The sequence below is a fragment of the Paenibacillus bouchesdurhonensis genome, assembly GCF_900155685.1.
GTDB classification, from domain to species: domain Bacteria; phylum Bacillota; class Bacilli; order Paenibacillales; family Paenibacillaceae; genus Fontibacillus; species Fontibacillus bouchesdurhonensis.
The window spans coordinates 692,056-749,726 of sequence record NZ_LT732547.1; the positions used below are offsets into that span (position 1 = coordinate 692,056).

The window sequence follows — 57,671 nt, forward strand, 5'->3', positions numbered from 1 at the left end:
GCCATTCTGGCCGGAATCGTTGGTTCCATTCTTGGTCTGGGTGGCGGAATCGTCGTTACTCCGGCACTGACACTGCTATTTGGGGTAGACATTAATCATGCGATCGGGGCGAGTCTGATTTCGGTTATCGCGACCTCCAGTGGTTCGGCCGTCGCCTACATAAGGGATCGGATCACCAATGTGAGGGTAGGCATGTTCCTAGAAATTGCCACGACGGTCGGGGCGATTACGGGGGCTTTCCTCGCGGCGTTGATCGCGCCAAACTTTTTATATTTCATCTTTGCTCTGCTGCTGCTTTATTCGGCTTATGCGATGGTGAAGAAGGGCAAGGAGGAAATACCCGTTAACGTTCCGCAGCATCCGGTAGCCGAGAAGCTGGGGCTAAGCGGGGAATATTATGATAAAGCCCTGGGTCAAAAAATTACTTACAACGTAGATCGGGTTTACGAGGGATTTGGCGTCATGTACGGGGCTGGTGTAGTTTCCGGATTGCTGGGAATCGGCAGCGGCAGCTTCAAGGTTATGGCCATGGACGTCTTTATGAAGATGCCGCTTAAAGTATCGACAGCGACTAGCAACTTTATGATGGGCGTCACCGCTGCTGCCAGTGCCGGAATTTACTTTTTACGCGGCGACATTATTCCCGTAATATCAGCGCCGGTAGCTCTTGGTGTTTTGATTGGGGCAACGATCGGGGCGAGAATTATGCAGCGGTTAAAGAGCAAAACAATCCGCAAGCTGTTCATTCCTATCATGATCTATATCGCCTTCCAAATGATCTATCAAGGATGGGGGAGTTAACCTATGTCGGAGCAGCAACAGCAAGCTAAAAGTCAGGAGCGCGCAGCCGAAGTCGAAATCGCCGTCAGCAAAATGCTGCGGATCGGTGTTGTGCTGGCCGGCCTAGTCATCGTTGTCGGTCTGGTTCTGTTTCTCGTCACGGGGGACAGCGGCTATCCGGGGGATACCTACCCAACGAACCTGCCGGACATCGTCCAGGGCATGCTCCAATTGAAGTCCGTGGCTATTATCGAGGTCGGTTTAATCCTGCTCATTCTAACCCCGGTATTTCGCGTATTCGTCTCAATGCTCGCCTTCATCCATGAGAAGGATTACCGATTTGTGCTTATATCAATTTTCGTCCTGGTTATTTTGGTTATCAGCTTTGTGTTAGGCAAGGTTGGGGCATAAGCTAGCTTTAACCATAGCTTGGATGTATAAATGGAACTTTAGATAAAGCAGGAGCATAACCGGAATCAGAAGCAGTAGTACAGGTAGAAGTAAAAGTAGAGGTAGAGGTCAAGCCAAAAGCAAAACTGGAAGTAGAAGCAGAAGCGGGATCAAAGCCAAGAGCACAGGCGGCAGAAAAAGTAGTAGATGTAGAAAGCTGAAGCGCGACAAGATTAAGAGCGCAAGCACTTGCCCCCATCCGTTTCAATAGTTCAGTTTGTATAAATGGATTTATGGACTTCTGTCAAGAAAGTGGACACCTATTAAGTGAAAGTTTATGCCGTCTTCTTCTTGAATTGCGCAGCAAATTGAACCGGCGACACATAGCCGATTGAACTGTGGATTCGTTTGCGGTTGTAGAAAAATTCAATGTACCTGTAAATGGTCTCGTAAGCCTGTTGTTTGGTCTTGAACTTCGTTCTGTAGATGAGTTCTTTTTTCAAGATGCTGTGAAATGACTCGATACAAGCGTTATCGTAGCAATTCCCTTTACGACTCATGCTAACCTTCATGGAATACGATTCCAGCTTGTCACGGTACTCCTTCGATGCGTACTGTGAACCGCGATCGGAATGGTGAAGCAATCCCTTACCTGGTTTTTTCGCATCATATGCGGCCTCTAGAGCATCTAAGACAAGTTCTGTTGTCATCCGGCCGTAAAGCCGCCAACCCACGATCTCGCGTGTGCACAGATCCATCAGACTAGCCAAGTACAGCCGTCCTTCTCGGCAGGGGATGTAGGTAATATCTGCAACCCACACTTTGTTCGGTTCAGATACGGCAAAGTTCTGGTTCAACTCATTGGGAGCAATGGGTGAGTCATGATTGGAATCGGTCGTCTGCACCTTAAATTTACGGGAGACACAAGAACGCAACCCCAGTTCTTTCATGTAGATGCTAACTGTGCGCTCCGCGACCTGGATACGCTCTTTCCACAGCATTCGGGTAATCTTAGGACTGCCGTAGCGTTCCCCGGAGTCATGAAAATGATACTTGACTCTCTCCAGAACCTTCGCCTTTCGAAGTTTCTGCTCGCTAGGCAATGCCTTTTGCCACTTGTAGAAGCCACTCCGAGACACTTGTAAAACCTTGCACATCTTCTCCACCGAAAACTCGGAGCGATGTTCTTCAATGAATTGGAATCTCAATTCCTTTCTTTGCTGAAGATGTGCAGCGCCTTTTTTAATATAGCGAGTTCTTCCTGGAGATCTTGATTTTCCCGCTCCTTCTCTTGATTCTCTAGTTCCTTTTTACGCAGTTGTTGTTCGAGTTGACGCACTCTCTCCGGTGTGACTAAAGATTCCAGCTGGATTTCATCGCGGTAAAGTGCTTTCCAGTTGTGCAACACACCGGCAGATATACCGAGTTCTTCGGCCAACTGCGGCATGGACTTACTTTGCTCTAAAATATACTTCACTGTCTGCTTCTTAAACTCTTCACTGTAACTATTACGTTCCATCCGGACATCTCTCCCTTAAGAATTATTATCTAGGTTCACTTAAGGACTGTCCACTTTTTATTCTAGTTGCATTATAGTAGTTAGTTTCTATGGTAGGGAATGAAGTGTGGATTTAAATGGATTTCACGTCATTAGAATACAGGGAATGGCCGATCCCGGACTGGATTCCTGATTTAGGTACATAAAATCCATCTAATTCTCTGTAATTTTCGGTAAGAGTATTATTAGATACATGAATTCCATGTAGTGTGCGAAAAGGGCTTTGTTGTTGCAAAAATAGAACCGAGTGTACTTGGCGGACGGCTGCGATTTTTTCGCACCGTGCACAGCTCCTGGCGCGCGGTGTTTCGCTGTATAACGGCGGATGGTCGACCTCGTTTTATAGCGGTGACGTTTGATCTCCTGCTGTTTGTGATAATTATAATAAAAGCACAATCAAATTCAGAAGAGAGAAGGCGTTCGGAATGAAAATCGTAATTTTCGGCGGCACGGGTACGATCGGAAAGGCTATTTTGACAGAGGCACTGCGGCGGGGGCATGATGTAACCGCAGTCGTCCGCAACACCTCCAAGCTGGAAAGCCTGGCAGGCGAAGAAAGGCTTCATTTGCTAACGGGCGATATTTTGATGCCCGAATCAATTGCCGGAGCGGTGGAAGGCAAGGATCTCGTCATCAGCGCCTACGGGCCTCAGTTTGGACAGGAGGATGAGCTTTCCGAAGCGGCTCGATCTTTGGTTGAAGGCATAAAGCGCGGAGGCGTGCGCCGGTTGATCGTGGTAGGCGGGGCAGGAGGGCTTGAGGTGGAGCCCGGCCTCTTGCTGATGGATACCCCGGAATTCCCAGAGGAGATCCGTCCTTTAGCGCGGGCTCATGAAGAAGCCTACCATGTGTATAGAGCATCAGATTTACTGTGGACGGTTTTTAGCCCCGCAGCAGTCATCGAACCGGGCAAACGTACGGGACAGTTCCGGATCGGCACGAATTGGCTGGTTACGGATGAAAGAGATCAAAGCCGCATTTCCATTGAGGATTACGCCGCAGCCTTGCTGGATGAAGCGGAGGATCCGCAGTTCCCCGGTGCCCGTTTTACAGTCGCTTATTAGGAATTGCAGTTGCTTACTTAAAAATCGCAGTTACTTGCAAAAGATTTACGGGTTGGGCATGAATAAATTAAGGTGTCTGCATGGTCAAAAATACATCAGCCAGTTCATCGTGCTTTGAAATCTTTTCCTTGTATAGTATGGCTGTTTATACGGGAAACTCCGCGCCAATGTAGATGTTCGGCGGTGCACGGCGTGACGCTGGTGCTGAAGGGAGCCCGCACTGTTGTTGCGGCTCCTTGCGGCCGCGTCTTCGTCAACACTACCGGTCACCCCGGGATGGCGACCGGGGGAAGCGGCGATGTGCTCACGGGCATTATGGCCTCATTGCTTGCCCAAGGCCAGAGTGGAATTCAAGCCGCTGCGCTCGGCGTATACCTGCACGGGATCGACCGCTGTCATGCGGCGAAGCACCGCGTGCTGGGAGCTGCGCACCTTGCGCGGGAGCTGCGCCCTTGCCGGAGAGCACGTCGCCTCAGCGCGATGGATGTCCGGCCCCCTGCTTGCCGGAGATATCCTTGAGGCGCTATAGTCTGACATTTGGATGAATATGCCGATGTATCAGGAGCGCAAGTACTGCTTTACGTCGTAACCATGGCCCCGCCGTTCACATGCACAACTTCACCGGTAACATAACTGGCATCGTCGCTTGCCAAATATACATAAGCAGGAGCGAGCTCATACGGCTGTGCTGCCCTTTGCATGGGGGCATCGGTTCCGAATACGGCCACCTCCTCGGCGCTATAGCTGGAAGGGATGAGAGGCGTCCAGGTTGATCCGGGGGCAACGGCGTTCACGCGAATACCGCAATCGACAAGCGAGAGCGAAAGGGAGCGGGTGAACGACACGATCGCTCCTTTTGTAGATGAATAGTCGATCAGCGTCTTATGTCCTTTATAAGCAGTGATGGAGGCGGTGTTGATTATTGAGCTTCCACGGCGCAAATGGGGCAATGCTGCCTGAACCATAAAGAAAAACGGGAATATATTCGTTTGGAAGGTTTGGTACAGCTGCTGCTCGGAAATATCGGCGATGCTGTTCTGCGGATACTGTACGGCATGATTGTTGACCACAATGTCGAGGCGGCCAAAAGCAGAAATTGTTTCATATACGACGATTTCGCAGTTCTTTTTGAAGCGAAGATCGATTTTGATGGGAAGACAGCATTGTCCGAGCGCCTCCACACGAGCCTTGGTCTCCATGGCGTCGGTGGTTTCCCAGAGATAAGGGATAACAACATCTGCGCCCTCTTTGGCGAAAGTGATCGCTGTAGCCCGGCCAATCCCGCTGTCTACGCCCGTGATAATGGCAACTTTACCTCTAAGCTTGCAGCTGCCATGATATTTTGGATTTTCTGAGATCGGTCTAGGGTTCATGAGACTTTCCAAGCCAGGTTGAAAAGGCTGATGCTGAGGCGGGAAAGCAATAGGCTGTTCTTTGCATACCGTTTCTTTTGCGAAATACGGATAAACAGGGTTCCCCGCGCTGCTCATCCAATTCCTATTTTTTGGCATTTGACTCATTGAGCACATCGGATTCAAATTAAAACCTCCAAATCATAATGAATTCCTCTGAGGTAAGGGTATGCAAACGCCTAGATGAGGGTGCCCACGATTGACTTTTACTTCAAATGTTGATAGCCTTTTTTTAAGTGTAGTTATTTGGTCGGAATTAGGATGGCGGCAGTTCGCAATCGTAAACGACGAGAAATTAGATCGAAACGTGAAAATTAGCTATGATATTATACAGCGAGCAAAAAAGAACCTAACAAAGGAGAATATAGATATGCCAAAAGTGACAATTATTAACGGCAGTCCCACACCTGGCTCCCGCTTGACGGCGATGATCGAGCTGGCGGATCAACTGCTGCAGAAGCAAGGCTTTGAGGTCAACCATGTGAATGTGGGGGAGCTTCCTCCGGAAGATTTGATCCATACAAAATTTGAAAGCGAAGCGATCGTGAAGGCAAATGGACTAGTGGCCGAGGCGGATGCTGTCATTATTGCCAGCCCGGTATACAAAGCATCCTATACGGGGGTTTTGAAGACATTTCTGGATCTCGTTCCGCAAAAAGGCCTGGCTGGAAAAATCATTTTGCCGTTATTCATCGGTGGAAGCCTGGCGCACTTGCTGTCCATTGACTATTCGCTTAAACCGGTTCTATCGGCGCTTGGGGCACGTCATATCCTGGGTGGGGTATATGCGGTAGACGCTTATATCGCTCGTACAGATCAGGGCGGCTTCGAGATCAACGAGGAACTGGCTGCTAGATTGGAAGATAACATTGCGGAGCTGGCTGAGGAGACGAAGCGGCGCGTACAGTACGCGGCTTTGAAATAGCTTAAAGTAGCTTGAAATAGCTTAAAGTAGCTTGAAATAGCTTAAAGTAGCTGCGGGCTGCAACCAAGAATGCATTTTTAGTAAGTATGGGTTCCCATAGAGGGATGTATAAAGCTTAAAATAAGGCTCTAAATCGTTCGTTTAGAATGATCTAGAGCCTTTTCCTATACTCGGAAGAATTAAATTATCGAAGGATGAGGATTTTATGTGGCTGTACACGGTTATACAAGCACTATCTGTTATTGCTGCATTAAAAGATGCAATATATAGGATAGATGCACACATCAGTTGTATTCGTTGTATTTAAAAGCCCCATTGTACGGATAAATGCACAGTTAGCTGGATTGCTTGTAGTTAAAACAAGGTTAACAGGCTATTAAGGTAAAAGGTAATACTTTAAATACACGAAATGCAGCTAATTCTGCGAAAGTGCCTTTACAAGCAAAAATAGATACATGAATGGACTTCTGTCAAGAAAGTGGACACCTATTAAGTGAAAGTTTACGCCGTCTCCTTCTTGAATTGCGCAGCAAATTGAACCGGCGACAAATAGCCGATTGAACTGTGGATTCGTTTGCGGTTGTAGAAAAATTCAATGTACCTGTAAATGGTCTCGTAAGCCTGTTGTTTGGTCTTGAACTTCGTTCTGTAGATGAGTTCTTTTTTCAAGATGCTGTGAAATGACTCGATACAAGCGTTATCATAGCAATTCCCTTTACGACTCATGCTAACCTTCATGGAATACGATTCCAACTTGTCACGGTATTCCTTCGATGCGTACTGTGAACCGCGATCGGAATGGTGAAGCAATCCCTTACCTGGTTTTTTCGCATCATATGCGGCTTCTAGAGCATCTAAGACAAGTTCTGTTGTCATCCGGCCGTAAAGCCGCCAACCCACGATCTCGCGTGTGCACAGATCCATCAGACTAGCCAAGTACAGCCGTCCTTCTCGGCAGGGGATGTAGGTAATATCTGCAACCCACACTTTGTTCGGTTCAGATACGGCAAAGTTCTGGTTCAACTCATTGGGAGCAATGGGTGAGTCATGATTGGAATCGGTCGTCTGCACCTTAAATTTACGGGAGACACAAGAACGCAACCCCAGTTCTTTCATGTAGATGCTAACTGTGCGCTCCGCGACCTGGATACGCTCTTTCCACAGCATTCGGGTAATCTTAGGACTGCCGTAGCGTTCCCCGGAGTCATGAAAATGATACTTGACTCTCTCCAGAACCTTCGCCTTTCGAAGTTTCTGCTCGCTAGGCAATGCCTTTTGCCACTTGTAGAAGCCACTCCGAGACACTTGTAAAACCTTGCACATCTTCTCCACCGAAAACTCGGAGCGATGTTCTTCAATGAATTGGAATCTCAATTCCTTTCTTTGCTGAAGATGTGCAGCGCCTTTTTTAATATAGCGAGTTCTTCCTGGAGATCTTGATTTTCCCGCTCCTTCTCTTGATTCTCCAGTTCCTTATTACGCAGTTGTTGTTCGAGTTGACGCACTCTCTCCGGTGTGACTAAAGATTCCAGCTGGATTTCATCGCGGTAAAGTGCTTTCCAGTTGTGCAACACACCGGCAGATATACCGAGTTCTTCGGCCAACTGCGGCATGGACTTACTTTGCTCTAAAATATACTTCACTGTCTGCTTCTTAAACTCTTCACTGTAACTATTACGTTCCATCCGGACATCTCTCCCTTAAGAATTATTATCTAGGTTCACTTAAGGACTGTCCACTTTTTATTCTAGTTGCAGAAATCCATCTAAGTTCAATGCTATAGAAGTACGTATAGAACAATGCTATAGAACAACGCTGCAGAGCAAACCTATAGAGCAACCCTACAGAGCAACCCTATAGAACTACATTAAGAGTACTTTATAAGAGTGCTCATTAAAAGTACTTTATAAAAGTACGAACATGCCTGCCCAGTCTCTAGCCGCGAATTATTGCTTTATAGACTCCACTTTGACGACGGGGACGTAGATGATTTGGGCGGAAGGCTCAGGTGTGATGATAGTTTCATCAGGCGAGCTTGTAAATTGATCCTCGCCATAATCCCTGGCTGGAGCTTCCGCGTATAGCTCCTTGTGGTCCGCGAAGCGCCCGGTAATCGTTGCCTCTCCCTCGTAGAAGGTGAAGTCGCCTTGGAGCAACAAATATTTGTTCACGCCGAACGCGAGCGTTTCGCCGGTCCCCGGAGAAGTGATAGTGCAGGTGAAGCGGACAAGTGTGTCTGGATATTGGCTAACGCTGTCGGCGGCAATATCCACGTAACTCTGTTTGACACCGGTAAATTCAAAGTTATCGCCGTAACGGACATAGATAGCCGTTTCGCCCTCGCCTTCACCGTGCGGGTTAACGACATGCAGCGTGTCGTCATACTGAACGATCAAATCGTCGGCTTCGATCGAAAACATCAGCTGGATACGATCCTCCAGCACTTCAAAAGCAGCATACAGCGTATCTCGCGCAGCTGAATCCGCTTCGACCACCACCACCGGGGTGCTTGAGGTGCTTAGAACCGGGTCAATGCGCAGGCTGCGGATTTGCGCATGGGTGGCTAAGTCGCGATTCGATAAGATTTGCACGCTCTCCTCGCTGTTCAAACGTCCAAAAAACAACTGGTTGCTCGCATCGGTTGCGGCGACGTAAACGTTAGAACCAAATTTTTTCACGCCGCCCGCGACATGCTGATAGCTTTCGCCATTGTCAGGGACAGGGAGAAGCCTTACAGGCTCGGCAGCTGTCCATGCCAGCTCAGTGGCACGAATGTCCGCCTTCGTATCCTGATAGTTCCCAATTGCCGTATAAAGGTCGATGGCTTCTTGGTAATTTCCGTTTCTCTCGCTTTTTTTAGCAGAGCGGAGCAGCTTGACGATCCCGTCCTTGGCATAGGTCAGCACCTTGGAGCGTGGACTCGCAGAGCTTGCGAACGTTTCGAATTGACGCGAATGCAGGGCAAATGCGGCATAATCTTCGTTATCCCAGTCTTTTTTGAGCAAGGATTCCATGAGAGATTCGGTCTTCGCGGTAATCCAAGGCGCGTCGTGCTCATGCTTTTTGTATTCGCCCAGCATAGAAGCAGCGTTCTGCAGCATAGCCTCGACATAACCGCTGGCAATGATCCGCTCCAGCTTGGCTTCATCATATTGCTTGAATGCGGCATTCAGCTCATCAAGCCATTCTTGCTCCGTCCCGAAAAAATGGGCAGGAATGCGCAGGAGCTGCCACTTAAACGATTCGTCCTCATAATTGCCATCGGCTAAGTTATGCTTTGGCTGCTCCAACAGGGCCGTACGGAATTTTTTGAAATAATTCGTGAAGCTCTGCGAAATGCCGTAATGTTCAGAGATTTGCTTATAGTACTCGCTGTAAGCCCCTTCGGGTGTCATATATCTGCTACGAACCTGTTGAAGGTCGGCATAAGCGCTCATCAGACGCTCGAAATTGCTCTTTCGGGCAGCCTCGGACGCTTCCTCAGCAATGCTGGACAGACTATGCTTTATAGCGGTAATCGGAGAAAGCTCATCCAACCGGGAGGCGATAAGCTCTTCCTTGTAGCGAATCGTTTTGTTGTTCTGCGCTTTCTGATATAAGCTCTCCGCGTCGATCAGATTTTTCTCTTCATACAAAGCTTCTGCATTTTTAATTGCATGAAGCTTCTGGGAAATTCCTATTCCTTTGTAAATAAGCAGCGGAATCATCAATAAACATAGTAAAATGAGTAGATGGTGCAGGGTTAACCATTTTTTAAACGTCATGTATATTAGACCTCGGTTTTATTTGTTGAAAATCGGCATCCCATTGATATTTCTCCTCATAAATTCGTGCTGTCTCCGCTTTTAGCGCACCCCAATTCGAACCCGGATTCTCCATAACGATCCGATACAACCGGAGGAAGCGATCTTTAGGCAGCTTACGGGCGTAACGGGCGATGAATGAGGCGTAGGCCAGCACGTAGCGTTTCATTCTTACCGCTGCTCCAGCTACTCCGGCGAGAATGTCTTCCCCGTCCTTCATCGCCCTTATCTGCTGCTCGTATTTAATAACATATTGGAAGGTTCGGTCTTTAATGAGCTCGCGCTTGATTTTAGTAAGCTCGCCGATGTAGGCAGCCAGCTCGGGATCGAAGTTCTCCAGCAGCAGCGGCTCCAGCTCCAACTCCATATCCTTGCGCAGCATGATCGACTGCAGAAGAATGATTTGCAGCTTACGGATATGGTCGTTGCGAATAAGGACAGCGATTTCCCGCATTAATTCATACGAGCGGGCTTCATTGTCTTGGGCGGCGGCGATTTCGAGATTGCGCACAAGGCCTTCTGTGATGCGTTCCCGGTCGCGGATAAACATTTTGCCAAGCTCGATGGATGTCCGGCTTATAAGCGCTTTGCGCTGAGCGACATAAAGCACGGCCATGAGGACGATTCCGGAAACAGCTGAAATCGCCATAAGCTGAAAAGTTTGACTGAACAGGATGGCGATCAGCGTAAGCAGCAGGGTGAGCAGCAAATCATTGATCAGGGAGCGCTTTGCTGCACGACTGGCAAGCTCCGCCACCGGGCGAAGGCCGGACTTGCGGCAGATCGTGCAAATGTCTTCTCCGAGCACAGTATAGTTGTGGCAATTTTTACAGCATCTTAACTTTTCATAAGCATAATTCGTTTTTATTGGAGGGCGCAGTGTAATCCTTATTTTCTTATTCATGGCTCTCTCTTTTCATGGTTAATTAGCTGCAGTAATTGTGCGTCTAGCTCCTGGGGAGCGACAATATGGTTTCTGCGCCTGTAATATAGAATGGACTTCGTGATGACGAAGAGAAACAAAAGGGTTAGGCATCCGTATGTAACCATATACAGGTTCCTTTCGTAATTGAATTATGAAGGTATTAATTATATCATATGGAGATTGATGAATATGGCATATTTTGACGAAAAAACAGGGTTAATCCTTTCAACCTCTTAACCTTTTCTTAAGGAATATTGTTTACAATGAATAGAGCTTATACTGCAATCTATCTTTCATATCTACAGTTTATACGATCTGAAAATTAAATAAAGGAGCACGATTATGCAGCAAGGATATAAGCAGTCTATACGAATATTAACGGCTTTCATAGTCTTTTGGTTACTCATTTCTACATGGGGCTCCAACATATATGGAGCGGCGCCGGCAACGAAGGGGAACCAGCCCGGCTCCCGGATCGATGCGGTGCTCGTTGTCGACGTGAGTAATTCCATGAAGACGAGCGACGCGAATAAAGTCGGCAATGAAGCGATGAAGATGTTCATCGACATGCTGTCTGCACAGGGGGACAAGGTAGGAATCATCGCCTATACGGACAAAGTGCAGCGGGAAAAAGCGCTGCTTGAGATCAAATCTCCTGAGGATAAGCAGGATTTAAAGGATTTCATCGACGGCTTGGATCGGGGGCCGTACACCGATATCGCCGTGGGAGTCAAGGAAGCGGTAAAGGTGCTGCAAAAAGGCTCCGATCCCAATCACGAGCCGATGATCGTCCTGCTTGCGGACGGCAACAACGATTTCAACAAAAGCTCTGGACGGACGCAAAGCGCATCGGATCAGGAGCTGAACCAGGCGGTCGAAGAGGCGAAGGCAGCCGATATTCCCATCTATACGATCGGCCTGAATGCGGACGGCAAGCTGAACAAGGCACCGTTGGAAGAGCTGTCGGATCAGACGGGCGCGAAGTCCTTCTCGACCAGCTCGGCGGATGATCTTCCACGCATACTTAGCGAAATATTCGCCAGCCATCTGAAGCTGAAAATCGTGCCGATCCAGAGTATGACAGGCACAGGCAGCTTCCAGGAGGTCACGGTCAACGTGCCGAACGCGAACGTACTCGAAGCGAATATCTCGATCATGTCAGCACAGCCGGTTGAGACCGAACTGGTGAACCCGGCTGGGGACAAGGTAGCTATTCCTTCGGATGAAGTGCTGCTATCGAAGTCGAAGAGCTATTCCCTTATTAAGCTGCTGAGTCCGGCCGAGGGCGACTGGAAGCTGCGGGTCAAGGGGGCGTCCAAGGACAAGATCGACATTAATCTCGTTTTCAACTACGATTTGGAGCTGGAAATGGAGCCGATTGCAGCCGGGGGATATAAACCCGGGGATCAGGTGCAGGTCGGGGCATATCTGACGAGCAACGGTCAGAAGCTGCAAAGCGATGAGCTGTACGCGAATATGAACGCAGTTCTGCTTGTAAATGATTTGGACAGCGGCAGCACCGAGGAAATTAAACTGAACAACACAGGCGATAAATTCGAGGGATCGTTCAAAATTTCCTCAGCCCATGATTATGAACTTAAGGTGCGCGCCGAGGAACGGAGCTTTTACCGGGAGTCCGAGCCGGTGACGATCAGCGCCAAAGCTGCCTCCGGGGGAGCGGCGACGACGAAGCCGACAACGCCGGCCCCCGATGAAGAGGAGAAGCCGTTTCCGTGGCTTACCGTCGTAATCTCGGCCATAGCCGCAGCCGTTCTTGCGGCAGCTGCTTATTTCATCGCGGCGGCCGTGAAGAAGGCGAACCGCGGTTTCGTCGGGCAAATCGTCATCGAAATCCGTGACGAGAATACGCACGAGAAGTCTTTCCCGCAGTACAAGAAGCTGAACGCCTTCAAGGGCAAGTTCAATTTGCATCAGCTGCTGCAGCTCGCGCCGGAATTGAAGGAGACGGAGAAGGTCGTCTTCACCCCGGCGAAAGGAGACCGGATCATACTGCGCAACGGTTCTGCTGCCCCGGTTGAGAAATCCGGGCGGGTCGTAGATGCCAGCGCGGGACTGGAGCTGAAGAGCGGAGACAGAGTCACGCTGCCGCTGCAGCATATGGATAAGACGATTTTCATAGAGTACCTGGTATAAATTTGAGGGGGAAACGTATATGAAACCGATAGTCAGAGAGCATATCCAGCAACTAGACGTATCGCTAGGCGGAGGTATCGTCAGCGACAAAATCCGCGTTGATACGATCGATAATCCGATCCTCATCATCGGCCTAGGCGGCACGGGGATCGACGCTTTGCTTCGCTTGAAATATCAGATCAACCGCCGCTTCAAGCTGCCGGAGGATCCGCTGTCCAAGAAGAAGCGCGACAAGCCCGACAACGTGGAATTTCTGGCGTTCGAGACGAACGAGCAGGATCGCACGAAGCGGTATAAAGGTATTGGGCTCGACCCGATCAATGAATTCGTGCTGCTGTCCAACCCGGAAATCGGAGGGCTGCTGCAGAACCGGAGCATTTTGGAGCCGTATATTACCGACTGGCTGTCCCCGGAGCTCAGCATTACCGACGGCATGAACGGGGCGGCGGGCGTACGTCAAGCCGGACGGCTGCTGCTGTTCACGAAGATCAATCAGGTCGTGCAGGCGATCGACAAGAAAATCAAAACGCTGTCGGTAGGAACGAATAAGAAGCTAATGGTGTTCCTATTGACCGGCTTGTCCGGCGGTACGGGAAGCGGCTGCTTCCTCGATATCGCCTATATCGTACGCGGCATTATCGAGCGTGATCACGGCTCGGCCGGGATCGACCGCGTGAATACGCTTGGTTATTTGTTCACGCCGGACATTAACCTGTCCAACAAGAGCCTGAGCGAGCATACCCGCGAGTATATCAAGAAGAATGGCTATGCGGCGTTGAAAGAGCTTGATTACTGGATGAATGTGGACAGCCGCGGCGAGCGGTTCAAGCAGCAGTACGGCAACATTCTGACGGTCAACTCTCCGCTGCCGCCGTTTAATCTGTGCCATCTTATTTCGGCGACGAATACTGAAGGCAAGCTGCTGGAGAACGCCTATGACTACTGCATGAACGTGACCGCCGAGAATATCACGAACTTCATGGCGAGCGAGGAGAAGCAGTCCGGCGAGGAGTTCGCGATCCACGATTATATTAGCAATATTCGCACGAATATCGCCCAGATGAACAAGGTGTACCCGGCGAATTATGAATACAACATTATCGGAGCATCCTCCGCAGTGCTGCCGATTGAGGAAATGACCACGTATTTGGCGTACCGTCTGTTCGGTAAAATGGAGAAAATGTTCCAGCAGGGGCCGAGCCAGGAGGACGTCGAGAAGTTTGCCCGCAAGCTGGGCATCGACCTTGAGAGCATGATCAAGACGTTCGAATCCCGCGTTCCCGAACCGCTGCCCGGCTACGAGAACAGCGAGCGGCTGAGCTACGCGAATGTGGTCAAGTCCCAGGTCGTGAACATGGACACGGAGCTGGAGCAGACCTTCCTGGCGCGTGCGAGGGAGGAGTACATCAAGGCGAAGAAGCAGCTGCCCGGCGAGGTGCTGGAGCAGTTCAGCGAGCAAATCCGCCGACTGTTCCTTCATCCGGAGCAAGGGCCGTTCTATGTGTCCCGCTTGATCTACACGGAAAAAGGCTTCTGCCTGCTTAAGATGCTGCTATCCTATATCGAGACGCTGCGTGAGAACCTGCTGCGCATTCCGCGCGACATTGAGGCGGCGCAGGATCAGGCGCACGAGAAGCTGGGGGATGCGAAGAGCGCGTTCGTCTCCAAAGAGAAGAAGAAAAACGCTTATATTGAAGCGAAAATCCATGAATACTGGCTCCATGCCGATGTCGAGCGTACGGAGCAAATGATCGAATTCTATGAGGATCTGTATCAGCTGCTGAATCAGGAGAACAACCGAATTTACAGCGTGTTTACGGAAATATTGAACGCGCTGAGCTCGATTTTCTCCAAGAACGGGGACATTCTGACGAGCGGCGAGGAGCAGGTCGACCATAAAGGCAACAAGACATATTACTGGAATATCGTCAGCGTGCCGGATATATCCAAGGTCGTCAGCGGCATTATGGATCAGAAGGACGTCGATGATCTGATCCGCGATTTCTCCTTGGAGCTGCTGAATAACTCCAATCAATGGGTGAAGGAACAGGAAATCGATATCGTCAGCTCGATCTCCGATTTCCTATCCGATAAGTTCGGTGATCTTATTACGAAGTCGATGGAGGACTTCCTGGTCATTAAATACGGGCAGGACGAGTCGATCGAGAAATTCGTTGAGCGCTTCATTGCCGGCAAACTGGATGAAGAGGCGGTTCCTGTGTTCCATCTGTCGAACAGCACGGGCAATCTGCATTTCCCTTCCTGGGGCTTCGTATCCGTTCCGGTGCAGGCGCCGAGCATCCTTAAAGGGATTCGCAACTATCAGAACAATGCGGTCGGCAAATCGCATTTTACGGTTAAGGAAAGTGAAGTAAAGAACCGGATTTTCTGGCTGAACACGCGCAACGGCGTGCCGTTGTTCGTCTATACGCCGCTGAAGGTATATGAGGAGAGCTACGAGCGGACGATTCTCGATAAGGAAGGCATCGGTCGCCATCTGGTGCAGACGGACAAGAACAACTGGACATATCTGCCATCGCCGATTCCCGAGAAATCCTGGGGCGACACCTACTTCAACTCCCGGGTGCAGGGCTACAACGCGCGCGTGCGCGAGGAGTTTGCCAAAGCGCTTGAACTGAAGGTCATCGTGGAAAAAGACGTCGACCACAATACGAGTAACCGCTATTCGGCGGTGTTTACGAAGCCGTTCGATTTGGAGGGAACGCTGGCTGCCTATGACATGCGGCTGGACGCGCCGAAGCCGAATTTGGGCGAAGTGAAGCGTGCCGCGGTCGAACTCAGACGACTGCTGACTGAAGGGCTGCCCCAGGAGGGTGCCAAAGACATTTTCGGCAGCATCAACGAGGAACTGGCCAAGGAGAATCTGATCCGCACGCCGGACTTGATTGCCCGTATGCGGCAGGAGATCGCCAAGTACGACGAGATTGCGGCGATGGCTGCGAAGCTAGATACGGTGCTGGAGCAGCATCAGGACGAGGAGAAGTGGCTGGAGCAGTTCATTGAGGCGCTGTATACTGATACGATTACGAAAAAAGGTGCGCTCTACGTCTATGACCGTGATCCGGAGGAAGAGGCATGGGAGCCGTTCGCCAACCTGATGAAGAGCCGCAACTATGTGGAATTTGAAGTGTTTACGCATTTCCGCAGCTTGGATGAGAAGAATCGCAGTGCCTTGATGCGCAAGGCATCGCGCCGCGACGCGGAACTGACGGCGACGGAGGATATCCAGCCGCTGCTGCAGACGCTGGATGAGCTGGCCGAACGATTCCAGGAGGGGCGGGACTCGCTGGAATACGAGAAGATGGAACTGGCAAACGGGGAAGAGATATACCAGTTCTATAAACAGGTTGCCACGAAGCTGAATGATATTCGCAGAAGGCTGAAATGATGGTTAGACAGAAGCTGGAGCAGTTCGCCGCTGCCTATGACCGGGCAGAGGAGCGGAGCACGCATCTGGGCGATGACCAGAGCAGCATTCATTATCCCGCGGTGTTTTTGTTTATAGGCGACAAGAGCAAAGAGGCCATTGAGCCAGTCATGCTGATGAACGAGAAAAAATGGGAGAATAGCGAGGGGCTAATTTATATTCACGCTGGCGCGCAGAGTGAATCTGCTGTTAGTCGCGGAGAGGCACTGCCTGCTGGACAGTGGACGCAGCAGGGGCAGCAAGGACGGCAGACTCCTGCTGCGGCAGGGCTGCCGGACGGAACCAGTCTGAATCAGACCAAGTCTCCCAACTCGCCCCGTCTTCTGCGCTACCACATCCCGGTTACGGTGCAGGAGGGTTCGGCTGCGCCTGCCGTGCGCCGCGACATTTACCGGCAGTTCTACGAGGAAGCTGAGGGTTTGTCGGCGTTGAACCGGGTTTTGCGGCAGGCGAGCGGCGCTCTAGCCGAGTATGGGAGGCTGTACCCGTCCTTTGACCGGGTTCGCCTTTCGATCATTACGCGGGTCGATGACCCGCTTAATGTGTTTGTGCCGGAAATTACGCTTCTTGCGGAGGCGATTTTCCGGCAATCCTTCAAGGCGGTACAGCTTGATCTCTACGCCTTGATCAGCGAACGGGAGGGAGCGGAAGCATTCGGGTACAGCAGCTCGCTAGGTGTGGCTTTTCTCCGTGAGCTGGAGCTGATGCAGCAGCTGGATTACGAGTTCAGCGCCCCGCTTCACGTGACGGAGGACGGCATCTCGATCCCGGTTACTCACGCCCCGTCCCCATTGTTCGACTTGGTCTATGTGCTGTCCGATCGGGATGAGCGGGGAATCGCATCGCTCAACGGTATGCAGAGCTGTTACGAGATTATCTCGCATATCAGCCTGCTGAAGAACAGACAGCAGAAGGAGCAGGCCTGGGGCGCCAATAACCCGGCTTATAACAATACTTCATTCAAGAACAATATCATGACGGAATCCGGACGGCAGGGCTTCGTCTCGGCGGGACTATCCAAGGTAAAGCGACCGAATCAATCCATTGCGCTTGCGGTAATTTATCATTTTTACCGCGGCCTGCTGGAGCGGATGAGGCAGGAGCCGCCGCTGAGCGTGGCCGAGAAGCGGAGCTTCTTTGGAATAGATGGAGCTGATCTGGATCGGGCGGTCGGAGGCATGCTGCCTTCCGCAGAGGGGCTTAGCGAAATGCACGGCCTGATGACGAACGAGGTGAGCTATTCAGCTATACGAAAGCTCTCGCTTCGAGAAGCGGAGGAGACACTGTTCGGCGGAGGCGGAGAGGCATTCTTCCGCAGTAATTTCGAGGAGGAAGCGGCGCGGCACTTGAAGGAATTCCGTGCGGCAGAATGGCTGGATAAGTCAGTTACGCGATCACTAGAACAGCGGCCGGATGTCCAAATCTATGCTTTGGCCGCCTGGACGGGCGACGGAGATGAGGATGCGGGCGTTGCTGCTCAGTTGCGCAATAGCCGCCGAGAGACGGAACTGCTGTTTGCTTCGGCCAAGGCCGAATTGGAGCAGTTTCGCCAGGGTCGGGTAGAGGAGCAGTCCTTTCCGCGCATGCCGTTGATGGATCGCCATAATTTGCGCAGCCTGATTCGTTACTTGTTCGACAACGTGTATTCCCGCAAGCGGGACATCCTGCTGCTGGAGACGCGTCTGAAGCTCATTGCGCAGCTGGAGGACGCGTTGCAGGCCTTACACGGACGATACCGCGCCGAGATTGCACAGCTCGAAGCGCTGGAGCGGGAGCTGCGCGATACGGCGCTAGGCAGCATTAAGACGGCAGACGAATATATCGGCCAGAATATCATGGAGTACTACGAACGGGTAACCGCCGATTTGATGGAGCAGTGGGAGGCGAAACGGGGTCGCCATGCGTTTTTTGCAGAGGGAGCTCTTGGCGACTCGAGACGCCTGATGGAGAATGGCCCGGAAGGGCTGGCGGATCGGCTGATCGAGGTATGCAAGCAGACGATATTAGCCTCGCCGCTGTTTAAGCGGACATTCGAGGAAGAACTGCTTCAGCGGGCCAATGTGACGGTCGAGTACGGCAATAAGAGCGTGCTGACCAAGGAAGAGCTGTTCAAGAAGCTGTACCGCATTCTGGAGGACAACGCTGCGATCCAGGTTCGTTTATACGACTATACACAGGAACACCGCTACGAGGAGAAATACGTGTTCGGCGACTATACGAGCGAGCTCGTGCGGCATATTTTCCAGGCTGACGAAACATCGCGGATTTACAAGCTGGGCTGTGTCCATGAGCAGCGAAGCAGTGGTTTGGAGAAGCTTAATTTGATGGGCGGTTTTCACCTCGAGGACTTGATGTATTATTTGAATGGAAAAGTGTACTATGAAACCTATTCGCAGAACGGTTATGAATTTCACGGAATAGATCGGGCTCTGTTGCCCAAGCTGCGTTAATCGCCTGCGTAGACTTGCTGTGCCCCGCCGCAGGCTGGGAATATTCAGCCGGAGGATTCGGCACGCAAGAGAATATTAGTGGGAAGGAAGTAAGTATATGCAGCGTAAAATAAACTGGCTGTTAGTGCTATTCAGCCTTATTGGCGGGGCTGTCGGTTTCGTGATTGGCGAGGTGCTGCTAGGGCAGCTGGCCGACCGAATGCCTGGAATTTTGTTAATCGGGCTTTACTTCGGCATTCTTGCCCTTTCGATCGGTTTATTCTGTCTGATTGCGGAAATCATCTCACCGAGGCTGAACGGCGTATCCTGGCGGCAAAGATATATGGGCACCTCCTGGAAGCTGCTCGTTCCGGCTACACTTGTGATGCTGCTTCTGGCAGGAACGGCGTTCGAATTCATTTATGAGCTGAATTTCGGCCGCGCTAAGACGGTGAAGGATATCGTGCTCATTATTGATAACTCGGGGAGCATGATGGAGACGGATCCGGACGACCTTCGTTATGAAGCTGCCAAAGCGTTCGTGGATCAAATGGACAGCGGCAAGCAGGTAGCCGTCATTGTGTTCAATGATACGCCTGAACTGATTCAGCCTTTTGTTCGCGTTCGCGATCAAGGGGTGAAGAACGAAGTACACGCCGCCATCGATGTGCTTGAGCCAACGAATTTCGGCACGGATATCGCGTTGGCGCTCGAATCGGGAATGGAGCAGATCAAAGGGCTGAACAGCTCCAGCGGTGCGATGGCGGTTCTGCTGTCCGATGGCTTCAGCGACGTAAATACGGCGACAGTGCTGGCCGATTATCGGAGCCGGGGAGTCGTGGTGAATACAGTGGGCCTGGGATTAAGCCGATATAACAATTCCCAAGGAGCAACCCTGCTCAAAGAGATCGCGAGTCAAACCGGCGGCCGATATTATGACGAAGCGGATGCGGCCAACCTATCTTTTGTCTTCCGGCAAATTTACGACAATTTGGATGAACGCACGCTGGTGACAGAGCGCACCGGATTGATGGCGCATAGCGCATATTACATGATCCTGAGAATTGTGCTTGTCCTTGCACTTGGGGCGTTGCTGGGCTTATCGCTGGGTCTTATGTTCGATAACCGCTATTTAGCCAAAAGCTTCACGATCGGCGGAGCCGTATCCGGCCTGCTTGCCGGGCTGCTGCTGGAGTTCGGCTTGGATGGCGCGCCCGTCGGCGACGCGATGACCCGGCTGCTGGCCTGTCTTATTCTGGCGGCGGTCATGACGATGTTCACGGTCGTCATTCCGATGCGGGAGAATGCGGTGAGAAGCGGAATTCGCCGCCGAGGATCCGGCGTTCCGAACGCAGCGTCCGGGTATACAGAGCCTGCCAGGGATCGGCGCAGCAGAGGATTTTAAGGCGTAAGGGGGCATAGCAATGCGTTTTATCGAAGCAGAGGAAGGCTTGCCGCTCATCACAGGGCTGAGCTACAAGCTGGATGAGGATCATTGCCTGCTCCGTTGGCAGTGGCCGGATGGTATACAGGCGGTCTATATTGACGAAAGGTCTGCTGATCGCGGGTCGTACGAGAAGGGCGAAAATACCGCCTCGACCGAGGGGCTGAAGCTATATACCCGTGAGGAGTACAAGGCTGCGGGCGGGTATCGCGACCGGATCGACAAGGTTGGTCTGGTGCTCTATACCGTGTATGCCTGTGTCATGGAGAATGGGGAGAAGCTGCTCATTCGACAGCCAGGAGTGGAGAATACAGTGGAGATTAGCACCGGAAGAGCGAAAATTCGTTATTCGATCCGGCAGAAGAACAGCTTGCTGCGCAAATATAAAACGGTGCAAATATCGGTGCTGGCCGAGGTAGAGGTTCCTAAGGATGCGTTATGCTATGTGAAAAAACAGGACAGCTATCCGGCAAGTATCGAGGATGGGACGGTGTACCCTTTTCTTCGGGACTTTCCGGCGGGCAGAAGCACGCTGCCGGTCATCGAGGTGGGCAAGAACGACTATGTGCGGTTGTTCTTTACGGATGGCCGCAAATATGGCCGATACTATGAGTTGATCCCGGAATAGGTACACTGTAAGCGAGGAGGAATGAACGATGGGCTTGTTTGATTTGTTCAAGAGAAAACCGCAGGCTGAGCCGCGGCCGTTATTTTACGATATAGTCTGCCCCTATTGCTTCAGTAAGTTCGCGCCAGGTGAGGTCGTCTTTCGGGCGACCCATTATCGTGATGACGATGAAGATTATGCGCTCGGCGAGGATGAAGTGCTTAACAGATACCGCGAGCGGTTCGGCCTGGATATCGTCTATGATATGGAGGCTGTGCTGCGTCCTCATGATGTTCCGCCAGAGCATTTGATTTATTCTGATCATGTCCTGATCGGACTGAATGACCGTTATGGCGAGGTGACCCGTCGCAGACTGTGCCCGCATTGTCATAATGAGTTGCCTGTGACGGCAGGAAAAGTGCCGAGCAACATCATTTCGATCGTCGGCGCTTCCCAGGTAGGAAAATCCGTGTACATGACTGCATTGATCCATACGCTGCAAAATACGACGGCCGATCATTTCGACGCGGCCTGCATGCCGCTGAATGCGGAGATCAGCCGCAAATTCCGCACGATGTACGAGGAACCGCTGTTCGAGCGCGGCGATTTGCTGGCCTCCACGCAGAAGGAGAAAATGCAGGAGCCGTTTATTTTCCAATTCGTGTTCAAGGATGAGTCGAAGCCGCCGCTGACGCTGGTCTTTTTCGATGTGGCCGGGGAGGGCATGGTCGATCAGGACTATCTTGGTCTGCAGGGACAGCATATTAAAAATTCCTCCGGACTGCTGTTTATGGTTGATCCGCTGCAAATCCGTTCAATTCGGGAGAAAATTCGGATCAATGTCGGTGACAAGCCCGGCGATTTGGTGTCGCAATATGATGAACCTCGGGATGTCGTGCTGACGATGTTTGGGGACTTCATCGCTTATGAGGATCAGGGCAAGACGGATATTCCAACGGCCGTCGTGCTGACGAAGAGCGACATGCTGCACGTTTTGAAGGATGAAGAGGGCGAGTATATCAAGTCGAACAGCAATATTTTTAATAATGCGGTGCATCGCAAATATTTCAATTTAACGGAGTTCGAGAATATTGACGGGGAAATTCGCCGCTTCATCGAGAAGGTTGATCGGCCGTTCAAAGGCACCATGGACGTTTATTTCAAGGACACGGGATATTTCGCGGTATCCGCGCTGGGCAGCAATCCGGTAGATCAGAAGCTGCAGGACGTGGTGCAGCCGATTCGCGTGGACGAACCGTTCATTTGGCTGCTGTATAAGCTGAAGTATATTGAGGGGAGAGAAATGTCTTGAGCATGAAGCGATCATCCCCCGATTTGATTCAGCAGCAAATTTACACCCGAGAGCGCAGCGGGATTTTTCGGGCGACGGAAGGCTTTGATACCGTAGCGGTGTCGGATGGGCTGGATGCGGTCTTCATCAAAAAGCAGCTCCATCCGTTCTGCGGCTACGATGCGCCGGTGGAGCTCGTCTCCCGGGGTGAGAAGGATGAGGCCAACTATCCGCCCGCGCTTCATCTGTTCCATACAGAGGGCGGAGATACTGTGCTGGGGCGGAGCGTCTATCAGTCGGCGGACTTCACTGGCCTGCGCAGCGCCTTCCTGACGCATAATTACATCATTCCAGCCGCGCGGCTGGATGAAATCGTCATCCGTTACCGTAACTATATTGAAGCGGCATTTGCGGAGAAATACGTCCCGGAGATCGGCCGGCAGCTGCCGGAGCTTGAGCACATTCCGCAGAATCCTCGTTATGCGCAGGAGGGTCTTCCGCGCCTGATGGCCGAGAAGCTGCTGCATGAGCTGAAGCTGGACGAGAAAACCTTCAAGCGGCTGTTGTTCGCGGTCATGACCGCGGTAGGCGAAGGGCGGAAGAAGGTTTATGTCGCGCTGGATGTGCCGGCGGAACAGATTTCAGCAGCGTCCTCCGCGCTGCTTCAGGTGCTGTTTGCCTGCCTGCCGTTCGAACTGCGCCGCCGCATTGGCTTCATCACGTATGTAAAGGAGCCGCAGAGCCGCAAGTTTATCCACCTGCAATTTGTGGAGCGAGGCAGCATTCGTCCGAATGATCGGGAGATCGAGAAGGATTATGTATTTGATCTCGCCACCGGCCGCGTGCCGCAGGATGAGCTGGATGAAGGAAGACAACCGTATTTGGATATGGTCTGGAAGGCGATCAGTGAGTTGGAGGGGCTGGAGCATTTTCATCGCTTCGCGGATGAGATGCTGGCGGGGCTGGAGCCGCAGCGGCGTATGCTGCTATCCAGCTATCATGAGCTGTCCGTGTTCTACCAGATCGAGGCAGGAAACTGGGACTTATACGAGGCTCATAAAATTACTGTGCTGCGGGGCTTGCTGAGCTATCTGGAGCCGGCAGGCGCGCTGGAATTGAGAATTCGGCTGAACGATATTTTTCTTGCCGCCTTTGACCGGGAATTTGATGCCATGAAGCAGCGGAACTTGCCAGATTTGGCTGTTGTTGAATGCTTCAGGGATTATTACCGTCTGGATAGCAGAAGCTACGGGGCTAAGCTGATTAATTATCTGATTCATGCCATTAACAATGCGTTGACAGAGGGTAAGCTTGAGCTGGCTAGATCGTTATACAATTTGCTGGAGAGCCAGCCTGAGCTGAGCAAGGTGTTCTTTGACCTTGTCTTGAAGCACGACGAACTGGAGGCAGCGTTATTCGAGCCTTACATTCGAAGTAAGTTCGAAGAAGCAGGCGGGGCTCGGGAAGTATTGAATGTTGTGCATAGCTGGGCCGTTGCCCATCCGGGGGTGCTGCGGAATGCAGCCTTCAAGGAAGACGCAATTTCGGCTCTGGCGGACAAGCTGCGGGAGGAACAGCAATTGCTTCCGGCAGCTAATATGGTACTGGATAATATCCGCAAATGGGGAAGAACCCCTGTGACGGATCGCGGCATGACCTTGGCTGATTCCGAGCTGGCGGAGAATCTTTCGTTAACAGCCAAGCGGGTACTGCTTGATGAGCTGGAGCCGGATAAATTATCCCGCGAGCAAATCATCGCGGCTGAATTTTTGGCAAGACCGGATGCCTTTGCCGGACTGCTGTTTGAGGGCAGGCAGCGTAATCATGTCGATATGCTGCAAGCGCTGTACGAATGGTTTGCCCAGCGTGATGCTTCGGAGGATATTCTGAGCGGCTTGCCTTCGGCTGATGTGGAACAGATGCAGAAATTGGGACGGAAATGGTTGCAAACGATAATAGAACCAGCTCAGTTCGGTAAAATCGTGCTGGCTTTTTATAACACAAAATCTGAACAGGTGGATTACAAGGAACTGCTGGATTACCTACAGCGGAATGCGAAGGATCCGGAGAAGATTTACGAGTTCATGCTCTGGTCGCAGGGACAGCCGCTGTTTGCCCATGGTCGCGGTATTGTTCCTGGCTATACAGCCGCGCTGCTAAATTACTTCAAAACGCATGACCGAAATGCTTTTAAGAACCGAGACTACCGAATCCGCTATTTCGATAAAGCGGGAGCGCCGCTGGCTGCTGCATTCTCCAAAATCCGTCTGGAGCTATCCTCGCCGTTTAAGCGATTTCTGGCAAAGAACGGGAAGAAGGTCAGATTAACCGCACTCGTTCTGATGGGCAGTCTTGTGGTAATAGCAGGTATTTTACTCGTCATGCAGCAGCAAGGATTGCTTGGTGGAGCTAAGCCGCCGACGGAGGCTGCTCCCCCGCCTGCTGCGGTCAACGAGCCCGAAGTGCTCGTGTATGCTGACAGTGCGCTAGGCGCCGACGGTACGGAAACAACTTCACTGGTATTTCTATTCGCCGGGGCAGAGAAATGTAAAACGTTCGACCCAGCAGCTCTGTCGATCGAATCGCCTGATCAGGCGATTCAGCAGTTTGCGAACTTGAAATTCGACGCTTACTGTGCAGAAGGAACCGGAGCTGCTGGTGACTCGGCTGTAAATGGGGCGAACAGCGGGACAGACGGCGCGGATACGAGCGGTAATGGAGATGAAGTCGTAACAGACGGAGGAACAGACAGTTTAGATTCTAGCGGTACAGATGATAATACAGGGACAAGCAATAATGTAGAAGGCAGTACTGATGCATCCGGAACAAAGAGTAAGTCTGTGACAAATGATGGAGAACAAGGATTGGCATCCGCCCAAGGCAGTCAAGAGCATCAAGGGGCAGGACAAGGACATAATGGGACTACCGGAACCGGGACAGATGAACCTGTTGCAACGGATGCTGACCAGGCCGATCCTTCGGATGCGAATCAGCCTGGCGGAGCTTCTAATGACACTTCCGATGGAAATACGGGGGTGGCTTATTCCTCACGTGTAACGGTTTCGTTGGGTCAAAAGGCTAACGTTCCCGAGGGCAGCGTAATCAAGGTAGGCGACCAGCAATATACGGTCATCGCCCGCGAGGAAGCGGAGGCCAAGGCGGGGCAGAACAGCCATATGCGTCCAGCACAGTCGCAGTCTGACTCAGCACAGCCTTAGCATAGGACAACTAGTCTTTTAATAGAGCAAATCAGCCTGATGTGGAGGAATGGAGAATTCATGGACAGTGACTAAGAAGTGACTTGCAGTGGCTAATTCATGTGCCTCAAGGCCGTTGTCTCCACAACTGAGCAATGGTACACTGTTTTTATCTATAAGTTAGGGGGACTTAGAGTGCAGAAGCTTGTTTTTTTTGTAGGGGTAGCGGGCACAGGAAAAACTACAGTAGCTCGCAAGATCGCTGATCGGATTCCGGCGGCTTTCCTGGATCGGGACACCGTAGGCGGAAGATTCGTGGAGAAAATTTTGGAGATGAACGGCCTGGATGTGAACGACCGTGACTCCGACTTCTATAAGAAGCATCTCCGCGATCTGGAGTATGATACGACTATGGATATTTGCATTGAAAATCTGGCCGCAGGGCAGAACGTGTTCATGATCTCTCCCTTTACGGCTGAATTGAAGAACCAGCAATGGATCGAAGACGTCATTTCCGCATCTGGTCTTACTAAAGATGAAGTTGATGTAAAGGTTATCGTTGTCACGTTGAGCGACATGGAAACTCAGAAACAACGCATCATCGACCGCCAAACCGAACGCGACACCTGGAAGCTGGAGCATTGGGACGATTTCAAGCACCGTGTTCAGTTTGTGCCAGAGATCAATTGGGATATCCCGAAATCCTCGATTCTCGTGTTCGATAACAGTGGCGATTTGACGAAGGAGAAGGTTGACTCTGTGTATGAGTTTGTGAAGGCTACTAACCGTTAAGCAGCAGGATAGCGCTGCCCCCTTGGGAGGCCACTGAAGAACTGGTTTTTTCAAGAGTTGGTATAGTCCAGATCAAAAAGAAGGCACCATTTCCCACATTATGGGGTGGATGCCTTCTTTTTTGGTCGTTTTTTTGTTGTATTTCCCGTTAACTCTACTCAGATATCTTCAATATCCGTTTTAGGTTAACGGCAAATATAGCCATTGCTCCTTGTAACTGCATGCCAAGCAGACCCGAGGATGTGGCGACATCATACCCGTGTCCATGTTTGAGTTCGCTATTCTTTGCCTCAATTTTGTAGCGCTCCTTGGATTTGGCCTTGAAATACTCTGTTTCTTGGAAGGCCATTTGTTCCGAATGCTCGTCGGATTTAATGCTTACAGAGTAGGTTTTGCTCTGGGCTCCCTCTTTGTAGCAGCCTTCCTTGAACGGGCAGCGCTTGCAGACCTCTACGTCAAAATAGTAAGTGTCCTTCTGGTTTTTGTTTATACCTTTCTTGCCTGTTCTGGCCTTACGAATCGCCATATGACCGGCCTTACATACGTACATACCGGCATCCTTGTTAAACAAAAACTCGTGTTCTTTCTTTCGTGCTCCTTGCGTAATGAGTGGGTTAAGCTTTGCCACCAGTTCAATCTCATTGTTCTTTGCATAGGTCAGATTATCTTTCTCGGAGTATGCGGCATCCCCAATGACGGTGCTAATCAGCATGCCGCTCGCTTGGCTTTTCTCAATCAGGGTTTTCAATTGCTTGCCGTCATTCTTCTCGCCAGTTGTTATTACCGCGGCTGTAATAATACGCTCTTCCGTCATTGCCAGATGTGTCTTGTATCCAAAAAAGGCCGAGTCTGCGCTCTTGTGCCCTACGCGCGCATCCGGGTCGGCAGCAAGACGAAGTTGCTCCACGTCATCCTCCACGGTCTCCCTCAGGAGATTCAGCGGTTCCGTAATCTTCGGCATCTGCGCGATCCCCGACTCCGTTTCGATGAAGGTGATGAGTTTTTGGCAATACGCGATTTCGTCCGTCAGCACATCGTTTGTGTTCTTGGCTGGCATGCGGAATTTAACCGACTCATCCACGCCGTACACGGCTTTCCGCAGTTTCTTGGCCCGGTTCTGCAAGATTTCTCGCGGCGATTTCTGGTTGTATCGTGCTTTCGTGTGGGTCGCGTCTACGATAATGGAGGTGCTCTTCAAGACCTCTTTCTCTATAGCGAGTTCTACCGTCTTAGCAATGAGCATGTCCAACAGATTAATGTCCTTTAACCGCAGCTTGCGGAATTTCGTCAGGGAGCTCGGATTGATTACCGGATCTTCCGGCGCCAGGCCGAGAAAATACTTAAACGACAGGTCATACCTCGAAGGCTCGACGATGTCGACATCTGACAACTCGAAGATGGCTTTTAACAACAAGTACTTGAACATACGAATAGGATCAATCGCGTTGCGACCGTTATCTAGACAGTATTTATTTTTTAATTCCTCGTAGATAAAGTCGAAGTTTACCAGTTCGTTGATCTGACGCAGCATGTTGTCCTTGGGCACCACGATGTTATATAGCTCTGCATATGGACTTAGCATCAGGGTTTGCTGTTGCTTAATCATCCGCTCACCTACTCTCAATGATACCTAAATTATAAACGAAGATAGGCGCAGTTTTCTCAACTTCTTGAGAAAACTACGCCTCTTTTTAAATCAAATGAACTTTTTCAGTGGCCTCGCCCCTTGGGGGTGGCGTTTTTTGTGGGGCTAAAACTAGACAGATAAGTATTTATTACGTACGATAACATCAAGACTAGCGTGATGTCCTAGTTAGAAAGTATAGTTGAAAATTATTTGATAAATGCGAGTGAAAACAAAATGCAGCGATCGAATATTTTGTCGAATCGGCTGCAGCCTTTGTGTAGTAAGGCTTTAAGTAGTTTTTTACGCTAGTGCTAATTTCCAGATTAGAGGTTCAATGCAAAATGAAGATTTGCCCCTGACGAAAAGGCTAGACGTATCAATGGTTTTAGCTTATAAAAATTCGGGGGTTTTATCTGAACGTAGTGGGATATAAAGGGATTACCATCGTAGTAAATAGAAATATGACCAAAACGTTTTATCTGAACGTAGTGGGATATAAAGTAGAACGGATCGTGGAACATTTGAGAAAGGGCGGCTATGGTTTTATCTGAACGTAGTGGGATATAAAGCCATCTGTTCTATGATTTGAAGTATCTTGGGGTTAAAGTTTTATCTGAACGTAGTGGGATATAAAGGTAGAAGCCTTTATGGAAGGGCACTACTTACATGCGGTTTTATCTGAACGTAGTGGGATATAAAGCACTTAAAGGCAAGACAGAAAAAGATGGTGATAAGAATGTTTTATCTGAACGTAGTGGGATATAAAGATTTGATTAAAGACTCTAGAAAATTCTTTCATTGGGAGTTTTATCTGAACGTAGTGGGATATAAAGTGAAGTCATCGAGTGTGCCCTCGTTCCACGCATGTAGTTTTATCTGAACGTAGTGGGATATAAAGATCTATCGCATACTGTACATCGGATAGCATGCTTCCTAGTTTTATCTGAACGTAGTGGGATATAAAGGCATATATGAGCTTCGAAAAAATCTGACCATTTACGTTTTATCTGAACGTAGTGGGATATAAAGGATGGTATTTCTTCCTGCTGCTCAAGCTGCTGCTCATTGTTTTATCTGAACGTAGTGGGATATAAAGCAAGAGTAAAACCGCTGTCTACCCGATCTTTAAGCACGTTTTATCTGAACGTAGTGGGATATAAAGCATTTTGACGCTCGAACAGAGGGACGAGCTCATTGCTAGTTTTATCTGAACGTAGTGGGATATAAAGTGACCAGTCACTACAAGTTTTTCTCGATTAAATGATGGTTTTATCTGAACGTAGTGGGATATAAAGTCCCGAACACATCTACGCAATGTTTTAAGTGATAAAGTTTTATCTGAACGTAGTGGGATATAAAGGATTTACCGACTGGGCAGCCTCGATCTTCTCATTGAGTTTTATCTGAACGTAGTGGGATATAAAGTTTGCACCCCCTGAATGGCTTAACGCCTTCCCTTTTCGTTTTATCTGAACGTAGTGGGATATAAAGTGGCTTATATCCATCAAAGAATTTGCTTTGTTTAGTCATGTTTTATCTGAACGTAGTGGGATATAAAGTGGTAAAGAAAAAGGAAATGTCGTTGTAAATGCAGCGTTTTATCTGAACGTAGTGGGATATAAAGTACCTCTGCGTCCATTTCATCCGAAAGTGAGAGCAGCGGTTTTATCTGAACGTAGTGGGATATAAAGGCGCTAGTTGCTGCGTGTGCTATTCCGTCTAATCCAGCGTTTTATCTGAACGTAGTGGGATATAAAGAGCGCACGCCTTAACGCAATTGCACGACCGATATGCGCGTTTTATCTGAACGTAGTGGGATATAAAGGCACATCTGCTATTTGCCTTATGCTTTTCCCGTCATCGTTTTATCTGAACGTAGTGGGATATAAAGTTTTGTTAAAGAATCCCCACTTGATGCACTCATTTACGTTTTATCTGAACGTAGTGGGATATAAAGCGTGGTGTTTAGCAACGTCATCCTTGATCGTTCTCAGTTTTATCTGAACGTAGTGGGATATAAAGCCCCTAGCAGCTCTGGATTGTCAAAGCGGTTGCCGATGTTTTATCTGAACGTAGTGGGATATAAAGTTGAATATGATCTTGCTACCATTCGGGAAACGTAGTTGGTTTTATCTGAACGTAGTGGGATATAAAGCGCGATATTCTCGTAGAACACCGCCGAGCGATTCGTCGTTTTATCTGAACGTAGTGGGATATAAAGTAATCTGACGCTCCTTATCTTCAATAACCTCAATATGTTTTATCTGAACGTAGTGGGATATAAAGGAATGATAGCCCGATCAGTGCTAAAGGCAGCCAAGCCTGTTTTATCTGAACGTAGTGGGATATAAAGCGTAGTCCCAGCGTTCCTCTGCATCTGCTTCAAGGTGGTTTTATCTGAACGTAGTGGGATATAAAGGTTAATCGCAGATCGAATCGCAAAAGAGTTTACGGAGTTTTATCTGAACGTAGTGGGATATAAAGTCGGAAGTACGAACGCAATATATCCGCCCGGCTTAACGTTTTATCTGAACGTAGTGGGATATAAAGTGTTGATCGTAGAGGGACGTATACGCGACCTTCAAGGAGTTTTATCTGAACGTAGTGGGATATAAAGGTAGCACGGGCGATCGTTGCTTTGTTTATTCCTTTGGGTTTTATCTGAACGTAGTGGGATATAAAGAAATCTCGCAAACATCCCTATCCCCCGGCTGGATCTCGTTTTATCTGAACGTAGTGGGATATAAAGTGGAAACAGTAACTTGGATTGTCGTTATTGCAGCATGTTTTATCTGAACGTAGCGGGATATAAAGTTATTAATTTTATTAATGGATATGAAACGCAGCGGGACATTACACTCTATTATCATAATATGATACAACCCCTCCCTTAAACTTCCCAGAATTGTTGTAAATTGTAGCTTTTAGGTCTTGCTCTATGTCGCTTTAAGTAGTAGATTGGAACTGTATGTATTGTTATAAATTGGTGAATTTGGAGGTGGAACATGAGACTATCAGTGACTTATCAGGTAGAGCGAGTGCCTCTAGGTTATCGAATGACAGTACTATCCTTGCTAAAAGAAGCGCTGAAATTAGCTAATGAAGCATATTATAAAGAGCTTTATGAGCAACGTTCTAAAGAAATGAAACCGTTCTCTACTGCGGTATTTCTCAAGGAATTTACGTATAAAGAAGATGAAATCTTACTGAAAGAATTGTCAATTACGATCAGTTCAGCAGATATGGAATTTATGTTACACCTGTTTAATGGACTACACCAACTTAGAAGCTATAAGACTGACGGTCAGGAATGGAAGCAATTACGGATTCAAATGCTTAAAGAAGCTCAAGTTACAGGAGAGAGAGTATATTTTAAGACACTTTCTCCTATTCTGATTGAGAATAAACAGAGAAAACCGATTCATCCTGATGAGGCGGAGTATGGAGAGGAATTTTCATATTATGCAGCTCTTCGGATTCGTGAGTTAGTTGGCCGTGAACCTTATTACCCAATTAAAATAGAGCCGCTTAACATGAAGAAGACGGTTATTAAGGAAACGAACTCAGAGTTTCGCGAGCTAATAAAATCTAATCAGAAATATCTCTATTTTACAGCGTATCGTGGAACGCTTCTATTGACAGGTCATCCTGATGATTTACAGTTCCTTTATCAATCGGGTGTCGGCCTTCGTGCATCCCAATCGTTTGGGCTATTAGAATATATCCGAGAGGAGGCTTAAGACGATATGACTGCGTCCATTGCTATTGGAGCTGAGGAGTGGATGATGACAGCTGGATTAATTGGACTAACTAGAATGTTTAGCAGTAAAGAAGAGTACCCAATAGTTCAAACTAATAAAGGTATCGAGCTGGATGAAAATCATTTAAGACTATTCCCTGAACGTTATATTCACTGGATGATTAGGGAATTTAGTATTGTTGATCGGGATCTTAAACGTATGGGATGGCCAACTCAACAAGCAGTTCGTGCTGCGGATCGAGCCTTAGAGAATCCTTCTTTAATTAATGAAGTGAATACTAAGATCAAAGAGTCAGTTAAAGACATTCGCAAAATTATGAATGAACAGATTAGCAAGGTAAAAAAGTATTTTCCCGATTCTAAAGAATGCCAGCAACTATTAAAATTGCTAGATTCTCTTAAATTAATCAGTAATTATAATGAGATCAATACTATTCATGATCTAATAGAAGAATATAAAATATTGATGTCAGAACCTTTTATTAATGAAAAGCTGACATTAAATTATGTTAAGGCTGTTATAATGGGTCCCTTTTTTGGTCAGACGTCAATTTTACAGCCTGTTTTTAATTCTAGAACAACAGAGCAGCATATCGAACAATTGAACAAAGATTTCGCTCTTCCAGCAATTATGGAACTTCAATTACATAAAGAACTAAATCGTCCTCACATGGAATTATCAACAATCATAGATCTTCTGCAAGAGCATGCAGACGAATATAAACCATTCAAAGACTGGCTTAGATCAGTTAAGAAGGTTAAGCGTGTTGAGGAAATTCAAGATTATTTCCAGTCACAGATATTGCCTTGTTCTTTAGTAGAAGGGCTTTATGCTACGCAATCGTATGAAGAAATGACATTCTCTCCGCTAGCTTTATCGAAAAAGAATGCTGTGAATTTTAACTGGAATTTCAATAAAGGAACTCCTGTACCTATCAGTGCAGTTGCGCGTCTTATTTTATTTGCTGTACCTCTTGGATTAGCGGCATATAACCGCCGGTTAGGGACAGAGGAGTTTAATGAGAATAAGCGTTTTTTCGGCATGATATTATCCCAGAAATCATTCGTTGACATCGTAAAGGATAATAATCACTATCGAACTATGCGAAGTGGCGGCACTACATTAGGTGAAGCTATTGTAGGCGTTTTGGATGAAGCCAGAAGTAAGGCGGGAAGAAAGCAGCCATCATATCTGTTTATTGAACTGCACTCAGAGTATCAAATGAAGAAGACGTTATTAGATTACTATCATATGCCAGGTTATCTTGCGACTTACTTAGATGATTATGGTAATGGATTAAAGCTAATCCACCATAGTTACCAGAGAGAAGCCTTTATAAGGGCCATTTTAAGAGGGCTTGATCCTAAGGCGACGATTTATGAATTACTTAGACTAGCTGTTAAACCTAGTAATACGAATGAACAGGCTCGATTAATGGAGAGTATTCGGTTTGCTAATAGTGCTTATTATGCTGTACAGGCAAGATTCAGAGTCTTACAAGCTAAGAAGGGAGAGGAGAAAGTGTCCAAATTTGATTGGAAAATTCATCAGGTCTATGAACAAGGAGTTTACTTGCGAAATCGGCTGATCACTAGTCGTCCTGGAGAAGAGGCCGAGGGAAAGGTATATCAAGCAAGCGGACGTAAGAAATTAGATGGAATCATTTATCGTTTGCTCAACTCTGCCAAAACAGGTAATAAATCAGAATTTATGGATACGCTCTTTCGAATTTATTTATCAGCCAACACTTCCAGTGCTCGCCAAGGCACAGCAAAAAATTATATAGGTGTTCCGCAGTTTTTTGTGGACAGCTTTAAAGAAGAAGGCCTTGATTTTGACACGATTGCCGGTGCATTTATTGCAGGACTATTAGGACAACAAAATGCCAATGCTCAAAAAGCTGAAAGTGGAGAAGCCGATCTGTCTGAATCCATGGAGGAGGTAGCTATAAATGAGTAAAGCTTTGACCTTGACTGTTGTTTTTCGTGCGAATTCTCTAAATTATGGTGAGGGGATTGCGAATATATCTGAATTAAAAAAGATACACCGTGGTAATGGAGATGTCCTAACTTTTGCTTCGCGTCAAAGCCTCCGCTACGATATTGTCCGATTAGGGAATGAGTGGTTTGGGTGGAATTTGCAGACGGTGGACAAAACCAAGGGAACTCTACAATTTCGAGAGGATATAAGCATTGCTGAATCCGTAGAGATGGATCTGTTTGGTTATCTAAAAACAGGCCAAAAATCACAAAAGCGCGCAGCGGTAGCTCGTTTATCGCATGCTGTATCATTAGAGCCATATCGCAATGATATGGAATTCTTGAATAATATGGGACTTGCAGAACGAATCGATGAAACTCCTAACCTCGCAAATATTGAGCAACATGAGAGTTTCTATTCATATACAGTAACAATTGATCTGGATAAAGTAGGTGTAGATCAGGGCAACAAAGGAAAAGTGGTCGAATTATCTGAAGGTGAAAAAGTTACTAGAGTGACTCAACTGCTAGATATTCTTAAACTGCTAAATCGAAATATTCGTGGTCGTCAGGAGTCTTTAGCTCCATTGTTCGTTGTTGGAGGAGTGTATCCTGTAGCTAATCCGTTTTTTCTTGGGCGTGTTATGTTAGAGCCAAAATCAAAATCATGGAATATCAATACAAAAGCTTTAAAAGAGGCAGGACAGACAACATTTGGTGGTCAGTCTATCGGAGATTATACACGTGTCGGTTATGTATCAGGTGTATTCGGTAATGAAGCTCAATTTGAACAAGTAGCGACTGGTAGAGTTGGGACGGTGGAAAATTTTTTTGCTGCATTAAAGGAAGAAGTAGAGTCGTATTACGGGGTATCCGTACAATGAAAGCTCTGAGACTTAAACTATATCAGCAGACGGCTTGTTACAAGAAGCCCTTTGCTTTTAAAGTGTCAGAGACTTATCCATTACCGCCGCATTCCACAGTCAAAGGTATGCTTCACGCAATACTGAACGCCAAAGAGCTTATTCCAATGCAAATTAGCATTCAGGGAAGCTACGATACCCTAATTACGGATTATCAAACGCATTACTTCTTTAAGACAGAGAAGACGGAAGAATTCGCTCTTACGATTGATGGACTTGGAATTGATCGTGAATTTGGGAATATTACAACGATGCCGATATACACACATATGCTCTATGATGTAAGCTTGTTAATTCATGTTTGTGCATCTGAGGAAGTTCTGAACGAACTAGAAGAACGCATAAGCGAAGGGAATATTCATCATAGTCTAGGGCGTTGGGAAGATCTGGTGCGCATAGATGCCTGTGAAATAGTTGAGGTTAGCGTAGAGGATGAAGAGATCTTTCTGAAGCAGAGTGCCTACATCCCAAATGAAATGCTCGGAGATACGGAGCATTTTCCATACAGTCTAAATTGGACTTATCGCATTATAGATGGAGTAAGAGTATGGGATAAGTTAAAAGTGGGTTACGTTCAACCAGGAAGTGTAATCTATAGTGATGAGGGGTTATTGTTAGACCCCGATGGGAACGGTGTATTCTTCCCAAATCCGACATAGAACATAAATGCTTTGTAGAGAGAGCCGGGCAAGAGGGTTCTCTCTCTTTGTAACTGAATGGAATATGTAGCGATATTGCTGTTGAAGGGATAGGTGATCATTCTTGATTTTTTATGCCAAATCATATCCGCCTTTACCGCATACGGAGACTGTGCAGCAGCACACGAATGCTTTGTTGAAATGTTATGAAACGTTGAAGAATGGCTATGCTTCTGCTTTACCGTTAATGACCGAACGTGAATGGCAAATGCTCCGTTGGGCGGTGCAGTATCATGATGTTGGGAAATATGATGCTGTATTTCAAAACAAGATATTAAAGGCTTTGCGTCAGGAGCAGCGCATGAGAACGAGGTGCAGCTTTGATGTCAGGCATAACTATGTATCGGTACTTGCTATTCCATTCAAGAAATTAGGACTCAATGACGAAGAGAAACGTATTCTTGCACAAGCCGTCGCTTATCACCATGAGCGAGAAGATAAACCAGATAAGAAGCAAGTTAAGCAAATTTATACGGAACATATTCTGCCGCATCGCGAACAAATTGAACATGAACTAGAAATAGAACTTGATGAGAAGGCAATTGCATACAAGCTGGAGTTAATTTCAAATCGCATCCAAGAGAGTGATGGGGAAGTCTTTCACAGGTATGTACTGATTAAAGGCCTATTACATCGCTTGGATCATGCTGCTTCTGCTCATGTATCAGTAGAACTGGCGCCGGATATGAACATAGGTGAGTATGTAGAAGAGTTTGTAAGCCGGGAATTCAGTGGTCGGAAAAATGAACTACAGCAGTTTACACAGCAAAATCAGGATAAACATGTTGTCGTTGTTGCTCAGACCGGAATGGGTAAGACAGAAGCGGGCTTATTGTGGTTGGGGAAAGATAAAGGGTTCTTTACACTGCCCCTGCGAGTTAGCATTAATGCAATGTATCAGCGAATAACGGACAAATCTAATATTGGCTTTACTCGCTCATCAATAGATGGAACGGGAGAAGAAGCTACAGGATTATTGCATTCAACAAGTCTAGATTATTTACACGACGAACTTGAAGCTGATGACGAAGCTCTTGAGAAAATACATTCACAATCGAGAGAATATGCGAATAAGTTAATCATTTCTACTATTGACCAAATATTGAAATTTCCATTCTTTTATCTTGGTTTTGAAAAAGAATATGCTGCTGTAGCTTCTTCTAAAATAATTATTGATGAGCTACAAGCCTACGATCCGAAAATCGCGGCGTTAATTATTAGAGCTCTAATACTTATTGATGAGATAGGCGGCTCTTTCATGATAATGACAGCTACACTGCCGAATTTCTATTACAAAGCATTGTTGAAAGAGAAGAAGTCTCCTCGTCTTCCCATTGCCTGTGGGGAATTCATTAATGATCAAATTGTTCGGCACCATGTTGAAGTTAGGGAAGAGTCTATCCTTGAGGAAGATGTAATAGATCGAATCGTTGCTGAAGGAGGAAGTTATAAAGTTCTGGTTATTTGTAATACCGTGAAACGAGCTCGTGAGGTATATCTTCAAATCAAGTCAAGATATAAGAATACGTGGTTACTTCATTCACGATTCGTTAAAAAGGATCGTGTCAAGCGGGAGAAAGACATCATTCAATTTGCGTCGGGAACGGAAAATGGTATTTGGATAACAACTCAATTAGTTGAGGCGAGCCTAGATATCGACTTTGATCGGTTGTATACCGAAATGTCTTCCCTGGATAGTCAATTTCAACGTTACGGAAGATGTAACCGTAAGGGACTTAAGGCTGTTGATGATGTCAATATACGAGTATATATAAGGGATGTATCGGGAGTTAATTTAGGTGGAAATTCAGTGTATCACAAGGATATTTATTCACGCAGTTTACAGCTTTTCGAACAACATAAAACCGGTGTACTTCTTGAGTCAGTGAAACAAACGATGATTGCAGCTCTTTATGATGAGTCTGCGTTAGAAAACTCTGATTTTAAAAAGTTATTTGATAGTACCTTAGAGGAATTAAAGAATCGTCCTATGTACGATATGCCAAAGCTTGAGGCACAGCAATTACTTAGAGATATCCAAGAAGTACAGGCTATCCCTGGATGTTTTCGCGGAGAGAAGGCTATTGAGGATGCTCTGGAAGTTTGGAAGACAACGAAAGATAAAAGAATAAAGCGGGAGCAACGAAGAATCATTGAAAACTACACAGTTGGTGTAAACCGACACCTGGCTAAAAACCAGAAAATACTTTCACAATTCCCTCTGATTCACGGTCTTTATTTTATTGACGCAGACTACAGTCAGGAGACAGGACTTCTCACACAATCCGTTATAGCCCCAATGTTTTTATAAAGGAGGTTAGGTTCATTCTATGTCTATACGAGGGATAGAAATGCACTACTACGCAGTCTGTAAACGTAAATTATGGTTGTTTAATAGAGGCATTGGTTTTGAGCAGCAAAATGATCGAGTTGCGGAAGGAAAAGTACTGCATGAATATGCCTATGGGAAATTGGATAAGGAATTAAACATAGATGATATGGCAGTGGTAGATGCCATAGATGGAGATTGGGTTAGGGAGGTAAAGATAAGTAGTAAGATGGAACATGCTGATCGGCTGCAAATGTTGTACTATCTTTACTTGCTGAGAGATCGTGGAGTAGAGAAAAAAGGATTGCTTAGTTATCCTAAGGAAAAAAAGACGACAGAAATATGTTTAGGTTTCGAGGAGACACTCGAAGTTCGGGCTGCTTTGGAAGGGGCTCAGAAAGTGTTGAATGGGGAGCTACCTGCTTATGGTAAATTGAGATACTGTTCCAAATGTGCCTATCAAGATTTTTGTGAAGCAGGAGAGGTAGGGGATGAAGAATGAGTCGAGATGTATTTATATTTTCTACAGGAAAACTACATCGAAAGCATAATACGTTGTATTTCACAGATGAGGAAGGAAAGTCAAGTCCTCTACCAGTTGAGCAAACTGAGAATTTGCACTTATTCGGTAATGTAGATTTCAATACGTCACTGCTGCATATTTTGACACAACATGATGTGCGACTACATGTCTATAATTATTATGGGTATTATGATGGAACGTATTATCCTCGGAATTCAAGAATATCGGGATATACGACCGTTCGCCAGAGTGAGCATTACTTAGATATTAATAAGAGATTATATTTAGCAAAAGCATTTGTTCAGGGCGGAATACATCATATGATCAGAAATCTTAGAAAGGCTGGCGAAGAGAGTAAATCACATATAGATACAATAAATGCAACCTCTTCTCTACTAGATCATGCGTCTAGCATTCCGGCTGTGATGGGTCTTGAAGGACAATGCCGACAAGTGTATTATGAAGCATTTCCGTTATTAGTCAAAAGAAGCTTTACATGGGTGAGTCGAACAAAGCGTCCGCCCCAAGATCCGCTTAATTCGTTAATTTCTTTTGGTAATGGTTTGATGTACACATCGGTTGTGTCTGAAATATATAAAACGATGCTCGATCCATCTGTAAGCTACCTCCATGAGCCGTCGAGTAAACGTTTCTCCCTTAGTCTTGATGTAGCAGAAATATTTAAACCTTTTCTGATTGACCCTTTAATATTTAATTTAGTTAATAATCGACGCATTCAAGAGAAACATTTTGAAAATACTGAGGGCATAGTTTATTTAAATGAAGAAGGACGAAAGATCTTCTTGGCGGCATTTGATGAGAAGATGAAAAGTACATTCAAGCATCGTAAATTAAAGAGAAATGTCTCCTATCGATATTTAATTCGACTTGAAGCTTACAAAATTATTAAGCATGTCATTGGCGATGAAAAATATAAGCCTTTTAAGGCATGGTGGTAGATAGACATGTTTGTAATTATCACATACGATATAGGAGAAAAAAGAGTAGGTAAAGTCTGTAAGAAGCTTCGAGAATATTTGGATTGGACGCAGAACTCTGTGTTTGAAGGCGAAATCACCAAAGGGAAATTAACAAAATGTTTAGCTGAATTACGAGATATCATGGATGATGAGGATTCAATATATTTGTATAAAGTTGAGAATCCGAAAGCGATTGTGAAAGAGGTCATTGGAGAAGATCGTTCCTTCGATCGATTGTTTTTCTAGAGCAATGAGAAAAGTGCAGCGATCGATTGTTTTGTCGAAATGCCTGTAAGCCTTGCCAGATAAGGGTTAAGAGCGGTTTTCACATGAAATGAGAAATTCCCATTGAGGGTTCAATGCAAAATTGAAAAATGATGAAGTTGAAAAACCTTGTTATCACAAGGCTTTTACCATCTCGAAAGACGGGGTTTTATCTGAACGTAGTGGGATATAAAGAACTAAAAAGGAGCCCTGGAGATAATCCCCAAGACTCCGTTTTATCTGAACGTAGTGGGATATAAAGATACCAATCCGTATAGTGATCAAAGAGATACGCTCCGTTTTATCTGAACGTAGTGGGATATAAAGACAAGATCGTCACATATGACGAACGCATCAAGGCAGCGTTTTATCTGAACGTAGTGGGATATAAAGTGTCTCAGCGTCTACCATGCTCCTAATCTCTTCCCGGGTTTTATCTGAACGTAGTGGGATATAAAGGATTAAAATCCCCGCTAGATACGTAGTAAAAATCCCGAGTTTTATCTGAACGTAGTGGGATATAAAGGCGCTTGTGCTGCTAAAACCTCTCTTTTCAAATCCGTTTTATCTGAACGTAGTGGGATATAAAGATGCTTCAATCATCCTTCCCAAATCCCAAGGCAAAGTTTTATCTGAACGTAGTGGGATATAAAGGTGCTCAGCTTATCAGGGTGCTTGAAAGTGTCAAGGATGTTTTATCTGAACGTAGTGGGATATAAAGATCAAAGAAGAAGATGCATCAAAAAATCTGTTGAGCTGTTTTATCTGAACGTAGTGGGATATAAAGACTATATACCGCTGATAGTTAACAGGTCAGCTGTCAAGTTTTATCTGAACGTAGTGGGATATAAAGATTAGAGAGGAATGATTATGTGAATCAATTAGTTCAAGTTTTATCTGAACGTAGTGGGATATAAAGACCATAAAGCCGGGAGATAAGGTGAAACATAAAGAATGTTTTATCTGAACGCAGCGGGAAATAACTCCAAGTGAACAACCCTCCCCAAACAAAAAGGAGGGCCGAAGCCCTCTCAATACCCTACACTTACTCCACCGCCGCAGGTCTCGTTACCAGCAAATCATGCCCCTCGTGTTCATCATTCTCTTTAACCTTCATGGACGTACTGCTGGATGTTTTCATTCTCCATTTCATATGCTCAGGATAACCATAGGTTCCATGCTCGCTCAGGTCGAGACCCATCACTTCTTCTTCCTTCGTTACACGCAACCCCATCAGCTTTTTCATGCCCCAAAGGATGGAGAAGGAAAGCGTAAATACGAAAGCAAAGGTGCCGACAACTCCTAAAATTTGCACGCCTAATTGGCCCAGTCCGCCGCCGTAGAACAGACCTGCTTGACCTACCCCTGTGATTCCAACTAGCTGCGGCGTGGCGAAGAGACCTGTAGAGATGGCTCCCCACACCCCGGCAATACCGTGTACCGAAGCAGCGGCGATTGGATCGTCAATGCCTGCCCGTTCAATCCATCTTCCTGCAAAAAAGGTAGTGATCCCTGCTACCGCACCAATTAGGATCGAGGCCCAGGTGTCGACAAAGGCACAAGCTCCCGTAATGGCAACTAACGCGCCTAATATGCCGTTCAACATGCTCGGAATATCCGATTTGCCGCGAACCATCCACGAAACGAGCAGAGCGGCAATACCACCAGCTGCAGCAGCCAGATTTGTCGTCAAAAGCACGTATCCGAAAAATCCATCGTTTAACGGGGTTAAAGCACTGCCTGGATTAAAGCCAAACCAGCCGATCCACAAAATGATGACTCCCAGTACGGTAATCACTTGATTATGCCCGGGGATGTTGATTGGCTTTCCGTCTTGGCCGTATTTGCTCAAACGAGGCTTGAGCAGTATCGTTGCAGCCAAAGCTGCAGTCGCCCCCGTCAAGTGAACGACCGTAGATCCGGCATAGTCCTGCATCCCGAGGCTGCCCAGCCAGCCGCCGCCCCAAACCCAGTGGGTGACAATCGGATAAATAATCACCGTAAAGATCGCTCCGAACACGATATATACGCTTAGCTTTGCACGCTCTGCCATCCCTCCGCAGGCGATTGCCAGTGAGACCGCGGCAAAAGCCATCTGAAACAAAAACATCAGATCGAGCGGGACGCCGATATCCGCCAACACGTTAAACGAACCGATGTCTCCCTCTCCGCCGAATAGAAAGCCTGTCATTCCCAAGAGGCTGTTCCCATCGCCAAAGGCGAAACCAAAGCCCAAAGCCCACCATGAGAGGATAGCTACGCCGAGTGTAAGCATCGTTTTTCCGGCAACATGTCCAGCGTTCTTCATTCGCACATTACCCGCTTCCAGCAAAGCAAATCCGGCCTGCATAAAAAAGACCAGCATCGTAGCCAGAAATACGAACAACGAGTTAAACCCAATTTCCATCATGTTCCCCACTCCTCTAATGTCATATTAGCTAACATCTTCTCAATGTTAATGAAATTATAAATGGAGGGAGTACCGGGTTTACATGCACTTTTTTGTATTGAATTTATATGATTTGAACACAGTGCACATAAAGTTATATAACATTTTATTTGAACTGGTTGTGACAAGATCCAGGCATGAAGCTATGTAGGAATTCCTATTTTTAAAGGCCTAAAGACTTGGGTGTGTGACAGAGTTATATGGCTAAAGACATGTTAAGTTGTATATATCTTCTGTTTAGCGTGGCACGGTACTTTAAAGCTTGTAATAACCTGTCGTCACTTCGTTTCTTATAGGTATTCCGGTATATTACTTAGGAGTCATAATTTAGGTAAAATATCAGATGCTATTATTTTTCTTGAAATGAGGTTGGACATGCTTGCATAAGGTGGATCCTGGCAGAGTCGGAAGCTTGGCACGCGACCTGGAGCGTTTAGAGCGCACGATGGAAAATGGAATAACGGGAATGTCCAGGGAACTAAGACGGTTAGCCTGCGATGTGGAAGCGGCTTATAACGATCCTTCAGAGGATTACGTACGGTCAGCGGCACGCAAGGTCAGTGGTCTACTACAGGAAATCGAGAAGGCAGCAGAGCGAATTGACGAGATGATGAGTAAGAAGGTTCATGCCTTGCGTTATGCTGAAGGAAAATACATAAAAGCGGAGAAGGACTCGGCTCGGGCGACTGACGTGAAGCGATCATCAACGTTCACGCTAAAGGGGACGATTCAGAGCTGGCTTCAGCGTTTCTCGGAGAAGGGGATGCGGAATGTCGCTGATTCAGACGGGGCTTCGTCCGCAGAGTCACGGCCTTCGCTTGTGCAGTGGATCCAGGGAGGGCTGCTGGAAATTCAGGACGCCTCTTTGGTTCAGCGTCTGGATTCGGTGAAGAAGGACGAACGAATCGCCTCTCTTCTGCAAATTTTTGATACCGGGACGGCGAACGAGCAGACATGGGCGCGTGGGGAGCTAGAGGCGATCGCCTTAGGCTTCAAGGAAATTGCCCGCAACCAAGCGGCCTATAAAATATATGCGATCTACAATAATGAGTTGTACATGGGCTTTGCGCATCAGTCTGCAGAGCGGGAAAGGAAAGGGCTAGCGAAGCTGGGCGTTGCGGAGGAGTGGTATAGAACCAGTATTCGTTTAAGCGAGTTCTACAAAGGTTCTCCTTTAGATGCTTGCGATTATAATCCGCTGAAGCAGAATAGATCCGCGATGCCTAAGGAGAGCGAGCTGCGGCTGATGATTGGAGCCGGCATGTTAAATCTGCGCTACCTTGAATGGGCCAAGCTAAACTATGACGCTGTTGCTGCGGCGATCCACCGAAAAGCGGAGCGGGAGAAGCAACTGCAGAAACTGTTGGATCAATACAATCAGGCTGTTCCTGCCGAAGATATCCGGAAGATGCAGCAGTACTTGAAGGACATGAATATCTATCACGGTGAAATTACCGGGAAATATAATCAGGAGTTCCTGGTCGCCGTAGCAGGTTATCAGCATATTGCCAATACTATCAGCTCTATAGCCGCCGTTAGGCGTGACCAGTTTGGTTGGGAGCTATTCGAGGTAGATGGGATACTCACAGAGAAGCTGCTGCAACTAGCATATGCAGAAAGCGGTTATGGGATATCGAACGATCCGAATCTAGACACTAGAGGAATGAGTGCTTCGGTTACGATGGTGGGTGTGGGAGTCGGCATCGTTAATCAACTCGGGGATGACGTTACCGATCTCGTTCAATTTGCCTGGAGTGTCCATACCTTGAACCCGGAGTTCTGGACAGAAACCATACCAGGATATTTTGCAATGGGAGAAGCGATCGCGACCGGCAAGGTCACCATTCATGATATTGCTGTGTTAATCGGTGATGCAGCGGCTGAGGAATTCGTTGTACCTTTTCAGCAAATCATCGAATTGCAGCCAAAAATTCTATCTGGAGAAGCTACCTATGAAGAGAGTGTGCAATATGGCCGGGCTCTGACGAAGGCCTACTCTGCGATAACGATCGTGCATGGGGCAGCGAAAGCGGGTGTCAAGGTAACGAGCAAGAGCGTGAAAGGGCTTTTGAAAAATTTTGAGGAAGCAGCCCAAAACCAAAGAATGCTTGCGACTAGTGAAGGAGTCCAAATCCCCACTCGCAGCATGGACTTGCCCCAAGGAGAACCACCGATTAGTTCCACCAAGCCGGAGTCGGGTTCGAGTGGCATGCGATCTGTGGATTTTATGGATAGCGCGGGTGGAGTTTTATCGAATAACAGCGCCCCGGGCAAAGGGATACCGAATCCCAGTGGTTCTAGAATTCAATTCAATGAAACTGGTAAAATAGTAATATCTAATAAAGATGTGAGCTTGAATGAAAGGGCGATGGCTGCTAGTGGAGAAGGCATTCTGCAGCCGAATCCAGAGTTCCATCGGATCAAGCTAGAGTCGGAATTGAGCGGCGAGAAGATGGATCCGGTTGAGGGTATTGATAATGCTAAAGATATAACCCAATTAACTGTTGATGATATACCAACTGCAAAGAGTGGGGATTTTAGCAAGTTCTTCAATTCCCTCACAAGTAGTGAGCTAGACGAACTTTGGAAAGATAAAAAGATTAGAAAGAAAATTGAACGTCAGCTTAGAGAACCTGGAAGTTTACATGAGTGGCACTTAGTTTCAAGGGCTCCGCAATTTAAGTATTGGAATATTAGTGCTGAAGAGATTAAAGATTTACGAACAGCTATATCTGATGTTAAATTCGTCAATCCAAACGGTGTTCATGGAGGGCTTGGTTCAACTAAAGCACATAACGAATTGTTAGCAATAATAGATACCTCTAGAGATTATAATACATTTGTTAGGCGACTTAATAATTGGGCTTATTATAGACTTGAGGGTGGGATTTCGTCTTTACCGGAAGATCTTAGATTAAAGTAGGAGGACACTATAATGGAAAAACAAGGATGGGTTTCTATTTGGTTAGGTAATATTAAAGAGGAGGACTCTATAGGAGAGTATGTAGATTTAACTTATGATGAGGATGGCGAGTCTGTCCCTTCCAAATTTTTTATTGATTTTAATATTGATATGGATGAAACAGATGAGGATACTATAGAAAAAGCGGTCTATAAGAACAGTAGTAGTGATATTTCCACATTATTAGCTGGTTGTTCGTACGAAGAAATTATCATCCCAGAAATTAAGGAAAATATAAACTTACAAAAATCATATAATGCAGTAATTCTAATATATAATTTTGAGTACAACAATGAAATTACTTCAACTAGTGCTTTTGATTTTATTGCTGCTACAAATTATGAGTAATAAAACTCTTAATAGCTATGAAGAATAGATTTATTTGATGGATTACGCGGAGATGGAAGAGTTGCTTTAAAATAGGGATAAAAATAATCTAATCAATCAGTTAGTAAATAACCCACCAATGCTCCATTTTTTGCAGCAAATTATAACTGGAATAGTGGTTTTGTTTTAAAAGCTCTTTCCCACTTGAACCATGAGTAGGAATGGGCTTTTTTGCATGCAGGTAGCTACACCGCAGAATTGGAGGACAGGCGGATGAGAATGGCAGTATATTAATGGTTGGATGACATGAAAGCCACTTTCACAACATAGACGATAAAAGAGTAATTGTAGAGTTTGAGATGGGACTGGATTCTGACAGGGCTTGCAGAAGCCAAGTGAATAAGTCAGATAAGCCCTACGCCTCAATAGGATTGTAGGGAAATGTGGGCTTTACTAGGTATATAGGATGGGTTTAATAATTCAATGAGACTATCATGATGAGACAAAGGTATCATAGTTATTGTATGAAATGGTTCAATCTAGTAAAATCCCAGATAGTAGAACGAGGGTGCGAAAAATGACTTCCTTCTACTGAATACATAATAAGGGGAATAAGATGATGAATTACAAAAGAATGAAGAAGCTAAGGGTTATGCTCCTGACCATGGTGTTAGCTCTGACAATCGCACCTGCATGGTCTTCGGCGGCGAAGTTGTCGATCGTTGTAGAGGTCAATGGGAACTTGATATCTTTTCCGGATGCGAAGCCGTTTATGGACAAGAGCAACCGGGTGCAGGTGCCTGTTCGGTTTGTAAGTGAAGCGCTTGGAGCTGAAGTTCGCTGGAACAGCCAGAGCAAGCAAGTCACCGTGAAGATGGGAGAAGACACGACTGTACTCACGCTGGGAAAAAAGGCGTTTACCGTTAACGGTCAAACAAAGCAAATGGACACAGTTGCACAGGAAAAGCAGAACAGAACATTCGTTCCTTTGCGTTTTGTCAGCGAGGCGCTCGGTGCTAAAGTAATTTGGCATTCTGACCTGTACAGTGTGGAGATTCTGACTGGGCTTGCAGCGGAGCAATCTGGAGCCTCAAAAGGCACGACCCCGAAAGATCCTTGGGAGGAGTTTTTGGCTTCAAGAAGTATAGAGGGGGAGACTGAAAAGAAGGTTCTTGAAGGATTTAGTTACTATGAGACGTATAAATCTGGATTAGTTGTATCTGGTGATACTGTCAACGGAAAAGGTCTAATGTTCTTACAGCCTCGTATCGAATTCGGAAGAGATGGTGTCGACTATAACAAGCAAGTTAAGGATTTGGACGAACTGCTCCGACAACAAATTGACTTCAAAACAGCAGATAATATCATGAAATACGTGAAACAAAAGTCCAAACGAGATGATGAATTAGAGGCAAAGGAATTCAGCGACGATACATACGGAATACAAGTTGAATCAAGGTATTGGGACGATATATACGTATCAATATGGTATAAGTAGGTGAATCTTCTGTGAAGAGACGAATCATTGTACTTCTACTTGTCGTACTCATCTGCAGCCTTACGACGCAAGTCCATATATCCGCTGAGCCAGAAGAAGTCCAGACGAAGATAACACCGGAGGAGTATTTTAAGACTCTTACTCCTGAAAAGGTATTGCAAAGAGCCAATATGGATATGGAAGAGTTGTACGGTTTAAAGAATTTCTATCCTAATAAATCAAAAGGAAGAACACTTAATTCTACCCTCTTGCAGCAGCAAATTGATGAGGCGGTAAAAGACCCTAAGAAGTTCAAGGGCTTCGATATTGTGTATGGTACTAGTCACGGTACGGAGATTACACATAAGGGACAAGTCATGCAACGATATTCTGGATACAATGTATTTGGTGATCCGGTATCGACAGAAGGATTTCCATGGGATGCGGGTTGGAGTGGCACTAAGATACAGAATTTCCAACTGATACCGAGCCCATGGGAAGTCAAGAAATTACCTAAGAAGTTTGACGACTTTCCCAAAAACATTGGAGGTAACTTCCAAGACCAACTACTACAATACCTGCCCGATGCAACTTTTGAAAGCAAAATCATTGAAGCGCTGAATAAAGAGTACGCCACTCAGCCCTATGGCGAGAACCTCATGTACAACAACCAGAATAAACAATATGCAGGGAACAGGGTTTACGACAGGGACACTGCCCCCAAAGGGGGCTGGATTAAATACGTTCACGTGATCCAGCCGCCGACGTATCTCTCCCAGGGATCTGGAAGGGTGTACTTAAAAGGCGGTACATATCTGGACGTTCCGATCGCTGCGTTTATAGAGACGGAGCCCAGTGATATCTCCGCAGAGTTTGTCGATCTGCCGTCTGAGGCCATGGCGGGAGATGAAGTCTATGTTTCAGTATGGCTAAGGTCTACGTTCCCTGATCGGGAAACCGCCAAATTTTCGTGGAGTGTTACCCGCAAAAGCGATGGACTCCCTCTGACGGCAGCGGAAAACCAGTTGCTGTTCGGAGGCGGGGTAGCGGCTGAATCCGGATCCATCGGGATTTCTAAAAACGAGAAAAGACGTCTGAATGTCTCTTTTACGATGCCCGAAGGCGATGTTCGAATTCAGTTCAAGGTGAATGAGGACGGCAAGCAGCCTGAAGAGGTGATCCTGGATAACAACGTTCTTAGCTCCGAGATCAAGTTGAACATCCCGCAGCAACTGCCTTATGACATGCTGACGAAGAAGGTTAAGCTAGATCTGCCGAGCAATACCGCCACATTGGTGCTGCCTGATTTGCCCGATGCGAGGTGGGCAGGGAATGCGACAGGCAAGCTTGCCGTAATTAACCAATCACCGGGATTGCTAAGGGACTTCGAGGTTCATAACAACCCGGATGTGGACGTAAACAGCTCGACGATTATCCGCTCGCCAGTGGTCACTTACACGATCAAAAGAGAGGACTACGAGGATAATCCGTTAGGAAGGCTATGGCTCAATTTAGACAAGCCCGGAATCCCGCTTTCTAAGACAGGCATAATTCATTATGAAGGCTCCGTAAGGAGACCGTACGAATATACATACTCCTGGCCGGAATGCTCCGGTGAAGGTGAAGAAAGAACGTGTGTAACAAAATCAGAAACCCTGGATGGAACCGCGACTGCCGACTTTACATCGGATACCATTACCAAGATCTATGATATGTATGTCTACAACGGAATGAAGGATGTTCCAAAACGGGAGTATCGTAACGAAATCGAAGAAAACCATACGGATTCCGTGGCCAAGAAACTGTTTTGGGAGAATGAACCCTACACCTACGATGTTATCCGCTGGATGCATCATCAGGATGAGAAGGGAAACAAATACGATTGGACACAGGCGCCCGGTCAGTACATACGGACATTCATTCAGCAGGCCAGCGGAAGCGTGCAATGGAATGTTGAAAGCTCCATGACCGATGAATACGCCCAAGCTCGAAATGCCGCAGCGAAGCGGGTAAACAATAAAAAGCTTTTTGATAAGGCGGTGTTCGCCACAGACAAGGAGCTTCAGAAGTATGATTACCCGATCAAGTCGGGATACTATTTCAACCCTGCAGGCAGCTACACGTTCACCGTCAAAACCGAGGTGTTCAAGAATAAGCTGCCGAATGCGAATGACATGACAGATGATCATAAAGACCTGGTGAACGGACTCATCCATTCCTTCCGCTATGAAACCGACCTGATGTTTATCAACAATAAGAAGGTTGCCGTCAACATTAAAAACGATGGGCTTAAGGAAAAAGGCGGCGGTTTTGAGCGGAAACCTGACTTTATATCCGTCAAGGACAACAAGTCGGTGAACTCGACTCCGTTGATCAGCGTGCTGGATCGAAGCAAGGAGCCATCCCGTTATACAAAAAAGGTGGAGGAAATCAAGCATACGGACAAACGCGGCGGCGACTCTCATCCGTTCTGGAAGATGGTGCTTGAAGGCTACAGCGAATCATTTACAGCGGGCAGTAACACGAACTACGCCTACCGTGAATACGTGAAAGCCGGACAGCATATGTACAAGATTACGGAAACATCTAAAATCACCATCGTTGTTAATCCGGATAATATACCGCTGTATACCCATGCAAGCATGCCGAATGGAACCTACTATATTAAGGCATGGTTTGATACAGTCGATATGACAGCAGGGAAGCACGCTTACAAGGATCTCAAGCAATTACAAGGTGTTGATGATATAGATTCCATCAAGGTCACCGTGGCCGGTTCGATGTTTGATGATTTGAATAACTGATACTGTGAACAGGAGCCCTTCCCTGCAACCCTGTCTAAGCTTATAAGCATAGGCAAGGTGTGGTGGAGGGTTCTTTTATTGTCTTGTAGGATGGAGGGACTTCAGCTAATTCGGATCATATTCCGGTGGATTTGTTCATGGTAAAGTTTTTTTGCTTGCTATTTTTGTTGTGATACACTAGGAACAAAGGTTCAAAAAGGTTTGGACAGCATGGGAAACGCTCAATATTTGCATCATGGACAAAGGGTGGTACGAAACATGGCATTTGTAACGATTCGAAATGAATATAAGCGGTATCAAATGGGCGAGACGACGATCGTCGCTAATGATGGGATTGATTTTGAAATTGAAAAGGGCGAATTCGCGATCATCGTCGGGCCGAGCGGAGCGGGGAAATCGACGGTGCTTAACATTCTTGGCGGGATGGATACGGCGGATGAGGGGGAGGTACTCGTCGATGGCAAAGACATTGCCAAATACAGCAGCAAGGAACTGACGGGCTATCGCCGTCATGATGTCGGATTTGTGTTCCAGTTCTATAATTTGGTGCCGAATTTGACGGCGAAGGAAAATGTGGAACTGGCATCGCAAATATCGCCGCGGGCACTCGATGCGGAGCAGGTGCTGCGGGACGTGGGGCTTGGGGAGCGCCTGAATAATTTCCCGGCTCAGCTCTCCGGTGGGGAGCAGCAGCGGGTGGCGATTGCCCGTGCGCTGGCCAAGCAGCCAAAGCTGCTGCTATGCGATGAGCCGACGGGAGCGCTGGACTATAACACGGGCCGACAGGTGCTGAAGCTGCTGCAGGACACTTGCCGCAACACGGGGACGACCGTGATCGTTATTACCCACAATTCAGCGATTGCGCCGATGGCTGACCGGGTAATTGAGATTAACAATGCCAAGGTTCGCCGCGTCACGTTGAATCCGAATCCGGTGTCCGTGGAAGACATCGAGTGGTAAGGGGTAAATGACATTGAGAAAAAAAGCGTTATGGCGCGATATTTTTCGCGAAATTTGGCAGACGAAGGCGAGATTTTTATCGATTTTTGCCATTATCATGCTAGGCGTTGGTTTTTTTGCGGGGATTAAGGCTACGGGGCCGGATATGCTGGATACGGCGAACCATTATTTCCAAAGACTGCAGCTGATGGATCTAAAAGTTCAATCCACCTACGGCTTGACTGAGGATGATCTTGAGGTTCTGCAGGAGCAGCCAGGAATTCGCGTCGTGCAGCCAGGATACAGCGAGGAGGTATTCCTCGGGGATAGCGGCCTTATTGCTAAAGTGTTCTCTTATTCTAAAGATAATTCACTGAACGGTTATGAAATCGTGGAGGGCCGACTGCCAGAAGCGCCGGGTGAAATTGCCATTGATAGTCACCAGGGGATGAGGAATGCATTTGGACTTGGAGATACGATTACGTTTACGAATCCGAATTCTGATGCCGATCTGGAGGATTCTTTTCATCGCGTCAGCTATACGGTTGTAGGGTTGGTGAAAAGTCCCCAATATGTTGAAAAGGGGAGCCGGGGCACCAGCCGGATCGGCAAAGGAACCGCGGATGCTTTTGTTGTGATTCCCGAGGAGGATTTCAGCCTTTCGGTATATACCGAGGCTTATATGAGCTTTGTGGATACCGCCGATATGACAACATATACGCCGGAATACGAAAGCCGTGTAGAGGCACACAAAGCCGCTTTGGAACAGGCGCTGAGCGACCGCCCGGAACAGCGGCTGGACGAGGTGCGGGCCGAGGGTCAGGAGCAGCTGGATGACGCCGAGCGGCAGATCGAGGAAGGCAAGGCGGAGCTGGCCGATGCCGAGATGAAGCTGGCTGATGCCAAAGCGAAGCTGGACGAGGGGCGCGAGAGCTACGAGGAGGGCGCGTCCAAGCTGGAGCGCGAGCTCGCGAAAGGGCAAGCCCAGCTCGACAAGGCGGCAAAGGAGCTCGCCGCAGGCAAGGCCGAGCTGGTGAAGAACCGCATTGCCCTTAGCGATGGCGAGGCACAGCTCAAGGCCGGCCAAGCCAAGCTGGAGGCAGAGCAGGCTAGTGCGGCCCCCCGCCTTGCGCAGGGGCGGCAGCTGGTGCAATCGCTGAGCCAGACAGCGAGCGTTGCCCCTGATGCGCTGACCGAGGCGCAAAAGCAGCAGGCCGTGGCCGCAGCGAAGGCAGCAGATGCCCAGCTCGGCGCAGCCGCCGAAGGCTACGTCAGCGGCAGCATCGACAGCACGGCGTTCAAGCAGGCGATTGCCGGCTTTGAGCAAGGCCTGACGCAGGCTGCAGCCCAGCTGGAGCAAGCGCAGCAAGAGCTTGACCGTCGAGCGCAGGAGCTGGCCGCTGGGAAGCAGCAGCTTGCCGCCGCGGAACGCAAGCTGGCGCAAGGCGAGAAGGAGCTCGCCGCGGGCAAAGCGAAGCTTGCCGAAAGCCGGCAAGAGGGCGAAGCCAAGCTGGCTGAGGCCAAGCTCGAGCTGGAGGAAGGGCAGGCTGAGTACGATAAGGGGCTGGCTGAATATGAGACAGAGAAGGCCAAGGCGGAGAAGGACATCGCGGATGCGGAGAAGAAGCTGGCCGAGGGGCAGGAGCAGATCGATGAGCTGAAGCTGCCAAAATATTACGTGCTGGATCGCAGCAGCAATCCAGGATATGCGGAATACAGCGACAATGCGGATCGGCTGAATGCGATTGCGACGGCTTTTCCGGTATTCTTTTTCCTGATTGCCGCTTTGGTCAGTCTGACGACGATGACTCGGATGGTTGAAGAGCAGCGTCTGCAGATCGGGACGCTCAAGGCGCTCGGTTACAGAAATGGGGATATTATGGCCAAATTCCTCGTGTATGGAACGCTGGCGAGCCTTGTGGCAGCGGCAGCTGGGCTTGCGATCGGCTTTACGCTGTTACCGACGATTATTTATAACGCCTATGGGACTCTATATAATTTGCCGGATCTAAGGCTCAGCTTCTATCCAAGCTATAGCATTATCTCGATCATTGTGGCATTGCTCTGTACGACAGTGACGGCAGTAATCGCTACGAGGGTAGAGCTGCGCAGCAATGCATCCGTGCTCATGCGCCCAAAGGCGCCGAAGAGCGGGCAACGGATTTTACTGGAGCGTTTGACGTTTATATGGAAGCAGCTTGGCTTTATCGGCAAGGTGACGGCGCGGAATTTGTTCCGCTACAAGCAGCGGATGTTCATGACTGTTTTCGGGGTGGCTGGCTGTACAGCGCTGATTCTGACGGGCTTCGGCCTGAAGGATTCGCTCCGCGATGTCGCCGGATTGCAATACAGTGAGATTATGAAGTACAGTGCGATCGTTGCCTTCAATGAAGATAACGACGATGCCGAGCAGCAGAAAGAGAAATATGAGGCTCTTCTGGCATCGACTCCAGAAATTATGGGAGCGCTGAATGTGGCCCAGGACACGATGACCGCTACGGCTAAAGAGGTCAATAATCAAGATGTCACCGTGTTTGTACCTCAGACTACAGAGGAATTTGACCGCTTCATCGTGCTTAAGGATCGGAGAACGGGAGCACGGCGGGAGCTTGGTGACCAAGAGCAAGGGGCGATTGTAACGGAGAAGCTGGCGAAGCTGTATAGTCTAAAGCCAGGCGACACTCTAACCTTGCAAAATAAAGATAACGAGCCATTTCAGGTACAGGTGGCGGGTGTCACGGAAAACTACGCGATGCACTACATTTATATGACGCCGGCATATTATGAAGGAGTTTTTGACAAAGAGCCGGAATATAACACACAACTTCTTTTATCGAGCGATGCGAGCAAGGAATGGGAGGATCGTTTCGGTGAGGAACTGACCGGGCTGGATCGGGTGGCACTTGTGAAGTTCTCCAGCGGGGTAGGAGAAGCCTTTACAGATACGCTCAAAAGCATGGATGTCGTCGTGGTAGTACTCATTATCTCGGCTGCCGCACTTGCTTTTGTCGTGCTGTATAATCTGACGAACATTAACGTGTCCGAGCGGGTGCGCGAGCTGTCGACCATTAAGGTGCTTGGCTTCTACGATAAGGAAGTCACAATGTACATTTATCGCGAGAACCTGATTCTCAGCTTTCTGGGCATCCTGGTCGGCAACTTCTTAGGAATTTGGCTGCATAGCTTTGTGCTTCAAACGGCGGAAATCGATATTATGATGTTCAGTCCTACGATTAAGTGGCTGAGCTATGGATATGCGTCGGTGCTTACGCTGCTATTTTCGGGCATCGTCATGCTGTTCATGCATTACAAGCTGAAGCATATCGATATGATCGAGGCGTTGAAATCGGTCGAATAGTAATGAATTTGATCCAAGGTATGGAACGATTGGAGCGACGGATGCAGCAGGAATAACTAGCTAGAGTGCGAAGTCAGGCGGAAATCGTGCGGAGGTAAGCAGATGGCTACAATATTATCCTTTATCAAAAAATACCGGATTGCCGCCATGTCGGCAATATGTATGATGTTGATCGAGCTCTTCGTAGAGCTGATTCAGCCCCTGCTCATTTCCCGCATTATTGATGACGGGATCGGCAAGCAGGATTTGTCGGTGGTCTGGCTATGGGGAGGCGTGCTCGTTGTGAGCGCGCTCCTTGCTTTTGCAGCCGGGGTGGCCAGCTCCTTTTTTGCATCTCATGCCAGCCAAGGCTTCGGGTATGATTTGCGCGATAGGCTGTATGCCAAGGTTCAGTCTTTTTCGTATGCGATATTCAGTAAATTTCAGACCTCGTCTCTCATTACGCGCCTGACCGGGGACATTACGCAGCTGCAGGAAATGGTGTTCATGAGCCTGCGTTTTGCGACGCGGGTTCCGCTTGTAGTGACGGGAAGCATCATTATGGCTCTGGTCGTGAATGTGAAGCTCGGCCTGCTGCTTACGGTGACGGCACCAGTGCTGGCGGTCTTTATTATGTGGATGATGAAAAAAACGTCCATCCTCTTTCGCGCGGTGCAGCAGCGGATGGATATGGTGAACGGAGTTATTCAAGAGAACTTGACCGGCATGCGCCTGATCCGCGTGTTTGTGCGCGTCGGTCATGAAATGAAGCGGTTTGAGAAGCGCAGCCAAGAGCTCATGCAGGGCACTATATCCGCTTTGCGGCTGACAGAGACGACGATGCCCCTCATGCTGTTGATGATGAACGGCGGAATCATTGCGATCCTGTGGTTCGGCAGGTTCGATATCGCAGCGGGCAATGCCACGATCGGTGAAGTTGTGGCGGTGCTGAATTATGCGCTGCGCACCATCGGTGCATTGTCCGCGTTATCTTGGATTATTAGCTCCTACTCGAGAGCCGCTGCATCAGGCCAGCGGATCGTGGAGGTGCTTCGCACGGAGGAGGGAGAGGATGCAGCGGTTGCATTCGCGAATGGGGCGAGCGGGTCAGCAGAGGATACGGCGTATGCCAAGCATACTGCATCTGCCAAGTCTCTGTCTGCGAGTAAGGCCAAGGGAGCTCATTCCGAGCTTGAAACGGAGCCAAGCAGGGGACAGGCTGCGGCTGAGAGGGAGAATGCGCGGCCGCGCTCATCGGGAGCAGAGAGTACCACCAATGCGAAGGCCCTCCTGCTCCAGGGTGAGGTAGAGTTTGAAGGAGTCAGCTTCAGCTATCCAGCAAGCGATATTAGGGTGCTTCAAGATATTACCTTTAAGGTTCATCCGCAGCAGCGAGCGGCAATCATGGGGGCTACCGGGTCGGGGAAATCCTCACTCGTTCAGCTCATTCTCCGATTGCATGATGCAACCGGGGGAACTATTCATATCGATGGCCGCGATATCCGGCGGATGGAGCCAGAGCAGCTGCGGGGGGCGATTGGCTATGTCCCGCAGGAGGTCATGCTATTCTCAGGCTCGGTGCGGGATAATATCGCCTGGGGACGCGAGGATGCGAGCATGGAGCAGATCGTGAAGGCGGCTAAGCGGGCGCAGATTCACGAGACGATCAAGCGGCTGCCGCAGGGGTACGACACCATGCTCGGGCAGCGCGGAGTGAACTTGTCCGGGGGACAGAAGCAGCGGCTGTCGATTGCCCGGGCGCTTGTCCGCCAGCCGGCGATTCTCATTTTAGACGACAGCACGAGCGCGCTGGATGTTCGGACGGAGGCGGCATTGCTGGAGGAGCTGAAGGGATTGTCCTGCACTATTTTTCTTATTACACAAAAAATCAGCTCCACCACGTCAGCCGACCTTATTCTCCTGCTCGATGAGGGGCGCCTTATCGCTCAGGGCAGCCATGAGGAATTAATGGCCGACTCGTCATTATACCGACGGATTTATGAATCTCAGTATGGGGAGGAGGCGCAGCATGTTCAAAACCTTCGTTGAACCGTTCCGGCATCCTTATCCGAAGCTGAATTCCAAGAGCGCAGGCTCCGCCCTGGGGCGCAAGCCAAAGGCCAAAGCGAAAAATTGGTCGGGTACGCTGGGACGCATCTGGCAGTATCTGGCCCAGCGCAAGGCCAAGCTGACGCTGGTTCTGCTCATGGTCGTGGTCAGCTCGGGGCTGGCGCTGCTTGGACCTTATTTGATTGGCGTAGCCGTAGATGATTTCCTCGCTGGGGGCGGGGGAGCGCCGTGGGTGTTATTTTTAACCGGACTAGGGGTTGTGTATATAGGTTTCTCGCTCAGCTCCTGGCTGCAAAATATATGGATGATCGAGATCGCCCAGGAGACAGTGTACCGGATGAGAATTGATCTGTTCCGCCAGCTTCATCGCCTGCCCATCCCGTTTTTCGGGACAAGGCAGCAGGGTGAGATTATGAGTCGGTTGACGAATGATATCGACAATGTCAGTTCGACGTTGAACAGCTCGGCGATACAGATTTTCTCCAGTGTGCTGACGCTGATCGGGACGCTGGCGGTCATGCTGTATCTCAGCCCGCTGCTAACGCTGCTGACGTTCATGATCGTACCGCTCATGATGCTCGGAATGCGCTGGATTACACGGCGGACAGGCCCGCTCTACAAGGAGCGCCAGAAAAATCTGGGCGAGCTGAACGGATATATCGAGGAGACGCTGTCCGGCCAGCGGATCATCAAGGCCTTCTCACAGGAGGAGCGGGTGATGCGCGAGTTCAGGGAGCGGAATGATGCGATCAGGCAGTCGGGATTTTGGGCGCAGACGATATCGGGCTTCATTCCGAAGCTGATGAATGCGCTGAATAATTTGGGTTTTGCGCTAGTCGCTGGGGTCGGCGGTATTTTGGCGATCCGCGGGGCGATTACCGTCGGGGTGATCATCGTCTTCGTGGAGTATTCGCGGCAGTTCACCCGGCCGCTTAATGATCTGGCGAACCAGTGGAATACGCTGCTGTCGGCGATTGCCGGGGCGGAGCGGGTGTTCGAGGTTATGGACGAAGAGGTCGAGGAAAGGGATGAAGGAGCGGCGGTCACGTTACAGCAGGTGGAAGGCGCCGTCCAGTTCTCGGACGTATCGTTCTCTTATGAAGAGGGCGGTGATACGCTGGAGGGCATCAGCTTTGAGGCGAAGCCGGGGGAGATGGTCGCTTTGGTGGGACCTACGGGAGCCGGCAAAACGACGCTGATTCAGCTGCTGTCCCGCTTCTACAATCCGTCTAAAGGGATCGTAACGGTCGACGGCCGGGATATTACATCGATCCGGCGCGAGAGCTTGCGCTCCCATATGGCTTTCGTGCTGCAGGATTCTTTTCTGTTCAAGGGTACGATTCGGGAAAATATCCGCTTCGGGCGGCTCGACGCGACTGATGAGGAGGTAGAGGAGGCGTCGCGCCTGGCGAATGCGCATTCCTTCATTATGCGTCTGCAGGATGGCTACGATAAAATGCTCGATGCAGACGGCAGCGGCATCAGCCAGGGGCAGCGGCAACTGCTGGCAATCGCGCGGGCGATTCTAGCCAATCCGTCGATTCTCGTGCTGGACGAAGCGACCAGCAGTATCGACACGGTGACCGAGCTTAAAATCCAGGAGGGCCTGCAGCGGCTGATGAAGGGCAGAACGAGCTTTGTTATCGCGCATCGGCTCAATACGATCCGGCAGGCCGATAAAATCCTCGTGCTGAAGGACGGCCGGCTGATCGAGCAGGGATCGCATGAGGAACTGCTGCGGCAGGAGGGCTTCTACAGCGAGCTGTATTACGGAACCTTGCAGGGAGAGGACGAGTAGCCTATGAGCGGTCTGTCGGTAATGGATGCCTATTTGCGCAGCATCGCGCTGCGGCGGGAGGAGGTGCCGTCCTTTCGGGAGTATCCCTTTCATCTGCCGGTGGTCGCTGGTCTGGATCGGCTTGAATTCCATCCGAGAGTGACTTATATCATCGGCGAAAACGGCATGGGCAAATCAACGCTGTTAGAGGCAATTGCTGTCGCCC

The 57,671-nt window shown here is 48.2% G+C and carries 34 protein-coding genes, 3 pseudogenes and 2 CRISPR repeat arrays (2 of these 39 only partly in view); of the genes and pseudogenes, 30 read left to right on the plus strand and 7 right to left on the minus strand.

Annotation, left to right across the window (positions count from 1 at the left end):
* Nucleotides 1–801, plus strand: partial view of a sulfite exporter TauE/SafE family protein gene (locus CZ379_RS02835; RefSeq protein WP_110930225.1) — the 3' portion only. Its footprint begins 33 nt before the window's first position; the window shows 801 of its 834 coding nt (coding positions 34–834); its start codon lies beyond the left edge, outside the window; it ends in the stop codon at nucleotides 799–801.
* Between the two features lie 3 nt (nucleotides 802–804).
* On the plus strand, nucleotides 805–1,191 hold the full coding sequence (locus CZ379_RS02840) for a DUF1634 domain-containing protein (RefSeq protein WP_110930226.1): 387 nt from the start codon (nucleotides 805–807) through the stop codon (nucleotides 1,189–1,191).
* 314 nt (nucleotides 1,192–1,505) lie between these two features.
* Here the strand turns inward: CZ379_RS02840 and CZ379_RS02845 are convergent.
* Nucleotides 1,506–2,689 (minus strand): annotated as a pseudogene (locus tag CZ379_RS02845) (IS3 family transposase).
* Between the two features lie 464 nt (nucleotides 2,690–3,153).
* Between CZ379_RS02845 and CZ379_RS02850 the strand changes: the two are divergent.
* Nucleotides 3,154–3,792, plus strand: a complete 639-nt coding sequence (locus tag CZ379_RS02850) for an NAD(P)-dependent oxidoreductase (RefSeq protein WP_110930227.1) — start codon at nucleotides 3,154–3,156, stop codon at nucleotides 3,790–3,792.
* A 186-nt stretch (nucleotides 3,793–3,978) separates the two neighbouring features.
* A pseudogene (locus tag CZ379_RS02855) lies at nucleotides 3,979–4,311 on the plus strand (ADP-dependent NAD(P)H-hydrate dehydratase); the annotation flags it as partial.
* 59 nt (nucleotides 4,312–4,370) lie between these two features.
* Here the strand turns inward: CZ379_RS02855 and CZ379_RS02860 are convergent.
* On the minus strand, nucleotides 4,371–5,282 hold the full coding sequence (locus CZ379_RS02860; RefSeq protein ID WP_110930469.1) for an SDR family oxidoreductase: 912 nt from the start codon (nucleotides 5,280–5,282) through the stop codon (nucleotides 4,371–4,373).
* Between the two features lie 292 nt (nucleotides 5,283–5,574).
* Here CZ379_RS02860 and ssuE point away from each other — a divergent pair, with 292 nt between their 5' ends.
* On the plus strand, nucleotides 5,575–6,129 hold the full coding sequence (ssuE, locus tag CZ379_RS02865) for an NADPH-dependent FMN reductase (RefSeq protein WP_110930229.1): 555 nt from the start codon (nucleotides 5,575–5,577) through the stop codon (nucleotides 6,127–6,129).
* Between the two features lie 501 nt (nucleotides 6,130–6,630).
* Here ssuE and CZ379_RS02870 read toward each other — a convergent pair.
* The 3 genes and pseudogenes from CZ379_RS02870 to CZ379_RS02880 form a co-directional block, all read right to left on the minus strand.
* Nucleotides 6,631–7,814, minus strand: a pseudogene (locus tag CZ379_RS02870) (IS3 family transposase).
* A gap of 261 nt (nucleotides 7,815–8,075) precedes the next feature.
* On the minus strand, nucleotides 8,076–9,893 hold the full coding sequence (locus tag CZ379_RS02875; RefSeq protein ID WP_110930230.1) for a hypothetical protein: 1,818 nt from the start codon (nucleotides 9,891–9,893) through the stop codon (nucleotides 8,076–8,078).
* Entirely contained in the window at nucleotides 9,883–10,836 is a 954-nt protein-coding gene (locus tag CZ379_RS02880; RefSeq protein ID WP_234404786.1) for a hypothetical protein, read from the minus strand. Before CZ379_RS02880 ends, CZ379_RS02875 begins: the two co-directional genes overlap by 11 nt.
* Nucleotides 10,837–11,199: 363 nt before the next feature.
* Here CZ379_RS02880 and CZ379_RS02885 point away from each other — a divergent pair, with 363 nt between their 5' ends.
* The 8 genes from CZ379_RS02885 to CZ379_RS02920 all read left to right on the plus strand — a co-directional run bounded on the left by CZ379_RS02885 (nucleotide 11,200) and on the right by CZ379_RS02920 (nucleotide 26,219).
* The gene (locus tag CZ379_RS02885; protein WP_110930231.1) at nucleotides 11,200–13,011 is read left to right on the plus strand and encodes a vWA domain-containing protein; all 1,812 of its coding nucleotides are present in this window, start codon (nucleotides 11,200–11,202) and stop codon (nucleotides 13,009–13,011) included.
* A 19-nt stretch (nucleotides 13,012–13,030) separates the two neighbouring features.
* Nucleotides 13,031–16,420: a tubulin-like doman-containing protein gene (locus CZ379_RS02890; RefSeq protein ID WP_110930232.1), complete on the plus strand. Its 3,390-nt coding sequence runs from the start codon at nucleotides 13,031–13,033 to the stop codon at nucleotides 16,418–16,420.
* A complete protein-coding gene (locus CZ379_RS02895) occupies nucleotides 16,420–18,909 on the plus strand; it encodes a transcription initiation factor TFIID (RefSeq protein ID WP_110930233.1) in 2,490 nt (829 codons plus the stop codon). The genes CZ379_RS02890 and CZ379_RS02895 overlap by 1 nt, the downstream gene beginning before the upstream one ends.
* Before the next feature lie 97 nt (nucleotides 18,910–19,006).
* Nucleotides 19,007–20,293 (plus strand): vWA domain-containing protein, encoded by a 1,287-nt coding sequence (locus CZ379_RS02900; protein WP_110930234.1) that lies wholly within the window; start codon nucleotides 19,007–19,009, stop codon nucleotides 20,291–20,293.
* A gap of 19 nt (nucleotides 20,294–20,312) precedes the next feature.
* Entirely contained in the window at nucleotides 20,313–20,960 is a 648-nt protein-coding gene (locus tag CZ379_RS02905) for a beta-mannanase (RefSeq protein WP_110930235.1), read from the plus strand.
* Between the two features lie 28 nt (nucleotides 20,961–20,988).
* Entirely contained in the window at nucleotides 20,989–22,251 is a 1,263-nt protein-coding gene (locus CZ379_RS02910) for a hypothetical protein (protein WP_110930236.1), read from the plus strand.
* A 2-nt stretch (nucleotides 22,252–22,253) separates the two neighbouring features.
* Nucleotides 22,254–25,448 carry a GAP1-N2 domain-containing protein gene (locus CZ379_RS02915; RefSeq protein ID WP_234404815.1) on the plus strand — a complete coding sequence of 1,065 codons (3,195 nt, stop codon included), beginning with the start codon at nucleotides 22,254–22,256 and terminating at the stop codon, nucleotides 25,446–25,448.
* Between the two features lie 174 nt (nucleotides 25,449–25,622).
* On the plus strand, nucleotides 25,623–26,219 hold the full coding sequence (locus CZ379_RS02920; protein WP_110930238.1) for a P-loop nucleotide/nucleoside kinase family protein: 597 nt from the start codon (nucleotides 25,623–25,625) through the stop codon (nucleotides 26,217–26,219).
* Between the two features lie 154 nt (nucleotides 26,220–26,373).
* Here the strand turns inward: CZ379_RS02920 and CZ379_RS02925 are convergent, their stop codons facing one another.
* Nucleotides 26,374–27,825, minus strand: coding sequence for an IS1182 family transposase (locus tag CZ379_RS02925; RefSeq protein ID WP_110930239.1), 1,452 nt, complete (start codon nucleotides 27,823–27,825; stop codon nucleotides 26,374–26,376).
* 427 nt (nucleotides 27,826–28,252) lie between these two features.
* A CRISPR array of direct repeats spans nucleotides 28,253–30,660; the repeat unit is 29 nt; unit sequence GTTTTATCTGAACGTAGTGGGATATAAAG.
* A 191-nt stretch (nucleotides 30,661–30,851) separates the two neighbouring features.
* Between CZ379_RS02925 and cas6 the strand changes: the two genes are divergently transcribed.
* From cas6 to cas2, 8 genes are all read left to right on the plus strand, one after another.
* Nucleotides 30,852–31,586, plus strand: a complete 735-nt coding sequence (gene cas6 / locus CZ379_RS02930; RefSeq protein WP_110930240.1) for a CRISPR-associated endoribonuclease Cas6 — start codon at nucleotides 30,852–30,854, stop codon at nucleotides 31,584–31,586.
* Between the two features lie 6 nt (nucleotides 31,587–31,592).
* Nucleotides 31,593–33,566: a hypothetical protein gene (locus CZ379_RS02935; RefSeq protein ID WP_110930241.1), complete on the plus strand. Its 1,974-nt coding sequence runs from the start codon at nucleotides 31,593–31,595 to the stop codon at nucleotides 33,564–33,566.
* Nucleotides 33,559–34,470, plus strand: coding sequence for a type I-B CRISPR-associated protein Cas7/Cst2/DevR (cas7i, locus tag CZ379_RS02940; protein WP_110930242.1), 912 nt, complete (start codon nucleotides 33,559–33,561; stop codon nucleotides 34,468–34,470). Before CZ379_RS02935 ends, cas7i begins: the two co-directional genes overlap by 8 nt.
* The gene (gene cas5b / locus CZ379_RS02945; RefSeq protein WP_110930243.1) at nucleotides 34,467–35,168 is read left to right on the plus strand and encodes a type I-B CRISPR-associated protein Cas5b; all 702 of its coding nucleotides are present in this window, start codon (nucleotides 34,467–34,469) and stop codon (nucleotides 35,166–35,168) included. The genes cas7i and cas5b overlap by 4 nt, the downstream gene beginning before the upstream one ends.
* Nucleotides 35,169–35,271: 103 nt before the next feature.
* Entirely contained in the window at nucleotides 35,272–37,518 is a 2,247-nt protein-coding gene (gene cas3, locus CZ379_RS02950; protein WP_110930244.1) for a CRISPR-associated helicase Cas3', read from the plus strand.
* 19 nt (nucleotides 37,519–37,537) lie between these two features.
* Complete coding sequence (gene cas4, locus CZ379_RS02955; RefSeq protein WP_110930245.1) at nucleotides 37,538–38,038, plus strand: CRISPR-associated protein Cas4; 501 nt, start codon at nucleotides 37,538–37,540, stop codon at nucleotides 38,036–38,038.
* The gene (gene cas1b, locus CZ379_RS02960; RefSeq protein WP_110930246.1) at nucleotides 38,035–39,018 is read left to right on the plus strand and encodes a type I-B CRISPR-associated endonuclease Cas1b; all 984 of its coding nucleotides are present in this window, start codon (nucleotides 38,035–38,037) and stop codon (nucleotides 39,016–39,018) included. The genes cas4 and cas1b overlap by 4 nt, the downstream gene beginning before the upstream one ends.
* A gap of 6 nt (nucleotides 39,019–39,024) precedes the next feature.
* Nucleotides 39,025–39,285: a CRISPR-associated endonuclease Cas2 gene (gene cas2 / locus CZ379_RS02965; protein ID WP_110930247.1), complete on the plus strand. Its 261-nt coding sequence runs from the start codon at nucleotides 39,025–39,027 to the stop codon at nucleotides 39,283–39,285.
* 184 nt (nucleotides 39,286–39,469) lie between these two features.
* A CRISPR array of direct repeats spans nucleotides 39,470–40,288; the repeat unit is 29 nt; unit sequence GTTTTATCTGAACGTAGTGGGATATAAAG.
* 60 nt (nucleotides 40,289–40,348) lie between these two features.
* Here cas2 and CZ379_RS02970 read toward each other — a convergent pair.
* The gene (locus CZ379_RS02970) at nucleotides 40,349–41,713 is read right to left on the minus strand and encodes an ammonium transporter (protein WP_110930248.1); all 1,365 of its coding nucleotides are present in this window, start codon (nucleotides 41,711–41,713) and stop codon (nucleotides 40,349–40,351) included.
* Nucleotides 41,714–42,140: 427 nt separating this feature from the next.
* Here CZ379_RS02970 and CZ379_RS26540 point away from each other — a divergent pair, with 427 nt between their 5' ends.
* From CZ379_RS26540 to CZ379_RS03015, 9 genes are all read left to right on the plus strand, one after another.
* On the plus strand, nucleotides 42,141–44,675 hold the full coding sequence (locus CZ379_RS26540) for a hypothetical protein (RefSeq protein WP_234404816.1): 2,535 nt from the start codon (nucleotides 42,141–42,143) through the stop codon (nucleotides 44,673–44,675).
* A gap of 12 nt (nucleotides 44,676–44,687) precedes the next feature.
* Complete coding sequence (locus CZ379_RS02980) at nucleotides 44,688–45,062, plus strand: immunity 22 family protein (RefSeq protein ID WP_110930249.1); 375 nt, start codon at nucleotides 44,688–44,690, stop codon at nucleotides 45,060–45,062.
* 598 nt (nucleotides 45,063–45,660) lie between these two features.
* Nucleotides 45,661–46,539, plus strand: coding sequence for a stalk domain-containing protein (locus CZ379_RS02985; protein WP_199925426.1), 879 nt, complete (start codon nucleotides 45,661–45,663; stop codon nucleotides 46,537–46,539).
* 11 nt (nucleotides 46,540–46,550) lie between these two features.
* Nucleotides 46,551–49,322 carry a hypothetical protein gene (locus CZ379_RS02990; protein WP_110930251.1) on the plus strand — a complete coding sequence of 924 codons (2,772 nt, stop codon included), beginning with the start codon at nucleotides 46,551–46,553 and terminating at the stop codon, nucleotides 49,320–49,322.
* Between the two features lie 258 nt (nucleotides 49,323–49,580).
* Nucleotides 49,581–50,282, plus strand: a complete 702-nt coding sequence (locus CZ379_RS02995) for an ABC transporter ATP-binding protein (RefSeq protein ID WP_110930252.1) — start codon at nucleotides 49,581–49,583, stop codon at nucleotides 50,280–50,282.
* A gap of 7 nt (nucleotides 50,283–50,289) precedes the next feature.
* Nucleotides 50,290–53,619 carry an ABC transporter permease gene (locus tag CZ379_RS03000; RefSeq protein ID WP_110930253.1) on the plus strand — a complete coding sequence of 1,110 codons (3,330 nt, stop codon included), beginning with the start codon at nucleotides 50,290–50,292 and terminating at the stop codon, nucleotides 53,617–53,619.
* A gap of 102 nt (nucleotides 53,620–53,721) precedes the next feature.
* Nucleotides 53,722–55,647, plus strand: coding sequence for an ABC transporter ATP-binding protein (locus CZ379_RS03005; protein WP_110930254.1), 1,926 nt, complete (start codon nucleotides 53,722–53,724; stop codon nucleotides 55,645–55,647).
* On the plus strand, nucleotides 55,628–57,466 hold the full coding sequence (locus CZ379_RS03010) for an ABC transporter ATP-binding protein (protein WP_110930255.1): 1,839 nt from the start codon (nucleotides 55,628–55,630) through the stop codon (nucleotides 57,464–57,466). The genes CZ379_RS03005 and CZ379_RS03010 overlap by 20 nt, the downstream gene beginning before the upstream one ends.
* Nucleotides 57,467–57,469: 3 nt before the next feature.
* Nucleotides 57,470–57,671 carry the 5' portion of an AAA family ATPase gene (locus CZ379_RS03015; RefSeq protein WP_110930256.1) on the plus strand. It continues 557 nt past the right edge of the window, so 202 of the gene's 759 nt are visible here — the first part of the coding sequence; it begins with the start codon at nucleotides 57,470–57,472; its stop codon lies off the right edge, out of view.

What these genes read in the sequence shown, in the direction of transcription:
- CZ379_RS02900 (WP_110930234.1), top strand. Translation starts at nt 19,007, where the DNA reads ATGCAGCGTAAAATAAACTGGCTGTTAGTGCTATTCAGCCTTATTGGC.
- cas7i (WP_110930242.1), top strand. Translation starts at nt 33,559, where the DNA reads ATGAGTAAAGCTTTGACCTTGACTGTTGTTTTTCGTGCGAATTCTCTA.
- CZ379_RS02850 (WP_110930227.1), top strand. Translation starts at nt 3,154, where the DNA reads ATGAAAATCGTAATTTTCGGCGGCACGGGTACGATCGGAAAGGCTATT.
- CZ379_RS02970 (WP_110930248.1), bottom strand. Translation starts at nt 41,713, where the DNA reads ATGATGGAAATTGGGTTTAACTCGTTGTTCGTATTTCTGGCTACGATG.
- CZ379_RS02875 (WP_110930230.1), bottom strand. Translation starts at nt 9,893, where the DNA reads ATGACGTTTAAAAAATGGTTAACCCTGCACCATCTACTCATTTTACTA.
- CZ379_RS02915 (WP_234404815.1), top strand. Translation starts at nt 22,254, where the DNA reads ATGAAGCGATCATCCCCCGATTTGATTCAGCAGCAAATTTACACCCGA.
- CZ379_RS02840 (WP_110930226.1), top strand. Translation starts at nt 805, where the DNA reads ATGTCGGAGCAGCAACAGCAAGCTAAAAGTCAGGAGCGCGCAGCCGAA.
- CZ379_RS02910 (WP_110930236.1), top strand. Translation starts at nt 20,989, where the DNA reads ATGGGCTTGTTTGATTTGTTCAAGAGAAAACCGCAGGCTGAGCCGCGG.
- CZ379_RS03005 (WP_110930254.1), top strand. Translation starts at nt 53,722, where the DNA reads ATGGCTACAATATTATCCTTTATCAAAAAATACCGGATTGCCGCCATG.
- CZ379_RS02885 (WP_110930231.1), top strand. Translation starts at nt 11,200, where the DNA reads ATGCAGCAAGGATATAAGCAGTCTATACGAATATTAACGGCTTTCATA.
- cas5b (WP_110930243.1), top strand. Translation starts at nt 34,467, where the DNA reads ATGAAAGCTCTGAGACTTAAACTATATCAGCAGACGGCTTGTTACAAG.
- CZ379_RS02985 (WP_199925426.1), top strand. Translation starts at nt 45,661, where the DNA reads ATGAATTACAAAAGAATGAAGAAGCTAAGGGTTATGCTCCTGACCATG.
- CZ379_RS02895 (WP_110930233.1), top strand. Translation starts at nt 16,420, where the DNA reads ATGGTTAGACAGAAGCTGGAGCAGTTCGCCGCTGCCTATGACCGGGCA.
- ssuE (WP_110930229.1), top strand. Translation starts at nt 5,575, where the DNA reads ATGCCAAAAGTGACAATTATTAACGGCAGTCCCACACCTGGCTCCCGC.
- cas4 (WP_110930245.1), top strand. Translation starts at nt 37,538, where the DNA reads ATGTCTATACGAGGGATAGAAATGCACTACTACGCAGTCTGTAAACGT.
- CZ379_RS02880 (WP_234404786.1), bottom strand. Translation starts at nt 10,836, where the DNA reads ATGAATAAGAAAATAAGGATTACACTGCGCCCTCCAATAAAAACGAAT.
- CZ379_RS02905 (WP_110930235.1), top strand. Translation starts at nt 20,313, where the DNA reads ATGCGTTTTATCGAAGCAGAGGAAGGCTTGCCGCTCATCACAGGGCTG.
- CZ379_RS03000 (WP_110930253.1), top strand. Translation starts at nt 50,290, where the DNA reads ATGACATTGAGAAAAAAAGCGTTATGGCGCGATATTTTTCGCGAAATT.
- CZ379_RS03010 (WP_110930255.1), top strand. Translation starts at nt 55,628, where the DNA reads ATGTTCAAAACCTTCGTTGAACCGTTCCGGCATCCTTATCCGAAGCTG.
- CZ379_RS02935 (WP_110930241.1), top strand. Translation starts at nt 31,593, where the DNA reads ATGACTGCGTCCATTGCTATTGGAGCTGAGGAGTGGATGATGACAGCT.
- CZ379_RS02980 (WP_110930249.1), top strand. Translation starts at nt 44,688, where the DNA reads ATGGAAAAACAAGGATGGGTTTCTATTTGGTTAGGTAATATTAAAGAG.
- CZ379_RS02860 (WP_110930469.1), bottom strand. Translation starts at nt 5,282, where the DNA reads ATGAGCAGCGCGGGGAACCCTGTTTATCCGTATTTCGCAAAAGAAACG.
- cas2 (WP_110930247.1), top strand. Translation starts at nt 39,025, where the DNA reads ATGTTTGTAATTATCACATACGATATAGGAGAAAAAAGAGTAGGTAAA.
- cas1b (WP_110930246.1), top strand. Translation starts at nt 38,035, where the DNA reads ATGAGTCGAGATGTATTTATATTTTCTACAGGAAAACTACATCGAAAG.
- cas6 (WP_110930240.1), top strand. Translation starts at nt 30,852, where the DNA reads ATGAGACTATCAGTGACTTATCAGGTAGAGCGAGTGCCTCTAGGTTAT.
- CZ379_RS02925 (WP_110930239.1), bottom strand. Translation starts at nt 27,825, where the DNA reads ATGATTAAGCAACAGCAAACCCTGATGCTAAGTCCATATGCAGAGCTA.
- CZ379_RS02890 (WP_110930232.1), top strand. Translation starts at nt 13,031, where the DNA reads ATGAAACCGATAGTCAGAGAGCATATCCAGCAACTAGACGTATCGCTA.
- CZ379_RS02995 (WP_110930252.1), top strand. Translation starts at nt 49,581, where the DNA reads ATGGCATTTGTAACGATTCGAAATGAATATAAGCGGTATCAAATGGGC.